This is a genomic window from Bradyrhizobium altum (assembly GCF_020889705.1).
GTDB lineage: Bacteria > Pseudomonadota > Alphaproteobacteria > Rhizobiales > Xanthobacteraceae > Bradyrhizobium > Bradyrhizobium altum.
The window spans coordinates 1-57,671 of record NZ_JACMYP010000006.1 but is presented as its reverse complement, the minus strand read 5'-3'; the positions used below and the strand labels follow the sequence as shown (position 1 = coordinate 57,671).

Sequence of the window (57,671 nt, the reverse complement as noted above, 5' to 3'; positions counted from 1 at the left end):
ACGATGTGCAGCATCGTCGCCGGCGCCTCGTCGAAACTCTTGATCTCGCCGGTGTCGGACGAGACTTGGGTCCACGCCCCGGACTCGGCGTAGGTCGCCGCCAGCCAGTCGGTCGCGGGATAATTGTAGTAGCGGCCGATGCTGTCGCGGCCATCGCCATGGCCGATCTTGTAGCTCGCGTAGAAGATGCCGCCGGGTTTCAGCGCCCGATGGATGCGGCCGAGGATGCCGACCAGTTCGTCGCGCGGCACATGCAGCAGGCAGGCGCTGGCCCAGACGCCGTCATAAGCCCCACGATCCTCGAGCTCATCGAACAGCATCGCCTCAACGGGATGGTTGATGCGGCGCGCCGCGACGTCAGCCATCTCGGGTGAGCCGTCGGTCGCGCGCAGCACGAAGCCTTCGGCGAGCATGACCGCGGCATGATTGCCGGCACCGCAGCCGAGTTCGAGGATCGCGCCTCCTGGCGGCAGCAGCTTGAGAAAACCTGTCAGCCGGGCGGACGGTGCTTTCGCCCACCCGGCATAGGCCTCGGCATTGCGCCGGTAGAATTGCAGCGTGGCGTCGTCCACGATGCGCCCCTCGCCATCAGCCGTCGGCCAGCCCGAGCATCAGCCGCATGTTCTGCACCGCGGCGCCCGAGGCGCCCTTGCCCAGATTGTCGAGCCGGGCAACCAGCACCGCCTGGCGATGCTTGTCGCTGGCGAACACATAAAGCTCGAGCTGGTTGGTCTCATTGAGCGCCTCCGGCTCGATCCGGCCGCCCTTCGCCGCTTCGTTTTGCAGCGGCATCGCCGAGACGTGTTTGCTGCCGGCATACCACTTCGCCAGAACAGCCTGCAGGTCGGCGCCGGTCGGCTTGCCCGGCAACGTGTCGAGCTGCAGCGGTACCGAGACCAGCATGCCCTGCCGGTAGTTGCCGACCGACGGGATGAAGATCGGCCGCCGCGTCAGATGCGAGTAAAGCTGCATCTCCGGCACGTGCTTGTGCTCGAAGCCGAGGCCATAGAGCTCGAAGGCCGGCGCCGAGCCGTCCTCGAAGCTCGCGATCATCGACTTGCCGCCGCCCGAATAGCCGCTCACCGCGTTGACGGTGACGGGATAGTCCGCGGGCAGCAGGCCGGCATCGACGATCGGCCGCAGCAGCGCGATCGCACCGGTCGGATAGCAGCCCGGATTGGAGACCTTCTGCGCATTGCGGATCTTGTCGGCCTGGTCGGGCGCGAGCTCGGCGAAACCGTAGGCCCAGTCGGGCGCGACGCGATAGGCGGTCGACGCATCGAGCACCTTCGGCGCCGAATTGCCCATCGTGTCGATCAACGCGACGGTCTCCTTGGCGGCCTCGTCGGGCAGGCAGAGGATCACGAGATCCACCTGCTCCATCAGCGCACGCTTGGCGCCTGCGTCCTTCCGCTTGTCGTCGGCGATGTGCTTCACCGCGACGTCACCAATGGAGTGCAGCCGCTCTTGGATGCCGAGGCCGGTGGTGCCGGACGCCCCGTCTACGAACACGGTGGCCTTGATCGCACCGCTGTTGGCTTTCGGCTGGTTGGTATCGGTGACGGTCATGACATGCTCCTTTCGAGCTCGTTCGTTTCGTTTGCTAACACGTCTGGCCGCACCTCCGCTGCCGATCCGGGGCTGTTATCCCTAGATTGAGCGCATCCTGGTCCACGACAACAACCCCCGCTCACGGAAACAGCGCGATCTGCTCCAGCCCGGTGGTTTCGGGCAAGCCGAACATCAGGTTCATATTCTGGATCGCCTGTCCGGCCGACCCCTTCACAAGATTATCGAGCGTCGAGAGCACGATGGCGCGGTTCTTGATCCGGTCGGCGACGACGCCGATCTGAACGTAATTCGAACCGCGCACGTTCTGCGTCTGTGGTAGCACGCCCTTCTTCGTCACATATACGAACGGCTCGTTGGCGTAGGCCTTTTCCAGCTCGGCGCGCAAATCGTCGGGCGTAGCCCCGTTGAGCTTGACATAAGATGTGCAGAACTCACCCCGCGCCATCGGAATGAGATGCGGGGTGAAGTTCACTGTCACAGCCGAGCCAGCGGCTGCGCCGATCTCCTGCTCGATCTCCGCCGAGTGTCGATGGCTTCCGATCGAATAGGGCGACAACCCTTCGCCGGCCTCGCTGAACAGCGTGTTCTGCTTCAGTCCGCGTCCGGCGCCGGTGACGCCCGACTTTGCGTCGATGACGATATCGTCGACGTCAATCAGCTTTGCCTTCGCCAGCGGAACAAGCGCCAGCAGCACCGCCGTCGGATAGCAGCCGGGACAGGCCACCAGCCGCGCGGCCGTGACCTTCTCCCGGTAGAGTTCGGTCAGCCCATAGACGGCCTCGTCCTGCAATTCGAGCGCCCGGTGCTCATGGCCGTACCATTGCGCGTAGCTGTCTTTGTTGCGCAGCCGGAAATCCGCGGACATATCGAGGATCTTGATTCTGGGATTGGCTTTCAGCACCGCGGCGATGATCTCCTGCGTCGTCCCATGCGGCAGTCCGCAGAACGCGGCATCGAGCCGCGTCCAGTCGACTTTTTCCCATTCCACGAGTTTTGGCAGGTCGAGCATGAAGAAGTGCGGAAACACCTCGCTCATCGCCTTGCCGGCATGGGTGTTGGCGGTAAGCGCGGTGATTTCGGCATTCGGGTGTCGCGCCAACAGGCGCACCGCGTCGGCGCCGGTGTAGCCGGACGCGCCCAAAATTCCGATTTTCTTCTTCGTCATTACTCGCTCCTCGGAAGCGTAGTCATCTCGGCCTGTATCATCGCGAAAGCCTGCGGGCGCACCTCGCGCATCAAAGCCGCGATGTCCCGGGCACCGGCTTCGGCCTGTAATGCGAGCGTGTTGCCGACCGCCGCGAAATCGGTTTCAGACTTGTGCTGGTTCAGCTTGAAACTGCCCTCCACCTCTTCCACCATCATCTCGAGGCCCACGATGGCCTTCTTCATTGCTTCCAGCCGCGCGGCGGTCATCTTGCCCGACACCCACGGCTTCTTCGGCAGCAGCCGGTCCTCGAACTTGGCGCTCAGCGCGTCGATCTGAACCGCAAGTTCCTCGTCCGACAGGGTCCGCACCGGCCCGGTCAGATGCACGGCCTGATAGAGCCAGGTCGGCACCTGATCGGGCGACACATACCAGTCCGGCGACACATAGGCATCCGCGCCGGTGACGGCCAGCAGCCAAGGGCCCGCGTGCGCCAGCTTTACCAGCGGATTGTGACGGGCAACATGAAACAGCGCCCGCGGCGTGCCGTCGGCGGCGTAGGTCAAATAGAACGGCAGCGCGGAGGCGATCGGCTTGCCGCCGTCCCACGCGCAGGCGATGCCGAAACCGCGCGCTTCCGCAAAGCCGAGGCTCGCGGCGCGGTCAGGCTTGAAGGGCGGTGGCGTATACATGGTCGAAACTCCTGCATGACGAAGGAGCCGCCAGATCGAACCGCGTGTCTTTTTTCAGGAGAGCGCCGCGGGAGGAGATCCGGCGGCAGAGGCGATGGTCTTAAACGCGAGCGACCGCCCGTACCGCGAGAATGCGGCGGCGGCGGGCGATGACGATGGTCGCGGCGTTGATCATGGGCGCGGCTATAAGGCCGCGCCCCCTTGACGTCAAGAAAAACCGTTCAGATCGCCGGATTCCACGGCGCCGGCACGACGCGGTAACCAACGCCGTCCTTGACCACGTTGCCGAGGCCCGGGAACGGATAATGGAAGCCCTGCACCTGGAGCCGCTCCGCAACCACCATGTCGTAGATCCGGCGGCGGGTCTTCTCCGCCACGTCGCCGTCCTGGTCGAAGAACGCATGCCAGCCGGGGTTGGTGGCGAACAGGTTCGGATTGTTGGTGACGTCGGACTGGATGAAGACCTTGTCCGGGCCCGAGGCCAGCACGTAGGAGGTGTGGCCCGGCGTATGCCCGACGGTCTCGACCGAAGTCAGGCCCGGCGCGATCTCCCTGCCCCACTCGTAAGGCGTGACCTTCTTCTTCAGGCCGGCCTCGAAGATGTTGCGGTTGTTCTTGAACAGGCCCGCCATGCGCCCGGCCGGCGCCCGGCTCATCTCGCCGTCATCCATCCAGAACTTCCATTCGGTCGCCGGCACCAGCACTTCGGCGTTCGGGAATGCCGGCGTGCCTTCGGCGGTCAGCAGGCCATTCACGTGGTCGCCGTGGAAGTGCGAGATCACGACCATATCGACATTCTTGGGATCGAAACCGGCCGCGACGAAATTGTCGGCGAACAAGCCATTGGCCCCCTTCGTGCCGGCCTTTGCCAGTGCGCCATTGCCGGTGTCGATCACCACGAGCTTGCCGCCGGTGTTGAGCACCAGCGGCGCAAACCAGATCGTCATCATGTCGCGCGGCATGAATGCCTTCTCCAGCGCAGCATTGACGTCGTCCCGCTTCGCATTCGGAATGAAGGAGTCTTCCAGCTTGAAGACATTCTTGCCGTCGGACACCGCGGTGACCAGGATGTCGCCGACCTTGTAGCGATAGAAGCTCGGCGCCTGCTTGTCGGCGGCGGACGCTGCGGCGGCCGCGGGAACGGCGGGCAGCAACGGTGTGGCGGCGATACCGGCAGCGCCGGTGAGAGCGCGACGTCGTGTCAATTCCATGTATTGTCCTTCCAACGAGATAGTGATGCGCCCGGTGAATTCGCCTTGTGGGGCGAGGTTGTATCAGCGTTTCGATGCTCGCGCGATGACGACAGCGCGCGCTATTGTTCTCCCGGCTAACCCCTGCACCATGGCCTTATTCCGAAACTCACTACACCACCCGCCACATCCACTCGACGACCTGGCCGATGACGTCGCCGAACAGCAGTAGCGCGGCCGACCAGACCAGCGCGGAGACGAAATTGGCGATCTGGAACTGCCAGTACGACATCTCGAAAATGCCGGCGGCAAGCGGCACCGAGGCACGCAGCGGGCCGAAGAAGCGGCCGATGAAGATACTGGGCACGCCCCAGGTCTTCACGAAGGCCTCGCCGCGCGGCAGAATCTCGGGGTAACGCGACAGCGGCCACATCTGCGCGACCTGCTCCTTGTAGCGATAGCCGAACCAGTAGGAGACCCAGTCGCCGAGCGCGGCCCCGATGCCGCCCGCGATCCAGATCGGCCAGAAACTGATCCCGCTGACGCCGATCAGGGCGCCGATCGCAACCAGCGCACCCCAGGCGGGCACCAGCAACGAGATGAAGGCGAGCGATTCAGCGAACGCCAGCAGCATGACGATCGGAGCGGCCCAAGCCTGGTGATGGCGGACGAATTCGGCGAGGGCCCGCGCAAAGTCTTCCATCTCGTCGAGTGCCCTCCGCTGCGTTGAAAACTGAATGAACCTTTGTAGCGGCACACAGCCTAAGAACAGGTAAGCCAGCCCATTGCGTGACATCAAGTCACAAAGGCGGGGATCAAACGTGATTTCCGGCAAGGCCCCTGCGGTCCGGGCTGGCTGGCACCTCCCTTATAAGAAAAAGGAATCACTGGATGATCGGGTCACTGATGATGTGCGTCGGCGTTCTCGTCTTGTTGTTCGGAATGCTCGCGGGCATCGTTATGGGTATCCAGCACGACTTCACGTTGGGGCCGGCGCATGCCCATCTCAATCTCGTCGGCGGCGTGCTGCTGTTCCTGTTCGGCCTGTACTACCGGGTTTTCCCGGCTGCCGGGCCACGCCGTTGGCGAAGCTGCAAGCCTGGCTGCACATTGCAGGCGGCATCCTATTCCCGGCCGGTGTAGCCCTGGTGCTGCTGAAAGGGGACTCATTCATAGCCGCCCCGATCGTTGGATCGCTGATCGTCGTGGCCGCCATGGCCCTGTTCACGGTCGTTGTATTTCGCACCTCGCAGGCGTAATCGCGGGCTCCTATCTACACAGGCGGCTGGGCCCTGAAGGCGCGGCCGCCCCCATTTGGCAGCCCATCCGTGGCATAGTCAGAGCAACCGATTCGCTGCGCCATGACCGGCGCACCACTTGAAGAACCATGTCCAAACCGCTGAAGTCAAACGCCAAAAGTAAATCCGCCGACGATCTGTTCGGAGCCCCGGAGCCGAAGGGACGCGCCCCGGCGAAGGCTGCTTCCCGCTCCACAGGAAGCGCCGAAGCCGGCTATACGGCGGCCGATATCGAGGTGCTGGAAGGGCTGGAACCGGTCCGCCGGCGGCCCGGCATGTATATCGGCGGCACCGACGAGAAGGCGCTGCACCATCTGTTCGCCGAGGTGATCGACAACTGCATGGACGAGGCCCTCGCCGGCCACGCCACCTTCATCGACGTGGAGTTGACGACCGACGGCTTCCTGACCGTGACCGACAATGGCCGCGGCATCCCGGTCGATCCGCATCCGAAATTCCCGAAGAAGTCGGCGCTCGAAGTCATCATGTGCACGCTGCATTCGGGCGGCAAGTTCGACTCCAAGGTCTACGAAACCTCGGGCGGCCTGCACGGCGTCGGCGTGTCCGTGGTCAACGCCCTCTCCTCGCGGCTCGAGGTCGAGGTTGCGCGCAGCGGGCAGTTGCACCGCATGACCTTCGAGCGCGGCCATCCCAAGGGTAAGCTCGAAGACCTCGGCAAGATCAACAACCGCCGCGGCACGCGAATCCGCTTCAAGCCGGACACCGACATTTTCGGCGCCAAGGCGGCCTTCAAGCCGCAGCGCCTGTTCAAGATGACGCGCTCGAAGGCGTACCTGTTCGGCGGCGTCGAAATCCGCTGGCGCTGCGACCAGGAGCTGTTGAAGGGCGTCGAAGACGTCCCGGCGGAAGCCAAGTTTCACTTCCCTGGCGGCCTGAAGGACTATCTTGCCGCGGCGATCCATGCCGACGCGCTGGTGCATCAGGATATCTTCTCCGGCAAATCCGGCCGCAGCGGCGCGCATGGCGCCTGCGAATGGGCGGTGGCCTGGACTGCGGATGCCGACGGCTTCCTGTCGTCCTACACCAACACGGTGCCGACGCCCGATGGCGGCACGCATGAATCGGGTCTGCGCAGCGCATTGCTGCGCGGCTTGAAGGACCACGCCGAGCGCGCCGGTCAGGGCAAGCGCGCGGCCTCCATCACCTCCGAAGACGTGATGGTGGGCGCGGCCGTGATGCTCTCGGTGTTCGTGCGCGAGCCTGAATTCCAGGGTCAAACCAAAGACCGCCTCGCCACCGCCGAAGCGCAGCGCATCGTCGAACAGGCGATGAAGGATCCGTTCGACCACTGGCTGTCAGGCAATCCGAACCAGGCCAACCGGCTGCTCGACTTCGTGATCGATCGCGCCGAGGAACGGCTGCGCCGCCGCCAGGAAAAGGAAACCGCGCGCAAGACCGCCGGCAAGAAGCTGCGTCTTCCCGGCAAGCTTGCGGATTGCTCCGATGCCGGCACCGAAGGCTCTGAACTCTTCATCGTCGAAGGCGACTCGGCCGGCGGCAGCGCCAAGCAGGCACGCGATCGCAAGACGCAGGCCGTGCTGCCGCTGCGCGGCAAGATCCTCAACGTCGCCTCCGCCGGCAAGGACAAGCTGACCGCCAACGCGCAGCTCTCCGATCTCGTGCAGGCGATCGGCAGCGGCACGCTCGCGCACTACCGCGAAGAAGATTTGCGCTATCAGCGCATCATCATCATGACCGACGCCGACGTCGACGGCGCGCACATCGCATCGCTCCTGATCACCTTCTTCTACCGGCAGATGCCGCGGCTGATCGACGAGGGACATCTCTATCTGGCGGTGCCGCCGCTCTACAAATTGAAGCACGGCACCAAGTCGGTTTACGCCCGTGACGACGCCCACAAGGAAGAGTTGCTCAAGAGCGAATTCAACGCAAACGCCAAGGTCGAGGTGAATCGCTTCAAAGGCCTCGGCGAGATGATGCCGGCGCAGCTGAAGGAGACCACGATGGATCCGGCCAAGCGCACGCTGCTGCGCGTGGTGCTGCTCGCCGACGATCGCGAGGGCACCGCCGACTCGGTCGAGCGGCTGATGGGCACCAAGGCGGAAGCCCGCTTTGCCTTCATCTCCGACAAGGCCGAATTCGCAAGCGACGATTTGCTCGACGTTTAGGGTCCAACCAACTGATTTGAAATGATTTTCCGGCCGCCTCCAGATCGGGGCGGCCGTTTTCATTCGCCCTTTCGGAGAATGCCTGCGGTTTCCTTTTCAGGCGGTTGTGTCTCACCCGCAACAGCATTTCCGGCGGAACCACGTATAGTCCTGACATGAGTTTCGGGAATCGGTGCCATCGCGCCCCCGTCAGCGACCCGATCGAACGCTAAAGTCGAGGATTTGAATATGAAGAAGATTTTGCTCGCTCTGACCGCGGTTGCTGCGATGACGGGTTCCGCGTCGGCTGCCGATCTGGCCGCCCGCCCCTACACCAAGGCACCTGCTCCGATCGCGGTGGCGCCGAGCTGGACCGGCTTCTACATCTTCGGCGGTGGCGGCGGCGGCATCTGGGATGCTGACACTGGCGTTCAGTCGACCACCACGGGCGCTCCGATCCTCGGCTTCAACCAGCGCCAGGGCGGCGATGGCTGGTTCGGCACCGTCGGTGCCGGTTACGACTGGCAGACCGCCAACAGCTGGGTCCTCGGCGTGTTCGCCGACGGTCAGTTCGGCAGCCTGAAGGGCACGATCCAGGATCAGGGTCCGTTCATCGCCGGCAACATCAAGAACGACTACAGCTGGGCTGCCGGTGCGCGCCTCGGTTATCTGGTCGCTCCGAACGTTCTGTCCTACGTCAACGCCGGTTACTCCAGCTCGCACTGGAAGGGCACCACGCTGTTCAACACCGCGACCGCTCTCCCGTCCGGCCTGCACACCAACGGCTTCGATCGCAGCGGCTGGTTCGTCGGCGGCGGCGTCGAGAACAACCTGAACATCTTCGGCATCACCGCGCCGGGCTGGTTCATGAAGACCGAGTACCGCGCTGCCTACTACGACAAAAGGAACATCTCGGAACTCGCCGACGTCACCAATATCTCGAACGGCCGCGACATCACCTTCAAGCCGTTCGTCCAGACCATCAGCACCTCGCTGGTCTATCGCTTCAACTGGACCGGTCCGGTTGTTGCCAAGTACTGAGCTGAGTACTGATCCCTGCTGACATAGCAGACGAAAAGCCCCGGCATTGTCCGGGGCTTTTTTGTTGCCTGAGCGCTGTCGAGAACGATCTCGCGCGCACGCCTCCTGGCGCAGGGCCGACCGGCCGCGCCCGATCTGGTCAGCGCTGTGGCGATCGGGCACTGTCGCGACCGGATTCAAACCACAGCGGACAACAACAATGAGAAACGGACAGTTTGATCTCTCCGGCCGGGTCGCGATCGTCACCGGCGGCAATGGCGGCATCGGGCTTGGCATGGCGCGCGGCCTGGCGGATGCCGGCGCGGCGGTTGCCGTGGTCGGCCGCAACGAGGCGAAATCGAAGGCTGCCGTCGAGGATCTGGGCAAGCGCGGCGTCAAGGCGATCGCGGTGGCAACCGACGTGACCGACAAGGCTGCCGTCGCGGCCATGGTCGATCGGGTCACGGGCGAGCTCGGCCGGATCGACATCCTCGTCAACAACGCCGGCATGAGCATCCGCAAGCCGCCGCACGAGCTCGAGCTCGACGAGTGGAGCAAGGTGATCGACACCAACCTCACCAGCGCCTTCCTGTGCTCGAAGGCGGCCTATCCGGCGCTCAAGGCCTCGGGCCACGGCAAGATCATCAACATCGGCTCGATGATGTCGATCTTCGGCGCAAGCTTTGCTGCGGCCTATGCCGCGAGCAAGGGCGGCATCGTGCAGTACACCCGCGCCTGCGCCAACGCCTGGGCCCCCGACAACATCCAGGTCAACGCCATCCTTCCAGGCTGGATCGACACCGATCTGACGAAGGGCGCGCGCCAGCAGGTCGCCGGGCTGCACGAGCGCGTGCTCGCACGCACGCCGGCGGCCCGCTGGGGAGCCATCGACGACTTCGCGGGCATCGCCGTGTTCCTGGCCTCGCCGGCGTCGGACTTCGTCACAGGCACCGCGATCCCCGTCGACGGCGGCTATTCGGTGATGGCCTGAACCACAGGATCCATGAAATACAAGAGCCCCGGCATTCGCCGGGGCTCCTGCATCCTGTTCGCCTCAGTGTCGTTCAGTAGCGCGCGATGACCGGCGCGTCGAACTTGTAGTTCATGCGCACCACCGCCCACTGGATGTCGCGCGGCTTGGCGTCGAACGTGTAGGTGCCCGCCGCGGTGCCGGCGAGCTGATAGGTCTGGCGCTCGAAGGCCGCGTAATTGTATTCGACGCCGATGGTCCAGTTGCGGGTGATGCCGTATTCCCAGCCGGCGCCGACGGTCCAGCCGCTCGCCCAATGGGTCTGGCTGCCGGAGCCCGTTGCCGGCGGAAGGTTGTCGACGACGGACAGGCGGTTGTTCACGCCGGCATAGCCGCCCTTGAAATAGAGCAGGTTGTTCTGGATCGCGTAGCCGGCACGGCCGACGATCGTCGCCATGACGTTCGAGCGCCAGCTGAATTGATCGTCGCGGCCGACGCCGAACACCGTGTTGGTGACGCGGCCGGAATTGTCGAGCCCGGAGATCGTGCCCTCGACGCCGAACACGAAGTTGTTGGCCTGCCAGTTGTAGCCGATCTGACCGCCACCCATGAAGCCCGAGCCGCGCTGCCGAAAGCCCTGGTCGGGCGCGAGATCGCCGAACGCGGTCGTGTTCGCGCTGTTGACCCACTGCTCGTTGGTCCAGGCGCCGCCGAGATGGCCGCCAATGTAGAAGCCGGACCAGTTGTAGAGCGTTTCCACATAGGCCGGCGCCTTGGTGTACGGACGGGCGGCAAGGTCGGCGGCCGATGCAGCGCCGACGCCGAGCGCCGTGGTCACGGTCAGCGCGGCAATGAATTTGGCATGAGACATGGTGGCATCCCCAGATTGTCTGATGGAGACGAGCTTTCCCAGAGAGACCCTTACCAAAAGCAAACCGCGGGAACTGGCCCTGCAGAATCCACGTGCGCCGGTTTCGAATCATGTCTGTCCGTTGCAATCACGCAACTTCTAACGGCTCCTTTAAGGAGCTGTTATCCTTGACAAATTCCTTCCCTGCGCGCGACGCCTGTCAGTGCGCCGCCGCCGAATGGACGTGCTCCGGCCGCACCCCGATCGCGACAAGGCGCGCCGTCAGCCCTTGCAGCCAGGGCATCGCGGTGATCAACCGCAACGCGAACGGCACCGGTTGATCGCCACCCTTCAGCGCAGCGCTGATGATGTTGTTCTGCGCAATCACCTGCATGCGTTGGGTCACCCGGACCGGGAATTCGCGGCGCCGCCGCACGGCATCGAGTTCGTCCTCCGGCGGGCAGCCTTGTGCGAGCTTCGCCGCCAGAATGTTTGCGGTCGCGACCGCGTCCTGCACCGCGAGGTTGACGCCGACGCCGCCGATCGGCGACATCGCATGCGCGGCATCGCCGATGCAGAGCAGGCCGGGACGGGTCCAGCGCGTCAGGCGATTGATCGCGACCGTGAGCAGCTTGACGTCGTCGAAGCTCTTCACGTCGCCGATGCCGGGCTTCAGGATCGGCGCGAGCCGCAGCACGTCGTCGAGCAGCGCCGGCAATCCCCTCGCCTTAACGGCCTCATATTGTCCCTTGGCGATCACATAGGCGCATTGCCAATAGTCGCCGCGGTCGAACGTCACCATCATCTTGCAGTGGTCGATGCGGGCGAACAAATTCTCGGTCTCGTCCCGACGCCGCCCGACGCGAAACCACAGCACGTCCATCGGCGCGCCGATCTCCTCGAGGTCGAGACCGGCGCGCTCGCGCACGATCGAATGGCGGCCGTCGCAGCCGATCGTGAGATCCGCCTCGATCTCGATGGGGCCATCAGGCGTTTTCACATGGACGCCTGCAACAGCGTCGCCGCGCCGGATCAGGTCGGTCGCCTCCGCGCTCATCAAAACCTGCAGCGAGGGGAAACGCTTGCCGCTCTCGCGCAGGAAACTGAGGAAGTCCCACTGCGGCATCATCGCGATGAAAGGATATTTGACGCTGAGGCGGCTGAGGTCGGCGATCCGCACCGAGGTGCCGCCGAACATGCCGTCGAGCTTCTGAATGTCCTGATGCGGCAGCTTCAGAAAGCCGTCGATCAGACCGAGTTCATCCATCACCTGCAGGGTCGACGGGTGCACGGTGTCGCCGCGAAAGTCGCGGAAGAAGTCGGCGTGCTTCTCCAGCACCACGACGTCGATCCCGGCGCGTCCGAGCAGATAGCCGAGCATCATGCCGGCCGGCCCGCCGCCGACGACGCAGCAGCGCACCTTCATCTGACGCGTCTTCGGCGCTGCCGGATTGCCTGCATCCATGATGCCGTCCTTATCGCTGCCTCGCCTCTCAGGCGCCGACTGTAACGCAGATCGGACGACAAGGATGCTGTGCTATCGCCTGAACGTCTTGATTTCCGACACGCTGCCGTCGCGATAGGTCAGCTCCACCGAGACCGACTTGGTCTGCGGCGCGAGCTTCAGATAGGGCTGCGCGTCGGACGGGATTGCGCTCGGATCGCGCGAATTGCAGGCCGGCATCTTCAAGACCTTGTCCGGTACCGCGGTGTCGATGCCGATCCGCACCTCGCGGATCGCACAGCGATACGACATCAGGTGCGTATAGTAGACGAGCAACCCGTTGAACTCGCGGAACGACAGCCAGCTCGTCGCGGTCATGTCGAGGATCTTGCGCTGGTCGCGGATCAGCGCGGCGTCGGGATCGAACTTGATCGGGAACGGCCCCTGCATCTCGCCCTGCGTATCGACATAGCGAAGCTCGATCGTGGCCGCCGGCGCATCGGCCGGCAGCTCGATCGATGGATTGGGCATCCGCTTGCGCGTGCGCGGATCGAGCGTGTCCATGAAGCCGGTTTCGCGGAAATCGCCGCTATCGCCGATCCGCCAGGAGATGCCGAGCGTCGGATCGGCGATCGAGAACACGACAGTCCAGCCGCCATTGTGCCGCGAGAAGCTCGCGATCGGCGCGTTGATGGAATCGTCCTTCGGCAGCTTCGGCACCGAGACCGGCGGCAGCGCGGCCACCTGCTGCGGCGGAGCGGACGGCTTGGCCGCCTCGGCCTGCCCCTTCGCGATCCCGTTCAGGAAGACGTCGTCGACCATCTGGTCGAAATAAACCGGGATCTGCTTGTGCTTCACGGTCTCGGCCATCTCGCTGACCAGGCGCCGCGTACGCTGGGCAACCTGCACCAGGTTTTCACCGGGCTGCAGCAACTCCCTGGCAAAGGTTCGCGTGAACACCGAATTGGGATTGGCGTCGTCGTTCGAGAGCCGGTCGAGCGCGGTCTGGCGCGGCCCCGCCGAAAACACCGAGAACACGCCTTCGGGCAGCTGCGTCATCGGCGCCAGCCCACCGCCGCCGGCAACGGCGCGCGTGCCGGCGCGCTCGAATGGATTGTTGCGGCAGGCGTCGAACACCAGGATCGAGGTCCGCGCCTTCTTGTTCTGCAACCGCTCGATGATGCGGTCGGCGAGAACCGAAGCGTCGCGCACCAGCTCTTCCTGCCCTTCGGTGGCGGCCGGCACGTCGGTCGGCAGCAGGAAATTTTGGCCCGCGATCTCGAAGCCGTGACCGGCATAGAAGAAGAACGCGGTGTCGCCGGGTTCCACGGCGCGGTCGAAGGCGAGCAGCGTCTCGGAGAACGCCTGCCGGTTCAAATTCTCGGCCACCATGACGTTGAAACCGAGCTGCTTCAGCGTATCGCCCATGGTGCGGGCGTCGTTGACCGCCTTCTGCAGTTTGGGCACGTTCCTGTAATCATTGTTGCCGATCACCAGCGCGACGCGCTTTTCAGCCTGGGCGGGCGCCGCCGATCCGACAAAGGCGACCGCCAACATGGCCGCTGAAAGTCTCGAAAGCCAGCTCTTCATCCCAACTCCCGCCTGCACGACAAGTGCGCGGCTCGTGCGACCGCCGCCTAATAGTCGGATCAGCCGTTTGGCCGGTTCAAGGCCGACGCCGAATGGCCGTCGTGACCGCCCCCTTGGCGTCCCTCTTGGCCCCCATGAGGCGTCCCGTCCGTCCCAGGTCAAGTTTCTTTTTACGGCCCGCGTGATAGATTCCAGCTTCCATCCGGCGCGAGCTCTCCGCACGTCCCAAGGGCACTCCAGGGGCTTTTCCGTGTACACATGGTCCACTGAGCAAGTCGATCCCCGCGATCGCTTCGACTATTGGCGCGAGGTCCGCGCCAAGGGGTTGTTCGGCGTCACCGCAGAACTCGAACCCCAGCACCGCCGCGACTTCTTCGGCGAGTTCTCGCTGCGCCAGCTCGGCGATGCCGGGCTGGTCGAGCTGCGTGCCTCGCCCTACCGCGTCGAGCGGCGCGCCGGCGACATCGCAGACGCGCGCAGCGACAGCCTGTGCATCTACCAGCAGCTCGGCGGTGGCGGTTGGTTCGGCGGCGCGCGGCTCGATGAATTCGCGGTGCGCGACGGCATGTTCGCGACCAGCTATTCGGACCTGCCCTATCGCACCGTCCCGCTGCACGATGACGGCTTCCACCTGCGCATCATCAAGATCCCGGTGACGAACATCGTCCCGCCGGGTGCCGAGCTCGGCGAACTGGTCCCGAGACCCATGCAGGATGAGACCGCGCTGCGGCCACTGCTCGAATCCTGCTTCCGCGACCTCGTCGAAGGCCATGACGCCACCGCGGCGGACACGGCCCCGATGGTGCAGGCGCTCGCCCATATCGCGCTGATCGAGCGCGGCATCATGCGGCCAAAGAGCCGGCTCGCGCAGCAGGCCCTGCGAAGCGCCCATCTGTCGTTGGCCCGCCGCCTGATCCGGCGGCATCTCTCGAACGCGGCGCTGACGCCAACCCTGATTGCCGGCCTGCTCGGCATCTCGGTGCGTCACCTGCACATCCTGTTCGAGGAGACCGAGATGAGCTTCTCGGAGACCGTCACCGCGCTTCGGCTCGCGCAAAGCCGCCGCCTGCTCCGCGAGCAATCCGGGCAGACGATCGCCGAGGTCGCGTTTGCCTGCGGCTTCGAGAGTCTCGCGACGTTCTACCGCCTCTTCAATGCATCCGAATCGATGACCCCAGGCGATTACCGGGCACGGGTTGGCCTGACCGTCGATCCGGATCGGCCGGGACACCGGGCAGTTGCGGGTTGCTAAAGCGCCGTGATGCCCGTAATCGGGATTCCCTGCGTCACGCGCCGTTCCTCGTCCCCGGAATCCTGATGTCGAAGAAGATGATCAAGCCTGGACCTGACCTGCTGGCGCAGGTCAATCAGGCTTTTCTCGACTACGGCTATAGCGGGCTGTCGATGGTCGGGCTGGCCAAGGTCTGCGGCTTCACGCAGCGCGCGCTGTATTACTATTTCAGCAACAAGGAAGAGGCGTTTCGCGCCGTCATCGCCTGGCGCCACGTCGAGGACGTGGCACTCGCGCTGGAGGCCGGCCACACCATGCGGGCGAAGGGCGGCGGCGCGCTGGATATCTTCGCGACCATCCTCGACGTCCGCTACGGCGAGACGCGGCGCCGGCTGACGCAGTCGCCGCACACCGTCGAGCTCAATGCCGAGGCCTTCAAGCGCTGCCGCGATTTGATGATCAAATCCGCCATCTCGTTCCAGGCTGATCTGGAAAGACTGGTGATCGACTTGCAGGCCGCACGGCTGCTGAAGCTGAACGGCGTGTTCAAACCAGCGCAGATCGCGCAGGCGCTTGCGGACGGCGCACGTGCCGTCAACCAGGCGCTGCCGCCGATCGCCCGTGACGACTTCTCGGCCCGCTACCGCCAGATGTGCGCGATGGTGCTCTACGGCTGCGCCGTGATGCCGAAGCGGAAATAATCCGCACGACGGCCCGCGCGCGCCGCGGTCACCACTCAGCAAAACCCTCCCGACCACCGACCATCAGGGACCGGCCGGACTATCTCGCCGGGCCGTGGATAAGTTTTGACGCACAATGTTACCTATTTCATATTTTACATGACTATGTGAAATGTACGATATTGCATCGCAAGACCTTTGGAGGCGTCTCGAATGGCTGACATGGGACAAACCGACGACCCGGCCGATCGTGGCGCGATCCCGCGTCCTCTGCACCGAAGTGATCAGCCTGCGCGCATTGAGAAGATAATTTCCGTCGATTTCGCCAGAACCGCGCTGGCGCTTCGCCCGGGCTCGGTACCGCCAATTTCCTTACCGGCGACGCGCGCTCTGATGCAGAGCGAGAGGTCATGCATGATGCGCAGCAAGCAAGAAGATCACAGCCCGGAAACGCCATCGACCGGCCCGGCTCGCGCTCTTGCTCCCGGTACCGTGGACCTGCGCGTAGATCAGACTGCAGCCCTCGCGCTTGCGCGTCGGAGTTCTCCGGCGACGAGCAATCGCGGCTGGGCGCCGTTGCTCGAAGCCTGCCTTGCCGATTTCAAGGAGGCCACCGAGGCCGGTGATACCGCGAGCATTCCCGCGCTGGTCAAGATCGTGGCGGAGCTCGCCTTGATCGAGCGCGGCACGATCAGGCCGGGCAGCCGCCGCGCCCAGCAGGCGCTGCGCGTCGGCCGACTCAGCCTCGCGCGCCGCCTGATCACGCGCCATCTCGCGAAGCCGTCGCTGTCGCCGGGGATGGTCGCCGAGATGCTCGGCGTCTCGGTCCGCTACCTGCACGTCCTGTTCGAAGCGACGGGGGCGAGCTTTTCGCAGACCGTCACCGCCGAGCGCCTGAGCGAGAGCCGAAGGCTGCTTTGTGAAAAGCCGCCGCGGCCGATCGCCGATATCGCCCTCGCCTGCGGGTTCGGCAGCCTGGCCACTTTCTACCGGATCTTCAGCGCATCCGAGGGCCTGACGCCGGGCGAATTCAGGACAAAAAACCGCGCCAAGGCCCCCATCGAGGTCGCGCCATCGGATACGGGAATGGCGATTCATTTGACCGCCAAATGACGGAAACGGCGCTTATTTTGGCGAAAACGTTAAGCTTTTTCGGCTATCGGCTGGTTCCAAGATTGACTTTACCGCTTTCGCCCCTATGTTGCGGGCAACGCGGCCCTCGGATCGAAACGCGATTCGTCAGGTTTGCCGTCCGTCAGCGTTAGCCAGAGCCCCCGAGCTTTATAGAAAAGCGAGCCGTTTCGGGGCCGAACGCGACAGCCTTTTACCTGCGATGCCGAACGGCGGTTTCGACCAGAGGCTCAATGTCTTTTTCCAATCTAGGCCTGTCCGATAAGGTCCTCGCCGCAGTGGCGGCCACCGGTTACACCACCCCCACTCCCATCCAGGAACAGGCAATCCCGCACGTCCTCGCCCGGCGCGACGTCCTCGGCATTGCCCAGACCGGCACCGGCAAGACCGCTGCCTTCGTTCTCCCGATGCTCACCCTCCTCGAGAAGGGCCGCGCCCGGGCACGCATGCCGCGCACCCTGATCCTCGAGCCGACCCGCGAGCTTGCCGCGCAGGTGAAGGAGCAGTTCGACAAATACGGCGCCGGTCAGAAATTGAACGTGGCGCTGCTGATCGGCGGCGTCTCGTTCGGCGACCAGGACTCCAAGCTGATGCGCGGCGTCGACGTCCTGATCGCAACGCCCGGCCGCCTGCTCGACCATACCGAACGCGGCGGATTGCTGCTCACCGGCGTCGAGTTGCTGGTGATCGACGAAGCCGACCGCATGCTCGACATGGGTTTCATTCCCGACATCGAACGCATCTGCAAGCTCGTCCCGTTCACGCGGCAGACCCTGTTCTTCACCGCGACGATGCCCCCGGAGATCAGCCGCATCACCGAGGCCTTCCTGCACAATCCTGCGCGGATCGAAGTCTCCAAACCCGCAACCACCGCCGTCACCGTCACGCAATTGCAGGTCCCGGCCGGTCGCGAGGCACATGACAAGCGCGAGATCCTCCGCCGCCTGCTGCGCGACGCCAAGGATCTCAACAACGCGATTATCTTCTGCAATCGCAAGCGCGAAGTCGCCGTCCTTCACAAATCACTCCAGAAGCACGGCTTCAGTGTCGGCGCCCTCCACGGCGATATGGATCAGTCCGCCCGCACCGCGGCGCTGGATCAATTCCGCAAGGGCGAGATTCCGCTGCTCGTCGCCTCCGACGTCGCCGCCCGCGGTCTCGACATTCCCGCGGTGAGCCACGTCTTCAATTTCGACGTGCCGCACCACCCCGATGATTACGTCCACCGCATCGGCCGCACTGGCCGCGCCGGACGGACCGGTACCGCGATCTCCATCGTCACCTCGCTCGACAGCAAGTCGATGATTGCGATCGAGAAGCTGATTGGCCAGCCGATCCCGCGCGCCGAGGGCGACCACACCGTTCACAGCGAGGCCTCCGACGAGGACGCCGCGCCGCGCCGCTCGCGTAGCCGCGAAGGTTCGCGCGACGGCGCCCGTGGCGGCCGCAAGCCGCGACGTGAACGCGAGCCGCGTCAGGGCGAACGCGAGGCACGTCACGGTGATCGCGAGCCGCGTCAGGACCAGGAGCCCCGCCAGGAGCGTGCAGCCAAGCCGGAGCGCGAACCGCGCCACGGCCGCAACTCTTCGCCCCAGGCCACCCCGTCGCACGTGCCGTCGATCGGGCGCGCCGAGCCACGGCGGCCGCAGCGCGAGGTGGACCACGAGCCCGCCGATCATTCGCACCTGCCCGCCTTCCTGCTGCGACCTGTGCGCGCACGCGCCTAAGGCCGGCTCCGATGCCGCCGCACCAGCGGCGGTATCCTGCGGAGTCTGTGTCGCCGCCGGCGACTGACGCCCACGCTGATCGCTTGCGTTTGAAGCAAATGCGCTCAGTTTCGCAACGCAATGGCGAGCAAGCGAAAGGCTCGCCAAAGCCGGGCTCGATCCGCGACGGAATCGAGCTCGTACGACATTAGTCGCGGCGAAATCCCCGTAGTTCCACTATTTACCTTGCCTTCATTCTCGTCCCGTACCCTCGCGCCAATAATTTAGTCATTGCTGCCGGGCATGACCGGCATTGCGCGCATTGAGGACGTGACAGTGGTCAAGCTGCTGGACGAACACGAACGTACGTTGGCCTTTGCCGAAGTCGCGCTTGGTCAGATTCGCTCGCTTCGCCAGACCGCCGTGCCGCGCAACTACGAAATCTGGTACGTCTACGCGACCGGATACAACGCACCGCTCAACAAGGTCATCAACGAGACGCTGGCGCGCAGCGGCAAGCTCTCTGAATCCGATCTCGAGCAGATCTACGAAACCTACCTTTCGCACATCAAGACCTCGGACCGCATCGACAAGGTCGGCGCGCGCGTCATCGGCGAGATCGACGCCGTCATGCGGCTGATCACCGATGCGCTCGGCGTGTCCGCGAACTACGACGCGAGCCTCGTCGGCGCCAGCGACCGGCTCTCGACCGCGACCACCCGCGACCAGATCAAGATCATCGTCGAGGGGCTGGCCAAATCGACGCGCGAGATGCGCGAGACCAATCAGGCATTGGAGAACCGGCTCGCGCTGTCGAAGTCGGAGATCAGCGATCTGCAGCACAGCCTCGAGGCGATCCGCGCCGAGAGCCTGACCGATCCGCTCACCGGCCTCGGCAACCGGAAGTATTTCGACCGCTCGATCGACATGGCGGTGCAGACTGCGCTCGCCAGCGGCGAGCCGCTGTCGCTCCTGATGTTCGACATCGATCACTTCAAGTCGTTCAACGACTCCTACGGCCACCTCACCGGTGATCAGGTGCTGCGGCTGGTGGCACAAACGCTGAAGCAGACCATCAAGGGCCAGGACATCACCGCCCGCTACGGCGGCGAGGAATTCGCGGTGGTGCTGCCCAACACCGCGTTGCGCCAGGCGCTGACGGTTGCCGACCACATCCGCCGCGCCGTGATGGCCAAGGAACTGAAGAAGAAGTCGACCGGCGAGATCCTCGGCCGTGTCACGATCTCGGTCGGCGTCTCCATGCTGAAGCCGGCCGACGACACCGACTCCCTGATCGAGCGCGCCGATGCCTGCCTCTACGGCGCCAAGCGCGCCGGCCGCAACCGCGTGATCTGCGAAGCCGATCCGGAATACAGCGCAGAGACCCAGACCCGGGTGGCGTGAACCCTGAACGTGCCTTGAGACGCGCGCAATGCACGCCGCTCAGGATTATTTCCGTTTTGCGCGCTTCTTCGAAACTGAGGACGGCCTTGCCCTCGGCTTCCGTGCCGCCGTCTTCTTTCCCGCTGCCTTCTTTGCAGCTGCCTTCTTCACCGGCGCCTTCGCCGTCCGCGCAGCGGATCGTTTCCTCGGCCGCTTGCGCAGCGCGGCGCGCTGGGCGGCGCCGAGCGCCGAGCGTGCCCAGACCGCAAGCTCCTCGGCATCATCGAACAGCCGCGCCGGCAGTTGCCAGTACGAGTTCACCGTCACCGTCTTGGCGCGCGTCTGGTACTGGAACGGCCCGCAGCCTTCGGCCTCGAATTGCGGGATGGTCTCCTCATCGGCGCGGAAGTAGAGCCCGGCGCGTAGCGCGAGCGCAAAGTTGGTGCCGTCAGCGGAGATGCCGTAGCCGGAGAACATCCGGCGCAGCGTGACCGGGCCGAAATCGGCGAACAGGTCGGTCAGGAATTCGCGGTCCATGTATCCACCCTTGCTCGGCGCGCGTCCACATGCCGCGCGTATGGCGAGAGTATGGTCGACGACCGCGTCGACCCGCAACAATGGTGGTTATCGATTGCCGGCCTTTGGAGCGCGCATGTTGCGCGCCCGGCCCGGGGCGACAGCGATCAGACCGTCGCCGGCTTGAGCTGCACCGACTCGCCGCAACCGCAGGCGGAGACCTGGTTCGGGTTGTTGAACACGAACTGGGCCTGCATCCTGTCGGCCACGTAGTCCATCTCGGTGCCGAGCAGGAACAGCACGGCCTTCGGATCGACCAGGATCTTCACGCCCTTGTCCTCGACCACTTCGTCGGTCGGGCGGATCTCATGGGCGTATTCGACGGTGTAGGATTGTCCGGCGCAGCCGCCGTTCTTGATGCCGACGCGCAGGCCGACGATCTCGGAATCGGCGCGCTTGGTCAGCTCGGTGATCCGCTCCGCCGCGGCATCGGTCAGTCTCATGACCTGCGGGCGCGGCCGCTTCGGCTTGGCTGGGGTCGGTGAGGCTTGTGTCATGTCACTCATGTGGTCAGTCCCAGCGGCAATTCAATCTCGAGCTTAGGCTCAATCCCCTAACGCATCACCACATATTGAGGACGAGGCGCGCCTCGTCCGACATCCGGTCCGGCGTCCAGGCCGGATCCCACACCAGGTTGACGCTGACGACGCCGACGCCGGGGACGCTGGCAACCGCGTTCTCGACCATCTGCGGCAACTCGCCGGCGGCCGGGCAGTTCGGGGTGGTCAACGTCATCAGGATGTCGACCGACCGGTCATCCTTGAGATCGACCTTGTAAATCAGGCCGAGCTCGTAGATGTCGGCCGGGATTTCCGGGTCGAACACCGTCTTCAGCGCCGCGACGATCTCGCCGCTCATGCGCTCGGTCTCCTCCACCGGCAGTGCCGAGGTGGTTTCCATGGTGGCCGTCTTGACTTCGGCTGTATCGGTCATGCGAACAATTCCCGCGCCTTGATCAGCGCTTGCGCCAGATGGTCGACTTCTTCCCTTGTATTATACATCCCGAAGGATGCGCGGCAGGTGGCCGTCACGTTGAACCGCTCTAAAAGCGGCATCACGCAATGGGTGCCGGCACGCACCGCAATGCCCTGCCGGTCGATTACGGTCGCGACATCGTGGGGATGCGCGCCCTTCATCTCGAACGAGATCACCGGACCCTTGTTGCGGGCGGTTCCGATCACGCGCAGCGAGTTGATCTCGCGCAAGCGGTCCTGCGCGTAGGTCAGCAGCTCATGCTCATGCGCAGCGATGCGCTCCTTGCCGATCGAATTGACGTAGTCGATCGCAGCACCGAGCCCGATCGCCTCGACGATCGGCGGCGTCCCGGCCTCGAACTTGTGCGGCGGATCGCCATAGGTGACCCAGTCCTTGGCCACTTCACGGATCATCTCGCCGCCGCCGTTGAACGGCCGCATCGCCACCAGATGCTCGTGCTTGGCGTACAGCGCACCGATGCCGGTCGGCCCGTACACCTTGTGGCCGGTAAAGGCGTAGAAATCGCAATCGAGGTCCTGGACGTCGATCGGCAGATGCACCGCGCCCTGTGCGCCATCGACCAGCACCGGAATGCCGCGGGCGTGCGCGAGCCGAACCACCTCCTTGACCGGAACCAGGGTGCCGAGCGCGTTCGACATCTGGGTGATCGCGACGATCTTGGTGCGCGGGCTCAGGAGCTTCTCGAACTCCTCGATCAGGAAGTTGCCCTCGTCGTCGACCGGCGCCCACTTGATAACGGCACCATGGCGCTCCCTGAGGAAATGCCACGGCACGATGTTGGAGTGGTGCTCCATGATCGAGAGGACGATCTCGTCGCCCTCCTTGATGTTCACCCCACCCCAGGACGATGCCACCAGGTTGATCGCCTCGGTGACGTTGCGGGTGAAGACGATCTCTTCAGTGCGGCGGGCGTTGATGAACTGCGCGACCTTGCCGCGGGCGCCCTCATAGGCCTCCGTCGCGGCATTGGCGAGGTAATGCAGGCCGCGATGCACGTTGGCGTATTCGCTCTTGTAGGCCTCGGTCATGCGGTCGAGCACCGCATTCGGCTTCTGCGCCGAAGCCGCGTTGTCGAGATAGACCAGCGGCTTGCCGTAGATCTGCATGGCGAGCGCCGGGAAATCCTGCCGCACCAGAGCGACGTCATAAGAACCGTTGGCGACCGCCTTGTGCATGCTCACGCCCTCGCCTGAAGCCAACGCTGCGCGGTGGCAATTGCGACCTCGCGCAACGCGTCGCTGGCAATCGTCTCGATCGCCTCGCCGACAAAGGCCTGGATCAGAAGCGCCTGCGCTTCCTTCTCGGGCAGTCCGCGGGCGCGCATGTAGAACAGCAGGCTCTCGTCGAGCGCACCGGTGGTCGCACCATGACCGCAGGTGACGTCGTCGGCGAAGATCTCGAGCTCGGGCTTGTTGTCGGCTTCCGCGTCGTCGGACAGCAGCAGCGCGCGGGTCATCATCTTGGCGTCGGTCTTCTGGGCGTCGGGACGGACGATGATGCGGCCCTGGAACACGGAATGGGCGCGGTCGTCGACGACGGCACGGAAGATCTCGCGGCTCGCGCAGTGCGGCACCGCGTGATCCATGAACAGCGTGGTGTCGGCGTGCTGCTTGCCGTTGATCAGATTGACGCCGTTGGTCTCGACATTGGAGCCTTCGCCGGCGCAGGTGACCGTCAGCTGATAGCGGCTGACATGACCGCCCGAGGTCAGACCAAACGTGTTGAATTGGGCGTGCGCGCCGAGCGTCACGGTCGCCGAAGAAATGTTGAAGGCATCGACACTGTCTTCGACCAGACGCACATGATCGAGCCGCGCATTGTCGCCGATCGCGACGATCAGCCCGTCATGGGTCTGGTAGGCCTTGGCGCCCTCGCCGGCGAGATAGCTCTCCACCAGAGTCACGCCGGTATCGCGGCCGAGCCGCAGCAGCGAGCGCGTGAACATCGCGGCCGGCGTCGCGCCAGAGGCGACGTGGACGATGTGCAGCGGCTGGGCCAGCACCGTGCCATTGGCGACGTCGATGACGACGCCATCGGTCGCCATCGCGCCGTTCAGCGCAATCATCGGATTGGACGTGTCTGACGCAAAGGCCTGCGCGGAAAGCGCGTCCTCGCCGGCGTCGAGCACCTCGCGCAGCGGGCGGATGCTCAGACCCTTATCGAGATTACCGAGGTCGGAGAGGTCGGGCGCAAACGCGCCATCGACCAGCACCAGGCGGCGTACGCCGTCGATCGCCCGCAGCTTGATGGCAGCAGCGGCGCGACCCAATGCCGCCGCATCCGGCGCAGGGGCCAGCGGCAGCACCTCGCGCATCAGCGCGCGCAGGTCGGTGTATTTCCAATCTTCGATCCGGCGATGCGGCAGGCCTGAGCGTTCATAGGCCTCGAACGCCTGGCGGCGCTGATCGGCGATCTTGCCCTTGCCCGGCAGACGGTCGCGCGCGACGGCGAATGCATCGCCCAGGGCGCGCCCGGTCTCGGTCTTTGCAACAACGTTCATCTGAGAACCCGCATTTGTCAGGCAGCGTCTTCGAACTGCGCGTAACCGGACTCTTCCAGCTCCAGCGCCAGTTCCTTGCCGCCGCTCTTCACCACCCGGCCCTTCGACATCACGTGCACGAAATCAGGCAGGATGTAGTTGAGCAGCCGCTGATAGTGGGTGATGACGACCATCGCGCGCTCCGGCGAGCGGAGTGCATTGACGCCGTCGGCGGCGATCCGCAGCGCGTCGATGTCGAGGCCGGAATCCATTTCGTCGAGGATGCAGACGGCCGGCTCGAACAGCGCCATCTGCAAGATCTCGTTGCGCTTCTTCTCGCCGCCGGAGAAGCCGACATTGACGCCGCGCTTCAGCATGTCCTGCGGGATGTTCAGCGACTTGGCGACTTCGCGGACCTTCTTGAGGAAGGCCGGCGACGAGATCTCGTCCTCGCCGCGCGCCTTGCGCTGGGCGTTGAGCGCCGCGTGCAGGAAGTTCCAAGTGGTCACGCCGGGGATCTCGACCGGATACTGGAACGCCAGGAACACGCCCTTGGCGGCGCGCTCATTGGGCGCCATCTCCAGGAGGTCTTCGCCCTTGAACAGGATTTGGCCGCCGGTGACTTCATAGCCGGGCTTGCCGGCGATGACGTGGGAGAGCGTCGATTTGCCGGAACCGTTCGGCCCCATGATCGCGTGCACCTCGCCCGGGTTCACCGTGAGCGACAGCCCGTGGAGGATCTCGCGCTCCTCAACACGAACCTGCAGATCTTTCACTTCAAGCAGAGACATCTGATTTTTCCTGAGCATCATCCGCAAGGCGCGTCGGCCGCGCCGTTAGCGGGATGGATTAGCCAACCGAACCTTCAAGGCTGATCGAGATCAGCTTCTGCGCTTCCACCGCGAACTCCATCGGCAGTTGCTGCAGCACGTCCTTCACGAAACCATTGACGACGAGGCCGACGGCTTCTTCCTGCGAGAGCCCGCGCTGGATGCAGTAGAACAGCACGTCCTCGGAAATCTTCGACGTCGTCGCCTCATGCTCGAACGTCGCCGAGGAATTCTTGGCCTCGACATATGGCACGGTGTGCGCGCCGCATTTGTCGCCGATCAGCAGCGAGTCGCAGGCGGTGTAGTTGCGCGCACCGGTGGCTTTGCGGTGCGCGCTGACGAGGCCGCGATAGGTGTTCTGCGACTTGCCGGCGGCGATGCCCTTGGAGATGATCCGGCTCGACGTGTTCTTGCCGAGGTGGATCATCTTGGTGCCAGAGTCGACCTGCTGGAAGCCGTTCGAGATCGCGATCGAGTAGAATTCGCCGCTCGAATTGTCGCCGCGCAGGATGCAGCTCGGGTACTTCCAGGTGATCGCCGAACCGGTTTCGACCTGGGTCCAGGAGATCTTGGAATTCCGGCCGCGGCAATCGCCACGCTTGGTGACGAAATTGTAGATGCCGCCCTTGCCTTCCGAATTGCCGGGGTACCAGTTCTGCACCGTCGAATACTTGATCTCGGCGTCATCGAGCGTGACGAGCTCGACCACGGCGGCGTGCAGCTGGTTCTCGTCGCGCTGCGGCGCGGTGCAGCCTTCGAGATAGGAGACGTAGGAGCCCTTGTCGGCGATGATCAGCGTGCGCTCGAACTGGCCGGTGTTGCGCTCGTTGATGCGGAAATAGGTCGACAGCTCCATCGGGCAGCGCACGCCCGGCGGCACGTAGACGAACGAGCCGTCGGAGAACACCGCCGAGTTGAGCGTCGCGAAGTAATTGTCCGAGGTCGGCACCACGGTGCCGAGATATTTCTGCACCAGCTCGGGATGCTCGCGGATCGCCTCCGAGATCGGCATGAAGATCACGCCGGCGGCCTTCAGCTCCTTCTGGAAGGTGGTTGCGACCGACACCGAATCGAACACGGCATCGACCGCGATCTTGCGATTGGCCGACGGCGGGCCGCCGGGCGGCGGCTCGACGCCCTCGAGAACGGCGACTTCGCGGAGCGGGATGCCGAGCTTCTCATAGGTCTTGAGGATTTCCGGATCGATCTCGTCGATCGAGGACAGCGTCTTCTTCGGCTTCGGCGCCGAGTAATAATAAAGATCCTGATAGTCGATCTTCGGATAGTTGACGCGCGCCCAGGTCGGCTCGGTCATGGTCAGCCAGCGGCGATACGCCTCCAGACGCCATTCCAGCATCCAGGCCGGTTCATCCTTCTTTGCCGAGATGAAGCGGACGGTGTCTTCCGACAGGCCTTTCGGGGCCTTGTCGGACTCGATCAGCGTCTCAAATCCATAACGATACTGGTCGACGTCGATGCGCCGGACGCGCTCGACCGTCTCTTGTACAGCAGGCATTCAATCCTCCGCTCGCGGTTTCAAGGACCGCGGTGGATCTCAAGTTCCGAAGTCTCTTACGATGCTTTGAAGACGAAATCACCCGCTTAGAACTGTTCAAGCTGTGTTTCGTCGCTCTCCCTTAACTAAGGTATCGGCGAGCTTTCGCCAAGCCTTGAGGGTCAAATCCACGTCTGGCTCCGTGGTAGACCAGCCAAGACTGAGCCGCACCGCTCCCTGGGACACCTCTGAACGGTATCCCATTGCCTCCAGGACGTGCGACGGCTGGACCTTGCCCGACGAGCAAGCGGAACCCGAAGACACCGCTACCCCCGCCAGGTCGAATCCGATGACCGCCGTTTCGGCCTTCATGCCGGGCGCGGTGAACAGAACGGTATTCGGCAACCGCTTTACGTCATCGGAGAAGACCTGCACGTCCGGCGTCTGCCGCAGCCCATGCTCGAGCCGATCGCGCAGCCCCCTGACGCGGGCGGCGTCGGCCTTCAGCGCCACCATCGCGGCCTTCGCGGCCGCACCAAAGCCGGCAATCCCTGCGACGTTCTCGGTCCCTGCCCGTCGCCCGAGCTCCTGCCCGCCACCGCGCAGGAACGCCTCCAGCCCTTCGACGCCTTCGGCAAGCACCAGTGCGCCTGCGCCCTTCGGTCCACCGATCTTGTGCGCCGACAGCGTCACGAGATCGGCCTGGGTCGAGGCGAGATCGAATGGGATCTTTCCGAACGCCTGGATCGCGTCGACATGCAGCAGGCCACCGGCCGCGTGGACGATCTCGGCGACGTCAGCCACCGGCTGGATGGCGCCGGTCTCGTTGTTCGCCAGCATCACCGAGACCAGCGCGGGCGCACCGTCGGCCAGCAGCGCGCGCAGATGATCGAGATCGATCACCCCGGCGCGCGTGACATTGATCGCGAAGGTGGCCTCACGCGCGAACCGCCCGCCCGCGAGGACAGACGCATGCTCGATCGCGGACACCAGGAGCCGGCTGACCGGCGCGCCCGCACCGCGGCGCAGTCCCGGCGTCAGTGCGAGCGCGTTGGCTTCGGTCCCGCCGGAGAGAAACACGACGTCCTGCGCCCGACCGCCGACCGCATTCGCCACCGCATTGCGGGCATCCTCGACCAGCCGGCGCGCGCGGCGTCCCTCGCTGTGCACCGAGGACGGGTTGCCGCTCAATTCCCATGCCGCAGTCATCGCCGCCTTCGCCTCCTGGCGAAGCGGCGTGGTGGCATTCCAGTCGAGATAGACGCGATCGGCCATCGAGCTTGTCCGCGGCAACCACCGTGGTTGCGGCCTTCCACTGCGACATAACGACAGTCGGGCAGCGAGACCAGATCAGAGTCACCAATGCCAGCGATTTTTCACGCTCGCCGGGAGTCCCAACGTGTTGCCTGGCAAGACATTCGCAGTTCTTTGCGCCGCCCCCCGCGCGCGATAGCAATATGACAAAGCAAAACTTCAGGTAGCCACCGAGCAATTCGGCGTGTTGATCCGGATCGCCGCCGACGCGCCGGCTACGCGTGCATCACGGAGCGGATTAGCCTCTGCCAAGCGGCACAATTTCCTTGATTTTTGCCCCTTGCGTCATGCTAGAAGGCCTTCCAGCGTGCCGCCCGGCGGCGCCTGCGCTGATTTCATCATGAGCCGCTCTGCTCGCGCCCGTCGCCGAAGATGGCTCCAACCGGTTGATTGATCGACGTCAATCAAGGGAACGCGTCAATCAAGGGAACACAATGCCTGAAGTCATTTTCACCGGCCCTGCTGGCCGTCTCGAAGGCCGCTATCACCCGGCCAAGCAGAAGAACGCGCCGATTGCGATGATCCTGCATCCGCATCCGCAGTTCCACGGCACGATGAACCACCAGATCGTCTACCAGTGCTACTACGCGTTCGCGCATCGCGGCTTTTCGGTGCTGCGCTTCAACTTCCGTGGCGTCGGCCGCAGCCAAGGCTCGTTCGATCACGGCACCGGCGAATTGTCAGACGCCGCGAGCGCGCTTGATTGGGCGCAGGCGATCAATCCGGAGGCGCGCGCCTGCTGGGTTGCGGGTTTCTCGTTCGGCGCATGGATCGGCATGCAGCTTCTGATGCGCCGGCCGGAGGTCGAGGGCTTCATCTCGATCGCGCCGCCCGCCAATCTCTACGACTTCTCGTTCCTCGCGCCCTGCCCGTCGTCGGGCCTGATCGTGCATGGTGACAAGGATGCCGTGGTGCCGCCCAAGGACGTCAACACGCTGGTCGAGAAGCTGAAGACCCAGAAGGGCATCGTGATCGACCAGCAGGTCATCCCGGGCGCCAACCATTTCTTCGACGGCAAGCTCGAGCCGCTGATGGAGACGGTGACCGGCTATCTCGACATGCGTCTCGCCAACGTGCGCTGAGCGCGCAGGCGTCAACTCGTAGCCCGCATGAGCGAAGCGATATGCGTGTCGCAGCCAAGACAGGCCCCGGATATCGCTTCGCTCATCCGGGCTACGGTCCCTACTCTCACTCCGGCGCGAACTTCAGCGCCGCGATGCCGACCAGCACCAGCGCGATCCCGGCGACCTTCATCGGGTTCAAGGCTTCGTTGAACAGCAGCACGCCCATGGTCAGCGTGCCGACCGCGCCGATGCCGGTCCATACCGTGTAGGCGACGCCGACGCCGAGCACCTGCAACGCGCGCCCGAGCAGGAACACGAACGCGGCGAGCAGCAGCAGCGAGACCAGCGTCCAGCCGAGGCGCGTATAGCCTTCGGCATATTTCATCGAGATGGCCCATCCGACGTCGAGAAGACCTGCGACGACCAGCGCGATCCAGGCAATGGAGTGCGACATGGCTTACGCGGCAAGCTTCAGCATGTGCGCGCGGTGGCCGACCAGGAACGCGTGCAGCAGCGCGGGATAATCAGGTGAAACGGCGCTGCGCACGCTCGGCCGCTGCGCCAGCGCGCTGCGCCACGCGCGAACTTTTGGCGTGTGGGTGAAAACAGCCAGATCGGTCAGCTGGTCGAACAGATCGAAATAGCGGAAGACCGGCGCGAACACCGCATCCACCAGGCTGAATCTCTCGCCTGCGAAGAACGGCCCCGCGCCGAGCGCAGCCTCCACGCGCGCGAACTTCGCGGCGACCGCCTGCCGCTTGCCCTCGAAGGTCGCGGCATCGGTCGCAGTCTCGAGCCCCCAGAGGTCGCCGAGAATGGCCGAGCCGAACTCCATCCAGGCGCGATGCTTGGCGCGCGTCAGCGCGTTCTCGGGATGCAGCTTCGCGCCGCCTTGCGTCTCCTCGATGTACTCGCAGATCACATTGCTCTCGAACAGCGCGACTTCCTTGCCGTCGTCACCGGTCACGACCAGCACCGGCACCTTGCCGAGCGGCGAGATCTTCAGGAACCAGTCCGGCTTGTTGGCGAGATCGATGTCGATCCGCTCGAACGGCACGCCCTTCTCGTGCAGCGCGATCACCGCGCGTTGCACATAGGGACAGAGCTTGTGGCTGATCAGCTTTAGGGCGGCCATGACGAACCTCGCGTTCAATGCAACTGCATCGAATTAAATGCTGCGGCATGGAACTGTCAAGGTAGATGCATTTGCATCTAAATCACGGTCGCGCGATGATGCCCCCGGTCATCGGGATCGGCACCCCCGTGGTGGCGGGGTAGCTCAGCGGCAGCCCCTTCATTCCGCGCGCGGCAAGGAAGCCGAATGCCTGCGCCTCGATCGCGTCCGCCGCCCAGCCGAGCGCCTCGGCGGGCTCGACGAGCGCCGGCGTCAGGCGCTCGCGAAGCATCCGCAGCATGGTGAGGTTGGAGGCGCCGCCGCCGCAGATGATCCAGCTCTTCGGCACCTTCGGCAGCAGCGGCACCACGCGGGCGATCGCGGCCGCCGTGAAAGCGGTCAATGTCGCCGCGCCATCGGCCGGCGCCACGGCACCGAGCTTCAGGCCGGCAAAGTCGTTGCGGTCGAGCGATTTCGGCGGCGGCAGCGCGAAGAACGGCAGCCTGAGCGCCTGGGCGATCCAGGCTTCGTCCGGTTTGCCCAGCGCGGCGAACTTTCCGGCGGTGTCGAACGGCTGATGCATCTGGCGGAACATGAAGTCGTCGAGCAGCGCGTTGCCGGGTCCGGTGTCGCAGGCGATCAGCGTGTCGGTGCCGTCGATATAGGTGATGTTGGAGACGCCGCCGATATTGACCACGACGGTTGGCCCCGCGCGGTTCAGCGATTGCGCCAGCGCGCGGTGGTAGACCGGCACGAGCGGCGCGCCCTGCCCGCCGGCCTCGACGTCGGCTGCACGGAAATCATGCATTACCGGAATGTGGATCGCCCTGGCGAGCGCCAGGGCATCGCCGATCTGGACCGTCAACTTCCGCTCCGGGCGATGCAGCACGGTCTGGCCATGGAACCCGACGATGTCGATGTCCTGGGCGGAGATCCGGGTCTGCGCCGTGAAGCTGGCGACCGCCTCGGCATGGGCTGACGTGACGGCCTGCTCGGCCTGCCGCAAGATCCCCGGCCGGGCGTCGCGCTGTGTCAGATGGACGGCCTCGGTCAGCGCCTGACGCAGCAGGCTGCGCTCGCTGTCGGTATAGGGTCGATAGCCCGTAGGTCCGAAGGCCTTGATCTGGCGGCCGTCGGTCTCGATCAGTGCCACGTCGACCCCGTCGAGCGAGGTCCCGCTCATCAGACCGAGTGCCGTTAACATCATCGTGGAAGCGCCCCAGCCGGGAACCCCCGGCTTGTCTCAAACAAGTACATCCTATAATGCCACTGCGCGTCCGCCTGCGGCAGCCTCAAGCGTCAAGGTTCCGCAAATAGATGCAAAAACCGTAAAACAAGAATGATCTGGCTCGCCGACAAATGACTGCATTTAAATCGGATTTCCTGAACACTCTACAGGAACGCGGCTTCGTCCACCAGTGCTCCGATTTCGAGGGCCTCGACGCGCTTGCCGCCAAGGGCGAGGCGACCGCCTATGTCGGCTTTGACTGCACAGCGCCGTCGCTGCACATCGGCAACTTCCTCACCATGATGATGCTGTACTGGCTGCAACAGAGCGGCAACAAGCCGATAACTTTGATGGGCGGCGGCACCACGATGGTCGGCGACCCCTCCGGCAAGGACGAGACGCGCGCGATGCGTACCGTCGCGGAGATTGAATCCAACAAGGCGAGCATCCGCGGCGTGTTCGCCAAGGTGCTGCGCTATGGCAATGGGCCTTCCGACGCCATCATGCTCGACAACGCCGAGTGGCTGACCAAGCTGAACTGGATCGAGATGCTGCGCGACATCGGCCGGCATTTCTCGGTCAACCGCATGCTCACGATGGATTCGGTGCGGCTCCGGCTCGAGCGCGAGCAGGAGATGAGCTTCATCGAATTCAACTACATGGTCTGCCAGGCCTACGACTTCGTCGAGCTGTCGCGCCGCGCCGGCTGCCGGCTGCAGATGGGCGGCTCCGACCAGTGGGGCAACATCGTCAACGGCGTCGATCTCGGCCGCCGCATGGGCTCGCCGCAACTGTTCGCGCTGACCACGCCGTTGCTGACCACCGCCTCCGGCGACAAGATGGGCAAGACCGCCAAGGGCGCGGTGTGGCTCAACGCCGACCAGTTCTCGCCGTACGACTTCTGGCAGTACTGGCGCAACGTCGAGGACGCCGACGTCGTCAAATTCCTCAAGCTGTTCACGATCCTGCCGATGAGCGAGATCGGCAAGCTCGCAGCGCTCGGTGGCAGCGAGATCAACGAAGCCAAGAAGGTGCTGGCGACCGAGGCCACCGCCCTGCTCCACGGCCGCGATGCGGCCAATGAAGCCGCCGAGACCGCGCGCCGCACCTTCGAGGAAGGCGCGCTGGCCGAGACCTTGCCGACGGTGGAAATTCCGCGCGGCGAGTTCGAAGCCGGCGTCGGCGTGCTCGCCGCCTTCGTCAAGGCCGAGCTCGTCGCGTCCAACGGCGAAGCGCGCCGGCAGATCAAGGGTGGCGGACTGCGCGTCAACGACGCTGCCGTCACCGATGAGAAGATGCTGCTGACGCCGGCCAATCTGACGCCGGAAGGCGTGGTCAAATTGTCGCTCGGCAAGAAGCGGCACGTCCTGCTGAGGCCTGCATAGGCGCATTCGTATTTGACGGTTGCAGGGGGTGCCGAAAGCGCGCTCCCTCTTTTCTGATGGACCAGACCACGCCTCCGAACGACACGCTTGCAACGCCGGCGAAACAGTCGCGCGTCGCGCTGAACGTGCTCGCACTCTGCTTCGTGCTGTCGGTGCTCGGGCGCGGTCTCAGCGACAGCTTCACGGTCTTCCTCAAACCGATCTCGGACAATTTCGGCTGGGACCGCGCCTCGGTCGTGTCGGTCTATTCGCTGACCTGGCTCGCCAGCGGCCTCACCGCGCCCCTGGTCGGACGCCTGTTCGACCGCTCGGGTCCGCGCGTCGTCTATGCGCTGGGCCTGTCGCTGCTCGGCTGCGCATTCCTCATCGCCTCACGTGCCGAGCAGCTCTGGCAATTCCAGCTCAGCGTCGGCCTCTGCGTCGGCTTCGGTACCGCGCTGATCGGCAACGTATCGAACTCGATCCTGCTCGGCCGCTGGTTCGGACCGCGGCTCCCGACGGCGATGGCCGTGATGTATTCGGCGACCGGCGCCGGTCTCCTCGTGCTGTTGCCGCTGTCGCAGGTGCTGATCGACCGGATCGGCTGGCGCGAGGCCTATCAGGTGTTCGGCATCAGTGCGCTTGGCCTGCTTGTCCCGCTGGTGTTCCTGCCGTGGCGGCTGCTCGCCGGCGGATCGCCGCACATCGTCAGGAAGGCGCAAGCCGGGCTCGCCGAAGAAGGCTGGACGTTGCTGGCCGCGATGCGCCACCATGCCTTCTGGGCGCTGTTCTCGACCTTCTTCTTCACGGCAGTCGCGATGTATGCGCTGACGGCGCAGATCGTCGCCTACCTGATCGATGTCGGCTTCCCGCCGCTGCAGGCAGCGACCGCCTGGGGCTTCTCCGGCGTCGCGCTGTTCGTCGGCATGCTCGGCGTATCCACGCTCGATGGCATCATCGGCCGCCGTCCCAGCGTGCTGTTCAGCTACGGCGTGTCGATCCTCGGCATCATTCTGCTCTGGCTGTTGCAGTGGTATCCGAACTACTGGCTGCTGACCGGCTTTGTGATCTGCTTCGGCAGCATGATCGGCTCGCGTGGCCCACTGATCACTTCGACCGCGCTGAAGATATTCCGGGGCGAACGCGTCGGCACGATCTACGGGACCATCATGATCGGCAGCGGCCTTGGATCGGCGCTCGGCTCATGGGGCGGCGGGCTGATCCATGACTGGACCCACAGCTACAATCCGCTGATCGCCTTCGCCCTCGTCAACGTGGTGCTCGGCCTGATCCCGTTCCTGGTGGTGCCGGCGCTGCGGCGCTGAGCCGAGTGCTCATGAACTTGGCTGGTTCGACAGCCTCCCCCCACAGGCACATGGGGAGAGGCCGAAGGCTGCGACGTCGGTCGTTCAATCGGTGTCGCGGCAATCGTCGCCGCGGTGGTCGCGGCCGCAGGAGCCGTGGTCATGGGCTTCCTCCCGGCCATCGCCGGTGCCCGGCGTGAACGACACGCCACGCAGCGCCTCGCCGGCGTTCGCGGTCCGCAGCGTGACAAAACGCTCGCCGGCCGGCAGCGTGGCCGCGGAAAGCTTGTCGGTGATCATCACGAGCTTGTTCGGATCGGCACCCTGGTCGCCGCTGCCGCTCACCGTGGAGGTGATCGCCCAGATCGACACGCTGCCGTCGCGATTGACGCGGCCGGTGATGTTGCGCAGGCCGTCGGTCGCCGGCGACCACGGCTTGCCGGTCGCGGCGTTGTTGCCGGTCGGATAGCCCTGCACCGTGTAGGGCACACCGAGGTCAAGTCCCGCCTGCAGGGTGTAGGCTTGCTTCCACGCGCCGGCCGTGCTGTCGAACACCCACTTCTGCAATCCGGCGGTGGTCTGCGCCTTGGCAGCGGTATAGCTGTTCGATGTCGGGTCGAATGTCGCGGTGCCGTTGCCCTCGTCGGCGACGTAGAGCGTGTTCGCGTCGGCGAACCAGATGCCGAACGGGAACGAGCCCGTGCTCTTGAGCGCAGTCGGGAAACCGCTCAGCACACACATGTTATACGGCGTGACACCCTGCCCCGCCAACTTCGAGCCATCGTAGAAGATCTGCGTCGTCGGCAGCGACGCAGACGGAGCCGGCAGGCCGACGCCATTCGGGCACGCCTTCGGACTGCCGTTGGCGGCGTTGCCGGTGGTGTCGATGAAGTAGACGGTGTTGATTCCGTTCCCGCCGCTGCCCTTGGTCGTGTAGATCACGTTGTTGAACACGGTGAGGCCGCGGAAATTGGTGTCCTTGCCGATCTTGTCGGCCTTCTGGCCGAGTTCGGTGATGTTGAAGCTGCCGAGCGGGAAAGGTCCGCCCGGGTCCGCCTGCCGCGCGAGCGGCGCGTCGGCCTCTCTCGCGATCTGCATGCCGGCGCCCGTGATGACGCCCGCAGGCTGCGGGTTGCCGCCATTGCCCGCGTTGCCGGCGGTGTAGAACACACCGGCACCATGCCGATCGTTGAAGATCGCAGCGCGGCCGTTGTTGCCGCTATAGCCGTTCACCTTGGTGAAGTGGAAGCGACCGTTCTGGTCGACTTCGGCGACCAGGCGATAATAGGTGCCGGGCACCGGATTGGTCGGATCGATGACGTCAGGGGTGTTGGAGTTCGACACGTCGATGGCGCCGATCGGAGCGAGATAGCCCATGAAGGTCACGCTGCGATGATCGAGCGACAGATTCAGCGCCAGCTCGGATTTTGACGAGAAGCTGGTGACCATCTGGTCCTTGTTTTGGGACACACCGCGCTGGGCGCTGTTCGGCACCTCGAGCGACTGCACATGTCTGCCGTCGAGACGCAGTTCGTCGAGCAGAATCTTCGCGGTCAGGCCGAACGAGCCGTCGACGCCGTCGTTGTTGAACACCGTCGGATAGGTGCCGTCCGCCGTGGCGGTCACGCAATTGGGCGACACGCAGTTCGGCGGCAATTGCGTCACGCCGGGCGCGATGGTGACGGCGTTGTTGACGAACACCGCACGGCTCAACAACAGATGACCCGGCCGGAAATGAACGTCGTCGCCGTCGGCGTGCGCAAGACTGCTGGCCAGCGCCGTGGAGGCGAGCAGCGTCAACGCAAAAACCGGCCGAGACAGCGGAAGCCCCACAGGCGGGCGCAATCCTTTGGCGATCATTGCTTTTCTCCCAATGTAAGATTTTTTCAGAAAACGAGGGCGGCGTAACCGCCCGCCATGTCGGCGGTCGGCGCGCGCAATCTGCGGGCGGACTGTTACGGGCGTGCGACAATCGACCGCATGTCCACTGCGGCATCACGCTCGTCACGATGGATGATCAAGTCGGTCATGCCCGGCAATCTCGCCCGGGCCCTCGGCTACAGCGGAGGGAATGTGCCGACGCGCTAATTGTTCGTCGTCGGCAGATCGTTCGGGCCGTACTGCTTGAACTCGAAGATCTTGCGCGTCAGGCCGGGCGCCAGCGCCGAGATCGGGTTGACGCGCAGCACCGGCTGGCTCGGCGTGCCGACCACTTCATAGGTCACGCCGATCAGGCCTTCATTGCTGCCGGCGCCGAGGAAAATCCCGAAGAACGGGATCTGGCCGAACATGTTGTTCAACCCGTACATCGGAATGAAGGTGCCGTTCATCCGCACCTGGTTGCCGACATAGTCGATGCTGCCTTCGATGGTCGCGCCGATGCTCGGTCCCTTGACCACGCCGTTGCGGATCGAAAGCTGGCCGCTCTGGCGCGTGAACTCGGCGCGCAACGCGTCGAACCCGATGCCGTTCTGGGTGCTGACCGGCCCGCCGGCGACGGCGCGGTCGAGCTGGGTTTCGCCCTTCACCGAAAAGCCGGTGATGTTGATGAGTCCTTCCCTCGGGCTCGGCTCGGGGATCGGCGGCTCCATCGCCAGCGTGAGCTGGCCGCCGACCACCTTCGAATAGGTGTCGATGAAGCGCAGGAACGCGCCGGCGTCGCCGGTCTGCAGGTAGATCACCTCGCGGCCCTGCTGGCGTCCGCGCATATCGACGCTGACGGGGGTGTCGCGGCCGACCCTGCCGCTCAGCGTGAACGCCTTGAAGAACCCGTTGCGGCGCGAAATCTTGGCGTCGACGCCGCGCAGCGCCTCGCCGTTGAACCCGGCCACCGCGCCGAGCTTCAGATCGACATCGAAATCGGTGGTCTTGGTCTTGCTCTTGGGATCGCTATCGCGGCCGGAGATCGCCGATTTCAGGAAGCCGCGGCCATCGAACACGTCGCCGCGCATCGTCACCTTGATCACGCCGTCGGGACCGCGATCGGCCCGCAGCGATGTCTTGTCGCCGTCCGAAGGCGCATAGGTCGGGAAGTTCGCATTCATCAGGTCGCCGTTCTGGTCGACCTCGAGCGCGCCCTTGATCGAGACGCCGCTGCCTTCGATCGAGATATCCTCGAACCGCGTCGACTGCCCCTTCGGCACCACGTTGAAGGTCGCCTTGCCGCCCCTGCCCTGCGCCTTGACCCAGCCCGGCAGGATGTTGTCGAGCTTGAGCTGGGTCAGGTCGGCCTCGACGCCCATCTTGGTGGTGGGATTGTCGCCGCTGCCGATCTTGCCGTTCAGCTTGATCGGGATCGCGCCCGAGACCGCGGGGCCGAGATCAAGCCCGAGGCGCGCGCGGCTCGCGTCGTCCAGTGTCGCCTGCAGCTTGACGTCGGCATCGCCGTCGGCCGGCTTGCGGTAGTCGAGCGAGGCCGCCTGTCCGTTGATCTTGACGTCGCCCTTGACCTGGAAGCCGGCGTTGCTCGCAACCACCTTCAGCGTGTTGGCCTCGAGCTTCTGGTTCATCACCAGCTTGTCGACGGCAACGCCGGAGATGTCGGCGGTGACGGAATATTGCGTGTCGGCCTTGGTCAGCCCGCCCGTCACCGGCATGCCGAGATTGATCGTGGCCGTGACGTTGCCCTTGCTGGCGTTGGGATCGATCGGCGGACCGGAGAGATCGCTGAGCCGGTCGGATGCGAGGATTTCGGCGGCCGCCGGCACCGGACAGTCGACCCGGAACTTGACCTTCGACGGCGACGGTTTCGGCGCCATGTCGGGCACCTCGAAGGTGAAATCCGACAGCGTGATCTTGCGGCCGGCCGGCGTGTCGGCGATGCCCTGGTTGATGGTCACGGTCGCGGTGCGGCCGGTCACCCTGGCTTTCAGATCCGCGTCATGCACCGGGGGCATCTGATCCACCGGGCGCACCGTGACACCCGAGGCGACGATGTTGACCGAGAGACCGTCATCCGGGATCGGTGGTCCCTTGCGCGACAGATTATGTACCGGCGAATTGACGCCGACATCGATGCGCTGGAGCGTGCCGCGGTCGATCCGCTCGAGCACCCATTCGCGCACCTCGGGCACGATGATGATCGGCCACATCCGCTTCAGCGCGGAGGCCGACATCGGGGTGCCCGCGAAGCCGAGTTGCAACCGCGGCTCGCCGGAATAGTCGACGCTGCCGGTGCCGGCGACGCCGATCTCGCCATTGCTGATATCGGCCTGGGTCAGCAGCACCCGCTTCTTCTCGGTGTCGAACCGGAAGCCGACGTTGATGCGATTGAAGATCAGCGGCGGTTCATTCTTGTCGGCGCCGGCCAGCACGATGGTGCCCCCCGACAGGCCCGCCTGCCAGTCGGTGACGTTGTCGTTCGGCGGCTCGAGATGGCCGAGCAGCGTGATGCGGTTGGCGCCCGAGACGATTTTGATCGGCGCCAGCAGCACGCGGCGCCCCGAATCCCATTCGACGCTCATCTCGGCCGAATCGACCGGCATCGGGTAGTCGGGCGTGTCGGTGTCGATGATGTTGCCGGCGCCGACATTGATCTTGCCGCGGAAATAGGTCGGCAGGCCGTCGCGGCCGAGCTCGCCCTTCATCTCGCCCGACAGCGGCAGGTCGGCGGTATAGGTGAGATCCTTGGTCCGCATCGCGAGCAGGATGTTGCGGGTGGAAACATTGTCGGCCTTGATGTCGACCGAGCGCACGCCGTTCTGCTGCGGTCCAACCAGGACGCGGACCGACCAGGGCTTCGCGCCGTCCTCGCCGAAGCTGAGCGCAACGCCGCCGCCGCTCGGGCGCCGCAGGCTCAGGCTGATATTCTCAAAGCTCCATTTGTTGCCGCGCTGCTGGTCGTCGACGACGAGATTGCCGTTCTTCAGGCCGATCTCGTTGAGGTTCTGACCGTCGAGGCCGGTCATGCTGAGGCTGTCGAGCCAGTCGAGGCCGGCGAGCAGCCCGCTCTGGGCCGAATCGGGTGCAGCTGCCGAGGGCCCGGAGGCAACCGGAGGCAAGGCAACTGGAGGCAAGGCAACCGGTGGCGGCGGCGCAGCGGTCGTCGGCCGCGGGAATGTTGGCGGCAGCCCCGCCTCCCGCTTGGATGCAACGCCGGTGGCGAGCGGTTTTGCGGTGTCGCCGGCGGACACAGTGACATTGCCGTCGGGCGTGATGCGCACCGACAGTTCCGCATCGACCAGATTAAGGCTCTCCGCCCGCAACTGGCCCATCAGCAATGCCGTTCCCGACAAGCGCACTTCGGCTTTCGGCGCGCTGGCAACGACCGCGTGGTCGCGGTCGCGGACGATGATGTCACGGATGCGCACCGCGATCCTGACGCGGCCGGCGCGCTCGATCTGCGTTCCGCCCACCTCGACCGTGTTGCCGTGACCGATATTCTCCTCGATCGCCGCGGCAAGCCATGGCGTCGCCAAATCGAGATTGATCGGACCGGCGCCGAGCCGCCACCACAATGCGCCGAAGCAGGTCGCGAACATCACGACCAGCACCACGAGCACCAGTCCGATGCGGCGGATCCAGCGTTCGCCGTTCAGCCAGCGCTGCATGCCGGAGCAGAAATCGGTGAAACGATGCAGGTTGGTGTTGGAACGCGCCAGCAATTGCCGCGCACGGTTGCCCGCCGCCTCATCCTGCTCGTCCCACGCGGCGTCGTCTTCCCATTGCGAGAAGTCAGTCCCGGCGCGCGGATTTGGACCCTGCGGCGACGTGTTCCTTGCCATTGCCTCTCGGTGCTGACGGCGAAGCTGATCGCCGCCATCGGGGCGCCCGTCGACTGTTATCGAGCGCTCCCTTGCCGGCATCGCCGCCTATCCTCGCCTAATCATGTTACTCGCCGATGGCCCCGGAACGGACCAAAACAACCAATCAAAAGCCAATTCAGCAAGCGGACGGGTAACGCGTCGAATTCCTTGTCACCATACTCCGTGGCCATCAAACTTGCCCAGCAGCCGATGCGAATCCGCCGCTGCGAATGAGACCCGCAATACCCCAATGGTTGAGCTTCGGAAAGCGACGAAAGGAAGGCGTATGTCCAAGAAAACGCGCAAGAAATCCTCCAACACAACCGGAAAGCGGGTCGCAACAAAGGTTGCGCGCGCCGCAAGCGCAAGCACTGGGAAGTCCGCGACGAAAACCCGCACAACGGTTGCGAAGAAGGCCGCGGCCAAGAAAGCAACCAAGAAAGCAACGAAGGCAAAGGCCAAGACCACCGCCAAGACCGCAGCGGGTGTTCCAGACAAAGTCTCGCACAAGGCCGCATCGAAACCGTTAAAGGCTGAGCCGGCCGCGACCGTGACCAAGTCGTCCGCCGTCACACTCACTGAGGGCGCCGCGGCGCCTGGCTTCGACCTGCCGCGCGACGGCGGAGGCAGCGTTTCACTGCGGGATTTTGCCGGCAAGAAGCTGGTGCTGTTCTTCTATCCCCGCGCCGACACCCCCGGCTGCACCAGAGAAGCGATCGACTTCACCCGGCTCAAGAATGAGTTCGCGGCTTCCGGTGCCGAGGTGGTCGGCATTTCCGCCGATACGGTTAAGGCGCAGGAGTCATTTCGAAACAAACACCAGCTGTCGGTGCCGCTGGTCTCGGACCCGGCTCATCAGATGCTGGAGGCGTATGGCGCCTGGGGCGAAAAATCCATGTATGGCAGGACCTTCATGGGAATTATTCGCACCACGGTTCTGGTCGATTCCAGTGGAAAAGTCGCCCGGATCTGGCGTCATGTGAAGGTCGACGGCCACGCCGAAGCGGTACTGGAGGCCGCCCGATCGCTCTGACCGGATGGTTCCGTTTCCTGAAAATTAACCATGGCGGGCTCAAATCGGCCCCGCAAATTAGCCGTACGGAGCTTGGTCCGACCGGCCGCGGGAGTACCGATGTCGAGCCGGTCCGGTCATCACCAGAAACACCATCATCCGCAAGACCATGGCCGGTCGCCGGCACGCCGTCCGGTGGCCCAGCATGCCGCACCGGCGGCTGCCGCGGCGGCCTCCGGCGAGGGCTATACCCTGGTTCATGCCGGCAAGCAGGTCCGGTTCGGACCGGTGGTGTTCTGGATCGCGGTCGGCACCGTGGTCCTGCTCGGCATGTGGTCGGCGGCGACCGCGACGTATTTCGCGTTCCGTGACGACGTCCTGACCCGGCTGATCGCGCGCCAGGCCGAGATGCAATACGCCTATGAGGACCGCATCTCGGAGCTGCGCGCCAAGGTCGACCGCACCACCAGCCGCCAGCTGCTCGATCAGGAGCAGTTCGACCAGAAGCTCGACCAGATCATGAAGCGGCAGTCGGCGCTGGAATCGCGCGCCACCGCGCTCGGCGCAATGCCTGATGTTGCGACCACCGGATCGATCAGGCCGCAGGGCCGCGCCGACGCCGCGCCGTCATCCGGTACGCCAAAGCCCTCCCCGATCAGCGACACCGTGATCTTCGTGGCACCGCCGGATCGCGAGGCGCGGCTGGAATCGCGCGCGCCGCTGATCGCCAAGGCGCAGCCGAACCAGTTCGCCAAGGCTCAGGGCGTCGACAACGTCCTGGTCCGTCTGCAAACCTCGCTTGACCAGGTCGAGCGGCGCCAGGTCGCCGCGCTCTCCTCGGTCGAGGACGGCATCGAATCGCGGGTGCGCCGGATGCGCGGCGTGATCTCCGATCTCGGCCTCAACATGGCGCAGCTCGAAGCCGCGACGCCGCGCTCCGGCATGGGCGGCCCCTATGTGCCGGTGAAGCTCGCGCCCGACGCCGGCGCGTTCGAGCGCCAGCTCTATCGCATCAACATCAACCGCGCGCAGCTGCAGCGCTTGAATCAGACGCTGGCGCTGGTGCCTTACCGCAAGCCCGTCGTCGGCGAGGTCGAATTCACCAGCGGCTTCGGCGTTCGCTCCGATCCCTTCCTCGGCCGTCCGGCGATGCACACCGGGCTCGACTTCCGCGCCGCGCAGGGCGATCCGGTGCGCGTCACCGCCAACGGCAAGGTGGTGTCGGCGGGCTGGGCCGGCGGCTACGGCCGCATGGTCGAGGTCGATCACGGCAATGGCCTCTCGACCCGCTACGGCCATCTCTCAGAGATCGGCGTCAAGGTCGGTGAATACGTCAAGATCGGCCAGGTGATCGGCGCCGTCGGTTCGACCGGCCGCTCCACCGGTCCGCATCTGCACTATGAGACCCGCATCGACGGCGAAGCGGTCGATCCGCAGAAATTCCTCCGCGCTGGCGTCCGGCTCAGCGCGGGCTAACTCAATCTCGATTGATCTGAACACCGGCGCAAGCGGTCTCGCTTGCGCCGATCAGCAGTGCGCGGCGCGAGATGAGCGGCGAGCGCTTCATGATACGCCGCCTTCGTCGGCATCATCGTCGACAGGGCCGTCCGGACCCTCGCGATAGATGTAGATGCCGAAATTCCAGCGATGGTCGCCGCCCTTGTCCTTGGCCAAGGCGCGGTTGGCCTCACGGTTGGCGACCTTCAGCGCCTCCATCGCGAGCTCGCGCGAGCGCCCCTCAAGCCGCTTGGCGAGCTTGGCCGACAGCCCGTCGTAATGCACCGCGCGTTCGAGGAAGCGCGGCGTGGCCGAGGACACGTTGAGCTCGGCGGCCGCGACATGGTCGTGCAAATTGCGTCCGAGATAATGCCATTTGCGGTCGTCGTCGCCATGCGGGACGAAGGCCTCTTCGACCAGCATGATCTCGTCGTCGTCATTGATGGTGACGAGCTTGCGGTCGAGCCATTCGTCGAGCACCGCGCGCGGCCGCACATCCTTGGTGATCGATTCGACCAGCGTCTCGAACGACGCGCGCGTCATCCGCGGTGCGCGGCAGCTGCAGCGGAACGCCCTTGGCGTCGGTGAATTCGGGCGCGGCCAGCCAGCGCGCGATGATCGCGCTGGTGCGCGACAGCGTCGCCGGCACCGCATTGACCGGCGCGCCGGCGCCGCGCAGCCGCGCCACCTCCTTGCGGTGGATGCCGGTCAACAGGCTGACGCGGCTGTCGGTCTGCTCCTTGCCTTCGAGCGCGAAGTCGCGTTCAGCGACATTGACATAGAGCTCGCGCAGCAGCTGGGTCAGCGCCGGAAATGTCATGCCGCCGCGAATGCAAAGCCGGACCAGCGGACGCAGCATCCGCGCCAAGGGCGCGTGCAGCTTCGCTGCGGCGATCGGCGCAGTCGATCCCGGCTTCGACTTGGGGGCCTTGGCATTCATGCCTAACTTTAGCCGCCCGCCGCGTGGGATACAATCCCACCTCCTTTGACGTGTGACATTTTCCCACCTATGGGAAACAAAAGTTACCTCCGGACGCACGCGCTTGCGGGCGCTGATGTCACGGGTTCGGGCACGGCACCGGCTCGATCAAGCACATGTTCACGCAGGATGCCGTTGGACAAACCGGCCCAGAGGCCGAGGTGATCAACAACCCGCACAACCAGACCCTCAATGTCGCGATCCAGTGGGGGCTCACTGGCGTCCTGCTGCTTTACGCGATGTGGTTCAGCCACATCCGCCTGTTCGCCGGCCGCGATCTCGTGGCCTGGATCGGGCTCGCCGTCGTCGTGCAGAACATCACGAGCTCGCTGCTCAATTCGCATTTGTCCGATTTTCACGAGGGCTGGATCTACGTGATCGGCGTCGCCGGCGGCATGGCACTCCGCGCCCGCCGGCCGGAGAAGGTCCTGACTGGCTCCGCCGCGGCACGCCGGGAGTGACGGCAAGGACGCGGATGTTTAATTCACCACCGGTGCAACAAACTCGGTGTCGTCCCGGGCAGCGACTTGTCCGCCGTAGCTCAACGAGCGAAGGTGGAAGCGCGACCCGGGACCCATAACCACAAATGCCCATTGGCTTGCAAAGCTGGGGCCGCAGCTCATTCCAACAACAGGCGCCTGTGGTTATGGGTCCCGGCTTTCGCCGGGACGACGGAGGAGTTTGCGGCGCGAACAGCGCCTTTGTAGTAATCGACCGCCTACCTCGTCGCCTCGTGCCCGACCTCGCCTGTGATGACGTCGCCGAACAGCTCCCACGCCACGCCGTTGAAGCGCATCAGCTGCATCTGCTCGATCGGGAAGTAGTCGTCCGGCGAGGTGTTGACCATGACGCCCGGCAGCATCAGGTCGGAGTGGAAATTCTTCAGGCTGGTGGCCTGCTTCATCACGTTCTCGCGAGTGAGATTGTCGCCGCACTGCTTCAGCACCTGCACCATCGCCTCGGCCTGCACATAGCCATAGACGTTGTTGAAGTTGGCTTTGTCGCCTTCCGGATAATATTTGTCCATGAACTCGCGCCATTTCACGACGGCAGGATCCTTGTCCCAGGTCGGATCGGTTGGATCCTTCAGGTATTGCGTCGAGATGATGCCCTTGGCGTATTGGAGCCCCGCCGGCTTCAACACCGAGGCGACCGTGGTCGCGGTGTTGGCGAGAAAAAATTTCGGGTTCCAGCCGAGCTCGCCGACCTTGCGGATCGCCTGCGCCGAGCCCTTCGGCGCCGCCCAGGAGAAGAAGATGTCGGCGCCGGAATCGTGCAGCGCGACGATTTGCGAATCGATCGATGGATCGGAGACCTCGTAGGACTTGTCGGCGATGATCATGTTGACCTTGTCGCCGAGCCCGTCCTTCAGGCCCTTGAACTGATCCTTGCCGGCGTCATCATTCTGCCAGAACACCGCGATCTTGCTGTTGGGGAAGTTGTCGCGAATGTATTTCGCGTAGATGCGGCCTTCGCTCTGGTAGTTGGGCTGAAAGCCCATCGTCCAGGGAAAGTTCTTGGGGTCGCCGAATTTGGTGCCGCCCGAGGCGACGAACAATTGCGGCACCTTCTTGGCATTCATGTATTTCATGATTGCCGAATTCGACGGCGTGCCGAGCGCCTGGAAGATCAACAGCACCTCGTCGCTCTCGACCAGCTTGCGCGCCTGCTCGATCGCCTTCGGCGGCGAATAGGCGTCGTCGTAGCTGATGAAGTCGACTTTGCGACCGTTGATGCCGCCCTCGGCGTTGATCATCCGGAAAAACGCGGCCTCGGTCTTGCCGATCACGCCGTAGGACGATGCCGGGCCGCTATACGGCATGATGTTGCCGATCTTGACTTCCGCGTCGGTCGCGCCGGGATCGTACTTCTTCTGCGCGGTGGCCGAGGTCGCGATCAATGCCGCACTTGCGAACGCCGCGATTGCGCCAATATATCCAGAACGAGCCCGCATTGTTTTCTCCCCGATTGTTGTCGTTGGTTTTAGCGGCAAGTCTCGCAAGGGACGAACATGCTGGCAAGCACCGGGTTTTTCCGTTGGGCGAAACGGCATTGTTGCCTGGCGCTAGTTGTGATTGAAGGTCGATCTGGGGATCACGAGTCGAGGCGTTCTGATTGCGTAAACCGGACATTCGTACCGGTCCGCGGCATCCGCGTTTTGCGGCCGCGGGCTATGAGATCACGCGCCGCCTCAGCAAACGTGCGATGGCGAAGCTTGGCCTGCACAAGGCCGATAGCGAGTTCGCGCAGCGCACGATCGCTTCGATCCGCGACAAGCTGCAGCGTGGCGAGACCGTCTACATCGCAGGCCTCGCCTGCCCCGGCACGCACAACACCGGCGTTGCACTGGTCGAAGTCACCCAGAAGGACGGCCCGCGCCTGATCGTCAACAACGAGGAAGAGCGTTTTTCCGGAAACAAACACACCAACGAGTTTCCGCAATACGCGCTCGACGACATGCGCAAGGTGTTGCAGCGGATGGGCCGCGATATCGGCGACATCGCAGCCTTCGTCACGACGTGGGACTATCCGGCGCTGATGGCGATGCTGATCCGCACCTCGTTCGAGGAAGCGCCGGCCAGTCTCAAATTGCTGCGGGCACCGATCGCGCCCGCGATCAACCTGCGACAGATGGACCAGGTGCGGCGCATCTCGCGCAGGCTCGCCAAGATGTACGGGCTCGGCGAGCAGCTGCCGCTGATCTGCATGCCGCATCACGACAATCACGCCTGGTACTCATTTACGGCCTCGCCATTCGCCGAGGTGCGTGAGCGTGTCGCGATCGCGGTGCTCGACGGCACCGGCGACGTCGGCTCGATCTCGCTCTATGTCGCCGAGAACGACGAGATGAAGCAGCTCTATTGCAATGAGAGCCTGTTCGATTCGCTCGGTGCCTTCTACACTGTGATCTCGTCGAGCCAGGGCGGCTGGACCTGGCTCTCCAGCGAGGGCCGCTACATGGGCGCCGCCGCCTGGGGCGACATGAACCGCGCCACCAATCCCTACTATCAGCGCCTGAAGGCAGTGCTGCAGCTCGGGCCCAATGGCAGCGTGCAGCTCAATCGCGCGATGGCCAATTGGTACGCCGACCCCGCCGACAATCCCTATCATCAGCCGCTGATCGATATTCTGGGCGCGCCGCTGCGGCCCGACCAGCTCTGGAATCCCGACGCCGTGCTGCGCGTCGAGGACATCAATCACCGCCCCGACACCAAAGACCGCGTCGACAAGGCCGCCGCGACGCAATTGGTGTTCGAGGACGCGATGATCCATGTCATCGATCATCTCTTGCGCATCACCGGCACCGACCGTTTGGTGCTGACCGGCGGCGTGGCGCTGAATGCGCTCGGCAACATGCGGCTGCTCGAGCACTTTGACGAGGCCTGGTTCGAACGCGCCCAGCAGCGCAAGACACGCCTGCATATGTGGGTGCCGCCGGTGCCCGGCGATCCCGGCGTGCCGATCGGCGCGGCCTGGCTGTTCGCGCACATGGCGGGCGCTGCGCGCGGTGCGCCGCTGTCGCACGCCTTCTATTGCGGCCTGCCGCCCTCGAACGCCGACATCGCCGCGGCGCTGCGCGCCGACGACGTCGCCTCCACCGAGATCGGCAATGTCGCGACATCGGAAGGACGCGATGCGGTTGCCGATCTGATGGCCAGCATGGTGGCGCAAGGCGGCGTGATCGCGATCTATCAGGGCGCGGCCGAGACCGGGCCGCGTGCGCTCGGCCATCGCTCGATCCTCGCCAATCCCTGCGACCCCGAGGTGCGCGAGCGGCTCAACGAGCGCGTCAAGTATCGCGAGGCGATCCGGCCGCTGGCGCCGATGGCGACGCTGCAGGCCGCACGCGACTATTTCGAGCTGGAAGACGGCGCATCCGACGACGACTACAACGCCTACAACTACATGGTGCTTACGGCGCATTCGAAGCCGGAGGCCCGCGCCAAGATTCCCGCCGTGGTGCATGCCGACGGCACCGGCCGCATCCAGATCGTGCGTGAGGCCGACGATCCCCTCACCTATGCCTATCTGAAGGCGCTCGGCCGCCATATCGGCGTCGAGATGTCGGTCAACACGTCGTTCAACGTCGCGGGCCCGATCGCGCAGACGCCGGCGCAGGCGATGGACACGCTGCGCCGCTCCAAGGGGCTCGATGCCGTGGTGCTGGTCGCCGACGACGGCACCGCCTACGCCGCCTGGCACGGCGGCGAGCGCGACAGCGGCCGCTTCACCGGCTGGTATGCGGCGTGGAAACAGGCGCGCGGCTGAACCAGGTCAAGACGCGCCCGTCGATCAGGAGCAGCGCGCTGGCGATCACGAGCGCGCCGATCACCTCGCGCAGCGCGACCGGCTCGCCGAGCACGAGATATCCGAGCAGCATCGCGGTGACCGGAAGCAGCAGCGTCACCAGCATCACATTGGTCGCGCCGGAGCGCTGCAGGATCTGAAAGAACACGATGTAGGCTAGCGCCGTCGACAGCGCCGCGAGCCCGAGCACGGCGAGCCATGTGGTCGGATGCGGCATCGGCAGCAGCCAGGGTCGTTCGGCCACGCCGGCGACGACCGCCATCATCACGCTGGAGGCCATCATCTGGAACGTCGCCGTGCCCAAAGGCGGCACGCGCTGCGGCAGCCGCCGCCCGACCAGCGCCGCGATGCCGTAGCTGAAGGCACCGGCGAGGCACAGCAGGATGCCGATGCCCTGCCTGCTCTCGAAGCCGAGCGCATCACCATGCAGGATCGCGACCCCGATCAGCCCGACCACCACGCCCGCCACGCGGCGCGCCTGCAACCGCTCCTCGCCGGCCACCGCCATCACGACCACCGCAAACAGCGGCGTCGTCGCATTGAGGATCGAGGCCAGCCCGCTCGGAATATAGGTCTGGCCGAACACGATCAGCGAGAACGGCAGCGCGTTGTTGAACAGCCCCATCGCGGCGAACGGCGCCCAGCCGGCCAGGCCATGCGGGAATTCGATCTTCCGCGCCCGCAGCAGCGGCAGCAGGATGAGCGCGCCGAGCACGACGCGCAGCAGCACCAGCGTCAGCGGCGGCAATTCGCGCAGGATCACGCCGTTGAAGAAGAACGAGCCGCCCCACAGCACCGACAGAAAGCCGAGCAGCCCCCAGTCGCGGCGATCGATCCTGTTGTCGGCGGAAGGCATGGCGGGCACTCATCTGCGCTGGCGCAGATGCCTAGCCGCCCGGGGCGGCGCTGGCCACCCGATTTCCGTGAATGGCGGCTCTGCCTATTTCGGCCGCGACACGATCTCGATCATCTGGCCTTCGTCGCCATCGGGCGCGTGGGCCTTGGCCTTGTCGTAGGCGGTGAGCGCGGCGCGGCTCACGGGCACGCCGGGCAGCAGCGTCTCGGCAAGCCGCACGGCGTAGTCGGCATCCTTGTGGCGCAGCGCCGCCGTGAAGGATGCGCCGGTGAAGTTGCGGTCGATCATCCGCTTGCTGTGGCGGATGATCTGCGGGCTCGCGATCGCGCCGCTCGCCAGCGCCTCGGCCACCAATTGCATGTCGAGGCCGGCCTGCTCGGCGATCGCGACGCCTTCGGCGAGGCTTGCGATCTGCACCGCGCCGATCAGATTGTTGATCAGCTTGAACGCGGTGCCGGTGCCGACCGCGCCGAAATGGCGGATCGTGCTGCCGATCGGCGCGAGGAACGGCCGTGCCTTGTCGAGATCAGCGGCATCGGCGCCCACCAGCAGCGTCAGCTTGCCCGCGGCCGCCGCTTCGGGGAGCCCGGTGACCGGACAATCGATGTAGATCAGGCCGCGGCTGTTGAGCTCGCGCGCCATATCCAGCGTGTGCTGATACGAAACCGTGGAGCATTCGATCGCGAGCGTGCCGGCCTTCATGGTGGCGGCGGCGCCGTCCCGGGTCAGCCAGACCGCGCGCGATGCCTCGTCGTCGGCGACCATGGTCACGACGGCATCGGCATCGATCGCGGCGTCCTCCGGCGAGGTCGCCCACAGCGCGCCGCGCGCGATCAAATCCTCGGCCTTGGCCTTGCTCCGGTTCCATACCGCGACGGTGAAACCGGCATCGAGATAACGGCCGGCCATGCCGTGGCCCATGCGCCCCAATCCGATGAAAGCGACGCGTGTCATGGGCTAATCCACATCCTCGACGGAGCCGGGCCCGGTGCCGAAGGCACGTTGCGCCAAGGTCGCCGCCATGAACTCATCGAGATCACCGTCGAGCACCCCCGAGGTGTCGGAGGTCTGCACACCGGTGCGCAAATCCTTCACCATCTGGTAGGGCTGCAGCACGTAGGAGCGGATCTGGTGACCCCAGCCGATCTCGGTCTTGGCGGCCTGATCGGCGGCGGCCTGCTCCTCGCGCTTCTTCAGCTCCATCTCATAAAGCCGCGCGCGCAGCATGTCCCAGGCCTGTGCGCGATTCTTGTGCTGGGAGCGGCCGGCCTGGCAGACCACCGCGATGCCGGTCGGAATATGCGTCAGGCGCACCGCCGACTCGGTCTTGTTGACGTGCTGACCGCCGGCGCCGCCCGATCGCATGGTGTCGGTGCGGACATCCGCCTCCTTGATCTCGATCTTGATGCTGTCGTCGATCACCGGGAAAATCTGCACCGACGAAAACGACGTGTGCCGCCGCGCGTTGGAATCGAACGGCGAGATGCGCACCAGGCGATGCACGCCGGCCTCGGTCTTCAGCCAGCCATAGGCGTTGTGGCCGGAGATCTGGATGGTGGCGGACTTGATGCCGGCCTCTTCGCCTTGGGACTCCTCGAGGAACTCGATCTTGAAACCGTGCTTCTCCGCCCAGCGCGTGTACATGCGCAGCAGCATCTGCGCCCAGTCCTGGCTCTCGGTGCCGCCGGCGCCGGCATGGACTTCGAGATAGGAATCGAACTTGTCGGCCTCGCCAGAGAGCAGCGCTTCCAGCTCGCGCCGGGCGACTTCCTTCTTGAGGTCCTTGAGCGCCTTCTCGGCCTCGGCGACCACGGCCGCATCGTTCTCGGCCTCGCCGAGCTCGATCATGCCGATGTTGTCCTCGAGCTCGCGCTCGACCTTGCCGATGCCCGAGAGCGCGTCCTCCAGCGAGGTGCGCTCCTGCATCAGCCGCTGGGCCTTCTGTGGATCGTTCCAAAGATTGGGGTCTTCAGCGAGCTTGTTCAGCTCAGCGAGGCGTGCCGTCGATTGTTCGACGTCAAAGATGCCTCCTCAGCAGCCCGACTGACTGCTTGATCTCTTCAACAAGGCGTTCGATTTCCGCGCGCATGGTCTTTCAGGTGTTGGTGAAAAAGCTTGCCGGGGATGTAGCGACCGGCGCGGCAAAGCGCAATCGGCTTGGCCACGCTATCCCGGCGATTTGGATCGGCCAACCGCTAGTAGAGTCCCCCGGTTCCCGGCCGCATGAAGAAGCCGCCATCCGGCTGTCCGCCACCCTGCGACGGCTGCGGGCCGGGCGCAGGACCGCGGCCATCGGCGTCGGCGACACCGATCACCGAGTAGTTGTCCGGCGGCGCGGTGCCCGGCTTGAAGGCTTCGAGGATGGTGTTGCCGCTATCGCCCGGGCCGGCCCGCATGCCGGTCTTGGCGTCGACGCGGATCAGCTTGATGCCGGCCGGGACCTTGAACGGGGTCGGCGGCTTGTCGGCGAGCGCAAGCTTGAGGAAGTCGCGGGCGATCGGCGCCGCCACGTGACCGCCGGTGGCGGTGCGGCCGAGATTGCGCGGCTTGTCGTAACCCATATAGACGCCGACTGCGAGATCCGGCGAGAAGCCGACGAACCAGACGTCCTTCTCGTCATTGGTGGTGCCGGTCTTGCCGGCGATCGGCTTGCCGACCTCCTTGACGACGGTCGCGGTGCCGCGCTGGACCACGCCTTCCATCATCTCGGTGATCTGGTAGGCCGTCATCGGATCGAGCACCTGCTCGCGGCGGTCGACGAGCTGCGGCTCCGACTGGCTCTTCCAGCCGCCGGGCGCGTCGCAGCCGCGGCATTCGCGGGTGTCGTGCTTGAAGATGGTGTGGCCGTAGCGGTCCTGGATGCGATCGATCAGCGTCGGTTTCACCCGGCGGCCGCCATTGGCGAACATCGAATACGCCGTGACCATGCGCATGACGGTCGTTTCGCCGGCACCCAGCGCATACGACAGATAGTTTGGCAGTTCGTCATAAACGCCGAAGCGTTTGGCATATTCGCCAACCAGGGGCATGCCGATGTCCTGCGCGAGCCGCACCGTCACGGTGTTGAGCGAGCGCTGCAACGCGTTGCGCAGCGTGGTCGGGCCGTAATACTTGCCGGTCGAATAGTTCTCCGGACGCCACACGCCGGCGCCCTGCCCCTGATCGATCTCGATCGGCGCGTCGATCACCGTGGTCGACGGCGTATAGCCGTTGTCCAGCGCCGACGAGTACACGATCGGCTTGAACGACGATCCGGGCTGCCGGTAGGCCTGCGTCGCGCGGTTGAACTGGCTCTGGTCGAACGAGAAGCCGCCGACCATCGCGAGCACGCGGCCGGTCCACGGATCCATCGCCACCATGGCGCCGGAGACCTCGGGCAATTGCCGCAGGCGATACTGGCCCTCAACCGCAGTGCCTTCCTTGGTCACCAGCGGGTCGGCATAGATCACGTCGCCGGGCTGCAGCACCTGCGAGACCGCCGTCGGCGCCTTGCCCTTGCTCTTGGCCCAGCGCACGCCGTCTATCGAGATGATGCCGGTCTGCCGCTCCTTGCTGACCGCGCCGCCGAGCTCGCGGCCCGGCTGGAAGCCGATCCGCGCCGACTGATCGCTGGTTTCCAGCACGACCGCCATCCGCCACGGCGAGATGTCGGAGAGCGATTTGACGTCGGCAAGCTTGACGCCCCAGTCGCCGGAGACGTCGAGCTTGTGCAGCGCACCGCGCCAACCCTGCGCTTCGTCGTAGTTGACGAGGCCGGCGACCATGGTCTTGCGCGCCATCACCTGGATCTTGGGATCCAGCGTGGTGCGAACCGACAGGCCACCCTCGTAAAGCTTCTTTTCGCCGTAGCGCTCGAAGATGTCGCGGCGGACTTCCTCGGCGAAATACTCGCCCGCGAAGATGTGTGCGCCGTTCGAGCGGCTGGTGACGTTGAGCGGGTCCTTGCGCGCCTTGTCGGCGTCGGCCTGCTTGATCCAGCCGTTCTCCAGCAGGCGGTCGATCACATAGTTGCGGCGCTCGATCGCGCGGTCACGGTTGCGGACCGGATGCAGCGCGGCCGGCGCCTTCGGCAGCGAGGCGAGATAGGACGCTTCCGCGATCGTCAGCTCGTTGACCGACTTGTCGAAGTAGACCAGCGACGCCGCCGCAATGCCGTAGGCGCCGAGCCCGAGATAGATTTCGTTGAGGTAGAGCTCGAGGATGCGGTCCTTGGAATAGGCGCGCTCGATGCGCATCGCCAGCAAGGCTTCCTTGATCTTGCGCGCGAACGAGACCTCGTTCGTCAGCAGGAAGTTCTTGGCGACCTGCTGGGTGATGGTCGAGGCACCCTGCGGGCGGCGGTTGGAGCCGTAGTTCTGCGCGTAGAGGATCGCAGCGCGCGCCATGCCCTGATAGTCGATGCCGCCGTGCTCGTAGAAGTTCTTGTCTTCGGCGGCGAGGAACGCGTTGATCACGAGCTTCGGCACTGCCTGGATCGGCAGATAAAGCCGCCGCTCCTTGGAGTATTCGCCGAGCAGCGCGCCGTCGGCGGCGTGCACGCGGGTCATCACCGGCGGCTCGTAGTCCTGGAGCTGCGAGTAGTCGGGCAGATCCTTGGAGAAATGCCAGATGGCGCCAGCGACGGCGGCGACACCGACCAGGAACACGACGGTTCCGGCGGCGAACAAGAAACCCATGAACCGCACGAGCAGGCGCATTATCGACGTTCCGTTCCTACCCTCCGGCGCCCAATCGTCAGAAGCGCCTGTCCAAAAGTGCGAAGCCTCACACAACGAAGGCTCACATAGCGAGGCCTTTGCATCGAGGCCTTTACATCAAAGCCTTGGCCCAGCGAGCCGCCTTGCGCACGCGAATATACAAGAGCCGCCGGACAATATGGTCGATTCTGCGGACCTGCGATCCCTTGTCTATAGCGTCGCCGCTGTGGCCAAACTAGGGCTTCCGGGCAACGGCCCCGGCTTTTCAGGCGACCAATTTCACTTTGCCGGTCCGGCGGTTGCCAGCCGTTTGGAGAAGAACGTGTCGATCGCCTGGACCATCGATCCGACGGCCTTGTTGCGCCAGTTCTCGGAGACCAGATGCTCGAGGTCGCCCTTGTTGGAGACATAGCCGATCTCCACCAGAACGGACGGCACGTCGGGCGCCTTCAGCACCCGGAAGCCGGCCGATTTCAGCGGATGCTTGTGCATCCGCACCGTGGACTTCATCTCGTCCATCAGCAGACGAGCGAAACGGTTGGAGAAGGTCTTGGTCTCGCGCTGCGCGAGGTCGATCAGGATGTCGGCGACCTCGGTCGGCTCGTCGGTCAGGTTCACGCCGGCGATCGCGTCGGCCTTGTTCTCCGCTTCCGCCAGCCGCTCGGCCTCCGCGTCGGACGCCTTGTCCGACACGGTGTAGATCGTGGCACCCTGGGCGTCGCCCTCGCGGCGCGGCAAGGCATCGGCGTGGATCGAGACGAACAGCGCCGCGGATTGCGAACGCGCGATCTTCACCCGGTCGTTGAGCGGGATGAAGGTGTCGTCGGACCGGGTCATGACTACCCGATATTTGCCCGACTTCTCGATCCGGTCGCGCAAAGCGAGGCCAAAGCCCAGCACCAGGTTTTTCTCGGTCTGGTCGCCGGACTGGGTGCCGTTGTCGATGCCGCCATGCCCCGGATCGATCACGATCAGCGGGCGCGAGTCGGTGGCCGCAACCGGCGGCAGCGCCGCCGTGGTGACGGCCGGAATGGTCGCCGTGGTGGCTTCGGAAATCGACGGCTTCAATTCGGGCCGGCTCTCCGGCGCGAGCGACTGCACGAAGCTGGTGCGATCGACCTGCTCGAAATCCAGCACCAGCCGCGGTGGCTGACCGTTGGCGGCATCGAGCACATAGGAATTGGCGATCTTCACCGGGCCGGTCATGTCGAACACGATCCGGGAGCCGCCGGGCATCACGAGGCCATAGCGGAACGCCTTCACCAATCCCCGCGCCGCCGAGCCGGTGCCGGCAGCGAGCTGGAAATTGACCTGCGGGATATCGACCACGACACGGTAGGGGTCGGCCAATGGGAAGGCGCGAAATTCGATCTTGCGGTCGAGATCGAGGATGAATCGGGTCTGCTTGTCGTCGCCGGCAAGCCTGGCGCCGGATGCGATCGGGAAATTCGGCGCACTGGCGGCTGAGGCGCTTGCGGCCGGCGCCGGCTGCCCCTCCGGTGGCCCTTCGGCCGCGCTCGGGGCGCTGGCCACGCCAAGCGCCAATGCTGCAGCGCACAACAGCCCGCATCCCAAGAAAATAAGGTGTTTTGCGCGGTTCTCCACCCGATTCGGAGCCTCCCAGCTGCTTCTTACCGCATTAGAACCACACGGTTAATCGCACCCTAATGACGCGCGGGCGAAAAGAGCCGAGTGTTGCGGCGGCGTGACGCTTCCCTTGCACGCGGCGGGCAATCCACGTATGTACGGAGTGCTGACGGCTAGTACTCCCGGTTGTGTCGCGTTCAGCCTCTCGGTGCAACGGTGGAACCTTCCAAGTCGAAGATCCCGCCGTGTTTTTCCGGTCCCTCCCCAGCCAGCGCCGCGCGCGGCTGACACGGAGAGGCGGATTCAAGCCCGAGCGGCGTCCGGTCCCAGACACACTCCCTCGCCAGAGGGACGGTTTGAGACAAGGCATAACTGATTATCCGGTCCCTTGGGGCCTCGATATGCGATGGCCGGCGGGCGCTTCGGCGCCAGGCGGGGCTTTCAGCAAAGGATACGGCGGTAATTTTCGCCGCCAACATGTTTAGACGGGCCGACGCTTAATGCGCCAGACTGCATTGCCGACCAGGATCCCCCGAATGATCGCGCTGACGCGAGGTGAAAACTTCGCCCGTCGCATCATCCCGGTGGGTTCCCGTCCGGCGCTGCGCCGCGAGACGCGTTTTGGCCTTCCCCTCACCCCCGAATCAGGTGGACCGTCGCGTCACCGGGCGGCGCAGTTTGCGCGCGCCATGATCCGCGCCCGCCGCCGTCAAGAGCTCCAAAATGCCCAACAAGATGTTGATCGATGCCACCCACCCGGAAGAAACCCGGGTCGTCGTGGTCCGTGGCAATCGCGTCGAAGAGTTTGATTTCGAGACCGCCCAGCGCAAGCAACTGCGCGGCAACATTTACCTCGCCAAGGTCACGCGCGTAGAGCCGTCACTGCAGGCTGCCTTCATCGAGTATGGCGGCAACCGGCACGGCTTCCTCGCCTTCAGCGAAATCCATCCCGACTATTACCAGATCCCGGTCGCCGACCGTCAGGCGCTGATCGAAGCCGACGAGCGCGCCCATCGCGAGGCCGAGGAAGAGCACGAGAACCGCGGCCATCGCCGCCGGTCGCGCCATCGCAATGCCCGCCGCCGCGGTCATGGCGACCGTGTCCAGAGCGAGGTGATCGAGGGTGCAGGCGACGCACAGGCGCTGCCGGCAGCCGAGGCTCACGAACACCCCGCCGATGTCGGGCATCATGAACACGATGCCGGGCATCACGAGCACGGCGTGGCCGCCTATGAGGGGCACGAGCATGAGGCGCATGATCATGCGCATCACGACGACCACGAGCATCACCACGATCATGAACATCACCATGACCATGGTCACGACGATCATGGCCACGATGATCACGATCATGACCACCATGATCACGGCTACGCCCCCGTAACGAGCGAGGCGCCGGCCGCCGACGCCCCGTCCGACCCCGTTGTCGCGGTGGTCGAAGCCTCCGTTGCGTCAGCCGCGCCGGAATTCGTCGAGACCGCCGAGGTCAATCATGAGCCCGAGCGGGCCCATGAGGAGCAGGTTGCGGAAAACGCCGCGCATGCCGACGACGCGCCGCATGTGGCTGCCGACGAAGTCCACGCCGCGGCCGATGAGCACGCCGTCGCCGAGTACGCAACGCTTGCGGACGGAGCCGCGCCCGAGGCTCGGCATGGCGACGATGCCGGCGAAGACGATGACGAGGATGACGGCGAGGAAGGCGAGGAAGAGGATGTCGTCGAGTCCGTCGGCGGCGACGATGTGCTCGAGGAGGTTCCGGAGCGCGCGTTCCGCCCCCGTCGCCAGTACAAGATCCAGGAAGTGATCAAGCGCCGGCAGGTGATGCTGGTGCAGGTCGTCAAGGAAGAGCGCGGCAACAAGGGCGCCGCGCTGACCACCTATCTGTCGCTCGCCGGCCGCTACGCCGTGCTGATGCCCAACACCGCGCGTGGCGGCGGCATCAGCCGCAAGATCACCTCCGCCCAGGACCGCTCGCGGCTGAAGGAAGTGGTGCAGGACCTCGACGTGCCCGAGGGCATGGGGATCATCCTGCGCACCGCCGGCGCCTCCCGTAGCAAGCCGGAGATCAAGCGCGACTTCGAGTACCTGATCCGGATGTGGGAGACGGTGCGCGACCTGACCCTGAAGTCGCAGGCGCCGACCCTGGTCTACGAGGAAGGCTCGCTGATCAAGCGTTCGCTGCGCGACCTCTACAACAAGGAGATCGACGAGATCCAGGTGGCGGGCGAAGCCGGCTACCGCGAAGCGCGCGACTTCATGAAGATGCTGATGCCGGCCAATGTGCGCGCGGTGAAGCAATATCGCGACGGCCAGCCGCTGTTCTCGCGCATGGGCGTCGAAAGCCAGCTCGATGCGATGTTCTCGCCGACCGTGCAGTTGCGCTCCGGCGGCTACATCGTGATCAACCAGACCGAGGCGCTGGTCTCGATCGACGTCAACTCCGGCCGCGCCACGCGCGAGCACCATATCGAGGACACCGCGCTCAAGACCAATCTGGAAGCCGCGGAAGAAGTCGCGCGTCAATTGCGTTTGCGCGACCTCGCGGGCCTGATCGTCATCGACTTCATCGACATGGACGAGAAGCGCAACAACCGCGCGGTCGAGCGCAAGCTGTCGGACTGCCTGCGCCAGGACCGTGCGCGGATCCAGGTCGGCCGCATCTCGCATTTCGGTCTGCTGGAGATGTCGCGCCAGCGCATCCGCGCCAGCATGCTGGATAGTTCGACGGAGCCCTGCCCGCAATGCGGCGGCTCGGGCCACGTCCGCTCGGTCTCGTCGGTGGCACTACAACTGCTGCGCGGCATCGAGGAAATCCTGATGAAGGGCGCGACCCACAATCTCGTGGTCCGTACCCGCACCGACGTCGCGCTCTATGTGCTCAATCACAAGCGCGGCCATCTGCGCGACCTCGAAGACGCCTTCAAGGTATCGCTGGCGGTCGCCGCGGATGCCACCGTAAGCGCCCAGCAGTCCTACATTATCGACCGCGGCGAGCAGGTGCATACGCTCGAGGCCGCCAAGGCGCTGTTGGTGGCCCAGGCTGCCGCCTCGCCGCCGCAGGCCGACGAAGCCGACGACGAGGAAGAACTGTTCGAATACGAGGCCGAGATCGAGACCGACGAGACCGAAGGGCTCGTCGACGAGCGGGTGGCCGGCGAGGAAGCGGGCGCCGCTGATGGCGAAGGCGACGGCCAGCG

At 64.9% G+C, this 57,671-nt stretch carries 44 protein-coding genes and 2 pseudogenes (1 of these 46 running past the window's edge); 17 read left to right on the top strand and 29 right to left on the bottom strand.

Translation table 11 applies throughout. The features are described from left to right. The 6 genes from H8B02_RS03700 to H8B02_RS03675 form a co-directional block, all read right to left on the bottom strand. Positions 1 to 572, bottom strand: partial view of a class I SAM-dependent methyltransferase gene (locus H8B02_RS03700; protein ID WP_229164912.1) — the 5' portion only. 22 nt of this gene lie to the left of the window's left edge; the window shows 572 of its 594 coding nt (coding positions 1-572); the start codon lies at positions 570 to 572; its stop codon lies beyond the left edge, outside the window. A 16-nt stretch (positions 573 to 588) separates the two neighbouring features. Next, a complete protein-coding gene (argC, locus tag H8B02_RS03695) occupies positions 589 to 1,569 on the bottom strand; it encodes an N-acetyl-gamma-glutamyl-phosphate reductase (RefSeq protein ID WP_229164911.1) in 981 nt (326 codons plus the stop codon). Positions 1,570 to 1,690: 121 nt separating this feature from the next. Next, complete coding sequence (argC, locus tag H8B02_RS03690) at positions 1,691 to 2,737, bottom strand: N-acetyl-gamma-glutamyl-phosphate reductase (RefSeq protein WP_229164910.1); 1,047 nt, start codon at positions 2,735 to 2,737, stop codon at positions 1,691 to 1,693. After that, positions 2,737 to 3,408 (bottom strand): FMN-binding negative transcriptional regulator, encoded by a 672-nt coding sequence (locus tag H8B02_RS03685; RefSeq protein ID WP_229164909.1) that lies wholly within the window; start codon positions 3,406 to 3,408, stop codon positions 2,737 to 2,739. The genes argC (H8B02_RS03690) and H8B02_RS03685 overlap by 1 nt, the downstream gene beginning before the upstream one ends. Positions 3,409 to 3,629: 221 nt before the next feature. After that, complete coding sequence (locus H8B02_RS03680) at positions 3,630 to 4,619, bottom strand: MBL fold metallo-hydrolase (RefSeq protein ID WP_229164908.1); 990 nt, start codon at positions 4,617 to 4,619, stop codon at positions 3,630 to 3,632. Positions 4,620 to 4,770: 151 nt separating this feature from the next. Next, entirely contained in the window at positions 4,771 to 5,301 is a 531-nt protein-coding gene (locus H8B02_RS03675; RefSeq protein WP_229164907.1) for a DedA family protein, read from the bottom strand. A gap of 188 nt (positions 5,302 to 5,489) precedes the next feature. Here H8B02_RS03675 and H8B02_RS03670 point away from each other — a divergent pair, with 188 nt between their 5' ends. From H8B02_RS03670 to H8B02_RS03655, 4 genes are all read left to right on the top strand, one after another. Next, entirely contained in the window at positions 5,490 to 5,741 is a 252-nt protein-coding gene (locus H8B02_RS03670; protein WP_229164906.1) for a hypothetical protein, read from the top strand. Positions 5,742 to 5,985: 244 nt separating this feature from the next. After that, positions 5,986 to 8,046 carry a DNA topoisomerase IV subunit B gene (gene parE / locus H8B02_RS03665; protein WP_229164905.1) on the top strand — a complete coding sequence of 687 codons (2,061 nt, stop codon included), beginning with the start codon at positions 5,986 to 5,988 and terminating at the stop codon, positions 8,044 to 8,046. Between the two features lie 228 nt (positions 8,047 to 8,274). Then, positions 8,275 to 9,066, top strand: coding sequence for an outer membrane protein (locus H8B02_RS03660; RefSeq protein ID WP_229164904.1), 792 nt, complete (start codon positions 8,275 to 8,277; stop codon positions 9,064 to 9,066). 199 nt (positions 9,067 to 9,265) lie between these two features. Continuing rightward, positions 9,266 to 10,036, top strand: coding sequence for an SDR family NAD(P)-dependent oxidoreductase (locus tag H8B02_RS03655; protein WP_229164903.1), 771 nt, complete (start codon positions 9,266 to 9,268; stop codon positions 10,034 to 10,036). A gap of 73 nt (positions 10,037 to 10,109) precedes the next feature. On the opposite strand, the gene H8B02_RS03650 is transcribed toward H8B02_RS03655, so the two are convergent. The 3 genes from H8B02_RS03650 to H8B02_RS03640 form a co-directional block, all read right to left on the bottom strand. Continuing rightward, the gene (locus tag H8B02_RS03650; RefSeq protein ID WP_229164902.1) at positions 10,110 to 10,886 is read right to left on the bottom strand and encodes an outer membrane protein; all 777 of its coding nucleotides are present in this window, start codon (positions 10,884 to 10,886) and stop codon (positions 10,110 to 10,112) included. 199 nt (positions 10,887 to 11,085) lie between these two features. After that, entirely contained in the window at positions 11,086 to 12,330 is a 1,245-nt protein-coding gene (locus tag H8B02_RS03645) for an FAD-dependent oxidoreductase (RefSeq protein WP_229164901.1), read from the bottom strand. 72 nt (positions 12,331 to 12,402) lie between these two features. Next, positions 12,403 to 13,899 (bottom strand): caspase family protein, encoded by a 1,497-nt coding sequence (locus H8B02_RS03640; RefSeq protein WP_376711589.1) that lies wholly within the window; start codon positions 13,897 to 13,899, stop codon positions 12,403 to 12,405. Between the two features lie 250 nt (positions 13,900 to 14,149). Between H8B02_RS03640 and H8B02_RS03635 the strand changes: the two genes are divergently transcribed. The 5 genes from H8B02_RS03635 to H8B02_RS03615 all read left to right on the top strand — a co-directional run bounded on the left by H8B02_RS03635 (position 14,150) and on the right by H8B02_RS03615 (position 20,051). Further along, positions 14,150 to 15,151 carry a helix-turn-helix transcriptional regulator gene (locus H8B02_RS03635; protein ID WP_229164900.1) on the top strand — a complete coding sequence of 334 codons (1,002 nt, stop codon included), beginning with the start codon at positions 14,150 to 14,152 and terminating at the stop codon, positions 15,149 to 15,151. Positions 15,152 to 15,216: 65 nt separating this feature from the next. Next, the gene (locus tag H8B02_RS03630; RefSeq protein WP_229164899.1) at positions 15,217 to 15,831 is read left to right on the top strand and encodes a TetR/AcrR family transcriptional regulator; all 615 of its coding nucleotides are present in this window, start codon (positions 15,217 to 15,219) and stop codon (positions 15,829 to 15,831) included. 192 nt (positions 15,832 to 16,023) lie between these two features. After that, entirely contained in the window at positions 16,024 to 16,923 is a 900-nt protein-coding gene (locus H8B02_RS03625; protein ID WP_229164898.1) for a helix-turn-helix transcriptional regulator, read from the top strand. 251 nt (positions 16,924 to 17,174) lie between these two features. After that, the gene (locus H8B02_RS03620) at positions 17,175 to 18,668 is read left to right on the top strand and encodes a DEAD/DEAH box helicase (RefSeq protein ID WP_229164897.1); all 1,494 of its coding nucleotides are present in this window, start codon (positions 17,175 to 17,177) and stop codon (positions 18,666 to 18,668) included. A 315-nt stretch (positions 18,669 to 18,983) separates the two neighbouring features. Then, positions 18,984 to 20,051: a GGDEF domain-containing protein gene (locus H8B02_RS03615; RefSeq protein ID WP_229164944.1), complete on the top strand. Its 1,068-nt coding sequence runs from the start codon at positions 18,984 to 18,986 to the stop codon at positions 20,049 to 20,051. Positions 20,052 to 20,096: 45 nt separating this feature from the next. Here the strand turns inward: H8B02_RS03615 and H8B02_RS03610 are convergent, their stop codons facing one another. The 8 genes from H8B02_RS03610 to H8B02_RS03575 all read right to left on the bottom strand — a co-directional run bounded on the left by H8B02_RS03610 (position 20,097) and on the right by H8B02_RS03575 (position 27,681). Next, the gene (locus tag H8B02_RS03610) at positions 20,097 to 20,567 is read right to left on the bottom strand and encodes a TfoX/Sxy family protein (RefSeq protein WP_229164896.1); all 471 of its coding nucleotides are present in this window, start codon (positions 20,565 to 20,567) and stop codon (positions 20,097 to 20,099) included. Positions 20,568 to 20,713: 146 nt separating this feature from the next. Next, positions 20,714 to 21,103 carry a HesB/IscA family protein gene (locus tag H8B02_RS03605; protein ID WP_018271449.1) on the bottom strand — a complete coding sequence of 130 codons (390 nt, stop codon included), beginning with the start codon at positions 21,101 to 21,103 and terminating at the stop codon, positions 20,714 to 20,716. Between the two features lie 64 nt (positions 21,104 to 21,167). After that, on the bottom strand, positions 21,168 to 21,539 hold the full coding sequence (locus H8B02_RS03600; RefSeq protein WP_229164895.1) for an SUF system Fe-S cluster assembly protein: 372 nt from the start codon (positions 21,537 to 21,539) through the stop codon (positions 21,168 to 21,170). After that, entirely contained in the window at positions 21,536 to 22,783 is a 1,248-nt protein-coding gene (locus tag H8B02_RS03595) for a cysteine desulfurase (RefSeq protein WP_176531605.1), read from the bottom strand. Before H8B02_RS03595 ends, H8B02_RS03600 begins: the two co-directional genes overlap by 4 nt. Further along, positions 22,780 to 24,102 carry a Fe-S cluster assembly protein SufD gene (sufD, locus tag H8B02_RS03590; protein WP_229164894.1) on the bottom strand — a complete coding sequence of 441 codons (1,323 nt, stop codon included), beginning with the start codon at positions 24,100 to 24,102 and terminating at the stop codon, positions 22,780 to 22,782. Before sufD ends, H8B02_RS03595 begins: the two co-directional genes overlap by 4 nt. A 17-nt stretch (positions 24,103 to 24,119) precedes the next feature. Beyond that, positions 24,120 to 24,872 carry a Fe-S cluster assembly ATPase SufC gene (sufC, locus tag H8B02_RS03585; protein WP_229164893.1) on the bottom strand — a complete coding sequence of 251 codons (753 nt, stop codon included), beginning with the start codon at positions 24,870 to 24,872 and terminating at the stop codon, positions 24,120 to 24,122. A 58-nt stretch (positions 24,873 to 24,930) separates the two neighbouring features. Then, entirely contained in the window at positions 24,931 to 26,427 is a 1,497-nt protein-coding gene (gene sufB, locus H8B02_RS03580) for a Fe-S cluster assembly protein SufB (protein WP_229164892.1), read from the bottom strand. A 96-nt stretch (positions 26,428 to 26,523) separates the two neighbouring features. Continuing rightward, entirely contained in the window at positions 26,524 to 27,681 is a 1,158-nt protein-coding gene (locus tag H8B02_RS03575) for a cysteine desulfurase family protein (RefSeq protein ID WP_229164891.1), read from the bottom strand. A gap of 473 nt (positions 27,682 to 28,154) precedes the next feature. On the opposite strand from H8B02_RS03575, the gene H8B02_RS03570 reads away from it, so the two are divergent. Next, a complete protein-coding gene (locus H8B02_RS03570) occupies positions 28,155 to 28,802 on the top strand; it encodes an alpha/beta hydrolase (RefSeq protein WP_016843213.1) in 648 nt (215 codons plus the stop codon). A gap of 106 nt (positions 28,803 to 28,908) precedes the next feature. On the opposite strand, the gene H8B02_RS03565 is transcribed toward H8B02_RS03570, so the two are convergent. The 3 genes from H8B02_RS03565 to H8B02_RS03555 form a co-directional block, all read right to left on the bottom strand. Then, complete coding sequence (locus tag H8B02_RS03565; RefSeq protein ID WP_229164890.1) at positions 28,909 to 29,238, bottom strand: DMT family transporter; 330 nt, start codon at positions 29,236 to 29,238, stop codon at positions 28,909 to 28,911. A gap of 3 nt (positions 29,239 to 29,241) precedes the next feature. Further along, complete coding sequence (locus H8B02_RS03560; RefSeq protein WP_229164889.1) at positions 29,242 to 29,919, bottom strand: glutathione S-transferase family protein; 678 nt, start codon at positions 29,917 to 29,919, stop codon at positions 29,242 to 29,244. An 82-nt stretch (positions 29,920 to 30,001) separates the two neighbouring features. Further along, positions 30,002 to 31,105, bottom strand: coding sequence for an anhydro-N-acetylmuramic acid kinase (locus tag H8B02_RS03555; RefSeq protein WP_229164888.1), 1,104 nt, complete (start codon positions 31,103 to 31,105; stop codon positions 30,002 to 30,004). A 152-nt stretch (positions 31,106 to 31,257) separates the two neighbouring features. On the opposite strand from H8B02_RS03555, the gene tyrS reads away from it, so the two are divergent. Both tyrS and H8B02_RS03545 read left to right on the top strand, forming a co-directional pair. After that, positions 31,258 to 32,511: a tyrosine--tRNA ligase gene (gene tyrS, locus H8B02_RS03550; protein ID WP_229164887.1), complete on the top strand. Its 1,254-nt coding sequence runs from the start codon at positions 31,258 to 31,260 to the stop codon at positions 32,509 to 32,511. Between the two features lie 56 nt (positions 32,512 to 32,567). After that, the gene (locus H8B02_RS03545; protein ID WP_229164886.1) at positions 32,568 to 33,815 is read left to right on the top strand and encodes an MFS transporter; all 1,248 of its coding nucleotides are present in this window, start codon (positions 32,568 to 32,570) and stop codon (positions 33,813 to 33,815) included. Between the two features lie 84 nt (positions 33,816 to 33,899). On the opposite strand, the gene H8B02_RS03540 is transcribed toward H8B02_RS03545, so the two are convergent. Both H8B02_RS03540 and H8B02_RS03535 read right to left on the bottom strand, forming a co-directional pair. Beyond that, entirely contained in the window at positions 33,900 to 35,654 is a 1,755-nt protein-coding gene (locus tag H8B02_RS03540; protein WP_229164885.1) for a hypothetical protein, read from the bottom strand. A gap of 224 nt (positions 35,655 to 35,878) precedes the next feature. Continuing rightward, complete coding sequence (locus H8B02_RS03535) at positions 35,879 to 39,598, bottom strand: YhdP family protein (RefSeq protein ID WP_229164884.1); 3,720 nt, start codon at positions 39,596 to 39,598, stop codon at positions 35,879 to 35,881. 226 nt (positions 39,599 to 39,824) lie between these two features. Between H8B02_RS03535 and H8B02_RS03530 the strand changes: the two genes are divergently transcribed. After that, positions 39,825 to 40,571: a peroxiredoxin gene (locus tag H8B02_RS03530; RefSeq protein WP_229164883.1), complete on the top strand. Its 747-nt coding sequence runs from the start codon at positions 39,825 to 39,827 to the stop codon at positions 40,569 to 40,571. Between the two features lie 99 nt (positions 40,572 to 40,670). Further along, positions 40,671 to 42,026 (top strand): M23 family metallopeptidase, encoded by a 1,356-nt coding sequence (locus H8B02_RS03525; protein ID WP_229164882.1) that lies wholly within the window; start codon positions 40,671 to 40,673, stop codon positions 42,024 to 42,026. An 87-nt stretch (positions 42,027 to 42,113) separates the two neighbouring features. On the opposite strand, the pseudogene H8B02_RS03520 reads toward H8B02_RS03525, so the two are convergent. After that, positions 42,114 to 42,987: pseudogene (locus H8B02_RS03520) on the bottom strand (DUF6502 family protein). Between the two features lie 128 nt (positions 42,988 to 43,115). Between H8B02_RS03520 and H8B02_RS03515 the strand changes: the two are divergent. Further along, positions 43,116 to 43,487: pseudogene (locus tag H8B02_RS03515) on the top strand (O-antigen ligase family protein); the annotation flags it as partial. Between the two features lie 257 nt (positions 43,488 to 43,744). Here H8B02_RS03515 and H8B02_RS03510 read toward each other — a convergent pair. Next, positions 43,745 to 44,980 (bottom strand): ABC transporter substrate-binding protein, encoded by a 1,236-nt coding sequence (locus tag H8B02_RS03510; protein WP_229164881.1) that lies wholly within the window; start codon positions 44,978 to 44,980, stop codon positions 43,745 to 43,747. 161 nt (positions 44,981 to 45,141) lie between these two features. Here H8B02_RS03510 and H8B02_RS03505 point away from each other — a divergent pair, with 161 nt between their 5' ends. Beyond that, positions 45,142 to 47,295 carry a carbamoyltransferase C-terminal domain-containing protein gene (locus H8B02_RS03505; protein WP_229164880.1) on the top strand — a complete coding sequence of 718 codons (2,154 nt, stop codon included), beginning with the start codon at positions 45,142 to 45,144 and terminating at the stop codon, positions 47,293 to 47,295. On the opposite strand, the gene H8B02_RS03500 is transcribed toward H8B02_RS03505, so the two are convergent. The 5 genes from H8B02_RS03500 to H8B02_RS03480 form a co-directional block, all read right to left on the bottom strand. After that, a complete protein-coding gene (locus tag H8B02_RS03500) occupies positions 47,255 to 48,190 on the bottom strand; it encodes a DMT family transporter (RefSeq protein ID WP_229164879.1) in 936 nt (311 codons plus the stop codon). The two genes, H8B02_RS03505 and H8B02_RS03500, sit on opposite strands and share 41 nt — an antisense overlap. Positions 48,191 to 48,274: 84 nt before the next feature. After that, positions 48,275 to 49,144 carry an NAD(P)-dependent oxidoreductase gene (locus H8B02_RS03495; protein WP_229164878.1) on the bottom strand — a complete coding sequence of 290 codons (870 nt, stop codon included), beginning with the start codon at positions 49,142 to 49,144 and terminating at the stop codon, positions 48,275 to 48,277. A gap of 3 nt (positions 49,145 to 49,147) precedes the next feature. Next, a protein-coding gene (gene prfB / locus H8B02_RS03490) for a peptide chain release factor 2 (RefSeq protein ID WP_143046567.1) occupies positions 49,148 to 50,279 on the bottom strand; the annotation gives its coding sequence in 2 pieces (ribosomal slippage) (positions 49,148 to 50,209 and positions 50,211 to 50,279; 1,131 coding nt in all). Positions 50,280 to 50,385: 106 nt separating this feature from the next. Beyond that, positions 50,386 to 52,887, bottom strand: coding sequence for a penicillin-binding protein 1A (locus H8B02_RS03485; protein WP_229164877.1), 2,502 nt, complete (start codon positions 52,885 to 52,887; stop codon positions 50,386 to 50,388). A gap of 279 nt (positions 52,888 to 53,166) precedes the next feature. Beyond that, the gene (locus tag H8B02_RS03480) at positions 53,167 to 54,492 is read right to left on the bottom strand and encodes an N-acetylmuramoyl-L-alanine amidase (protein WP_229164876.1); all 1,326 of its coding nucleotides are present in this window, start codon (positions 54,490 to 54,492) and stop codon (positions 53,167 to 53,169) included. A gap of 705 nt (positions 54,493 to 55,197) precedes the next feature. Between H8B02_RS03480 and H8B02_RS03475 the strand changes: the two genes are divergently transcribed. Beyond that, a partial coding sequence (locus tag H8B02_RS03475) for an Rne/Rng family ribonuclease (RefSeq protein ID WP_229164875.1) occupies positions 55,198 to 57,671 on the top strand: 2,474 nt, incomplete at its 3' end.

Excerpts from the sequence above, each read along its gene's own strand:
- H8B02_RS03685 (WP_229164909.1), bottom strand. The coding sequence starts at position 3,408 with ATGTATACGCCACCGCCCTTCAAGCCTGACCGCGCCGCGAGCCTCGGC.
- H8B02_RS03650 (WP_229164902.1), bottom strand. The coding sequence starts at position 10,886 with ATGTCTCATGCCAAATTCATTGCCGCGCTGACCGTGACCACGGCGCTC.
- argC (WP_229164911.1), bottom strand. The coding sequence starts at position 1,569 with ATGACCGTCACCGATACCAACCAGCCGAAAGCCAACAGCGGTGCGATC.
- H8B02_RS03680 (WP_229164908.1), bottom strand. The coding sequence starts at position 4,619 with ATGGAATTGACACGACGTCGCGCTCTCACCGGCGCTGCCGGTATCGCC.
- H8B02_RS03495 (WP_229164878.1), bottom strand. The coding sequence starts at position 49,144 with ATGACACGCGTCGCTTTCATCGGATTGGGGCGCATGGGCCACGGCATG.
- H8B02_RS03535 (WP_229164884.1), bottom strand. The coding sequence starts at position 39,598 with ATGCCGGCAAGGGAGCGCTCGATAACAGTCGACGGGCGCCCCGATGGC.
- H8B02_RS03540 (WP_229164885.1), bottom strand. The coding sequence starts at position 35,654 with ATGATCGCCAAAGGATTGCGCCCGCCTGTGGGGCTTCCGCTGTCTCGG.
- H8B02_RS03555 (WP_229164888.1), bottom strand. The coding sequence starts at position 31,105 with ATGATGTTAACGGCACTCGGTCTGATGAGCGGGACCTCGCTCGACGGG.
- sufC (WP_229164893.1), bottom strand. The coding sequence starts at position 24,872 with ATGTCTCTGCTTGAAGTGAAAGATCTGCAGGTTCGTGTTGAGGAGCGC.
- H8B02_RS03675 (WP_229164907.1), bottom strand. The coding sequence starts at position 5,301 with ATGGAAGACTTTGCGCGGGCCCTCGCCGAATTCGTCCGCCATCACCAG.
- H8B02_RS03525 (WP_229164882.1), top strand. The coding sequence starts at position 40,671 with ATGTCGAGCCGGTCCGGTCATCACCAGAAACACCATCATCCGCAAGAC.
- H8B02_RS03570 (WP_016843213.1), top strand. The coding sequence starts at position 28,155 with ATGCCTGAAGTCATTTTCACCGGCCCTGCTGGCCGTCTCGAAGGCCGC.
- argC (WP_229164910.1), bottom strand. The coding sequence starts at position 2,737 with ATGACGAAGAAGAAAATCGGAATTTTGGGCGCGTCCGGCTACACCGGC.
- H8B02_RS03605 (WP_018271449.1), bottom strand. The coding sequence starts at position 21,103 with ATGACACAAGCCTCACCGACCCCAGCCAAGCCGAAGCGGCCGCGCCCG.
- parE (WP_229164905.1), top strand. The coding sequence starts at position 5,986 with ATGTCCAAACCGCTGAAGTCAAACGCCAAAAGTAAATCCGCCGACGAT.
- sufD (WP_229164894.1), bottom strand. The coding sequence starts at position 24,102 with ATGAACGTTGTTGCAAAGACCGAGACCGGGCGCGCCCTGGGCGATGCA.
- H8B02_RS03565 (WP_229164890.1), bottom strand. The coding sequence starts at position 29,238 with ATGTCGCACTCCATTGCCTGGATCGCGCTGGTCGTCGCAGGTCTTCTC.
- sufB (WP_229164892.1), bottom strand. The coding sequence starts at position 26,427 with ATGCCTGCTGTACAAGAGACGGTCGAGCGCGTCCGGCGCATCGACGTC.
- H8B02_RS03640 (WP_376711589.1), bottom strand. The coding sequence starts at position 13,899 with ATGAAGAGCTGGCTTTCGAGACTTTCAGCGGCCATGTTGGCGGTCGCC.
- H8B02_RS03600 (WP_229164895.1), bottom strand. The coding sequence starts at position 21,539 with ATGACCGATACAGCCGAAGTCAAGACGGCCACCATGGAAACCACCTCG.
- H8B02_RS03575 (WP_229164891.1), bottom strand. The coding sequence starts at position 27,681 with ATGGCCGATCGCGTCTATCTCGACTGGAATGCCACCACGCCGCTTCGC.
- H8B02_RS03630 (WP_229164899.1), top strand. The coding sequence starts at position 15,217 with ATGTCGAAGAAGATGATCAAGCCTGGACCTGACCTGCTGGCGCAGGTC.
- tyrS (WP_229164887.1), top strand. The coding sequence starts at position 31,258 with ATGACTGCATTTAAATCGGATTTCCTGAACACTCTACAGGAACGCGGC.
- H8B02_RS03610 (WP_229164896.1), bottom strand. The coding sequence starts at position 20,567 with ATGGACCGCGAATTCCTGACCGACCTGTTCGCCGATTTCGGCCCGGTC.
- H8B02_RS03620 (WP_229164897.1), top strand. The coding sequence starts at position 17,175 with ATGTCTTTTTCCAATCTAGGCCTGTCCGATAAGGTCCTCGCCGCAGTG.
- H8B02_RS03545 (WP_229164886.1), top strand. The coding sequence starts at position 32,568 with ATGGACCAGACCACGCCTCCGAACGACACGCTTGCAACGCCGGCGAAA.
- H8B02_RS03645 (WP_229164901.1), bottom strand. The coding sequence starts at position 12,330 with ATGGATGCAGGCAATCCGGCAGCGCCGAAGACGCGTCAGATGAAGGTG.
- H8B02_RS03530 (WP_229164883.1), top strand. The coding sequence starts at position 39,825 with ATGTCCAAGAAAACGCGCAAGAAATCCTCCAACACAACCGGAAAGCGG.
- H8B02_RS03510 (WP_229164881.1), bottom strand. The coding sequence starts at position 44,980 with ATGCGGGCTCGTTCTGGATATATTGGCGCAATCGCGGCGTTCGCAAGT.
- H8B02_RS03660 (WP_229164904.1), top strand. The coding sequence starts at position 8,275 with ATGAAGAAGATTTTGCTCGCTCTGACCGCGGTTGCTGCGATGACGGGT.
- H8B02_RS03485 (WP_229164877.1), bottom strand. The coding sequence starts at position 52,887 with ATGCGCCTGCTCGTGCGGTTCATGGGTTTCTTGTTCGCCGCCGGAACC.
- H8B02_RS03655 (WP_229164903.1), top strand. The coding sequence starts at position 9,266 with ATGAGAAACGGACAGTTTGATCTCTCCGGCCGGGTCGCGATCGTCACC.
- H8B02_RS03625 (WP_229164898.1), top strand. The coding sequence starts at position 16,024 with ATGGCTGACATGGGACAAACCGACGACCCGGCCGATCGTGGCGCGATC.
- H8B02_RS03500 (WP_229164879.1), bottom strand. The coding sequence starts at position 48,190 with ATGCCTTCCGCCGACAACAGGATCGATCGCCGCGACTGGGGGCTGCTC.
- H8B02_RS03560 (WP_229164889.1), bottom strand. The coding sequence starts at position 29,919 with ATGGCCGCCCTAAAGCTGATCAGCCACAAGCTCTGTCCCTATGTGCAA.
- H8B02_RS03670 (WP_229164906.1), top strand. The coding sequence starts at position 5,490 with ATGATCGGGTCACTGATGATGTGCGTCGGCGTTCTCGTCTTGTTGTTC.